The sequence below is a fragment of the Pseudomonas sp. B37(2017) genome (assembly GCF_002112885.1).
In the GTDB taxonomy this organism is placed as follows: domain Bacteria; phylum Pseudomonadota; class Gammaproteobacteria; order Pseudomonadales; family Pseudomonadaceae; genus Aquipseudomonas; species Aquipseudomonas paraglycinae.
On sequence record NZ_NEIX01000001.1, the window covers coordinates 1,250,419 to 1,308,089 of the forward strand.

51 protein-coding genes (2 of these 51 only partly in view) are annotated in these 57,671 nt (G+C 60.8%); 19 read left to right on the top strand and 32 right to left on the bottom strand.

Going from position 1 to position 57,671, the window contains the following annotated elements:
• From CAF90_RS05720 to CAF90_RS05725, 3 genes are all read left to right on the top strand, one after another.
• A protein-coding gene (locus CAF90_RS05720; RefSeq protein ID WP_085604719.1) for an NAD(P)-dependent alcohol dehydrogenase crosses the window boundary here: on the top strand, nucleotides 1–292 show its end. It extends 740 nt beyond the left edge of the window; 292 of the gene's 1,032 nt are visible here — the last part of the coding sequence; its start codon lies beyond the left edge, outside the window; the stop codon is at nucleotides 290–292.
• Between the two features lie 146 nt (nucleotides 293–438).
• Nucleotides 439–600 carry a hypothetical protein gene (locus tag CAF90_RS29530; RefSeq protein WP_166673434.1) on the top strand — a complete coding sequence of 54 codons (162 nt, stop codon included), beginning with the start codon at nucleotides 439–441 and terminating at the stop codon, nucleotides 598–600.
• A 53-nt stretch (nucleotides 601–653) separates the two neighbouring features.
• Nucleotides 654–1,244: a helix-turn-helix domain-containing protein gene (locus tag CAF90_RS05725; protein ID WP_162130482.1), complete on the top strand. Its 591-nt coding sequence runs from the start codon at nucleotides 654–656 to the stop codon at nucleotides 1,242–1,244.
• A 62-nt stretch (nucleotides 1,245–1,306) separates the two neighbouring features.
• Here CAF90_RS05725 and CAF90_RS29670 read toward each other — a convergent pair whose 3' ends face one another.
• Nucleotides 1,307–1,816: a hypothetical protein gene (locus CAF90_RS29670; protein ID WP_085604723.1), complete on the bottom strand. Its 510-nt coding sequence runs from the start codon at nucleotides 1,814–1,816 to the stop codon at nucleotides 1,307–1,309.
• 391 nt (nucleotides 1,817–2,207) lie between these two features.
• Here CAF90_RS29670 and CAF90_RS05735 point away from each other — a divergent pair, with 391 nt between their 5' ends.
• A complete protein-coding gene (locus CAF90_RS05735; RefSeq protein WP_085604726.1) occupies nucleotides 2,208–2,669 on the top strand; it encodes a DUF3574 domain-containing protein in 462 nt (153 codons plus the stop codon).
• Here CAF90_RS05735 and CAF90_RS05740 read toward each other — a convergent pair.
• The 28 genes from CAF90_RS05740 to CAF90_RS05875 all read right to left on the bottom strand — a co-directional run bounded on the left by CAF90_RS05740 (nucleotide 2,666) and on the right by CAF90_RS05875 (nucleotide 36,114).
• Nucleotides 2,666–4,030: an APC family permease gene (locus tag CAF90_RS05740; protein WP_085604729.1), complete on the bottom strand. Its 1,365-nt coding sequence runs from the start codon at nucleotides 4,028–4,030 to the stop codon at nucleotides 2,666–2,668. The genes CAF90_RS05735 and CAF90_RS05740 overlap by 4 nt on opposite strands.
• Before the next feature lie 42 nt (nucleotides 4,031–4,072).
• Nucleotides 4,073–6,460, bottom strand: coding sequence for a TonB-dependent siderophore receptor (locus CAF90_RS05745; protein ID WP_064381954.1), 2,388 nt, complete (start codon nucleotides 6,458–6,460; stop codon nucleotides 4,073–4,075).
• Between the two features lie 387 nt (nucleotides 6,461–6,847).
• Nucleotides 6,848–7,513, bottom strand: a complete 666-nt coding sequence (locus CAF90_RS05750) for a sulfite oxidase-like oxidoreductase (RefSeq protein WP_085604732.1) — start codon at nucleotides 7,511–7,513, stop codon at nucleotides 6,848–6,850.
• Nucleotides 7,514–7,522: 9 nt separating this feature from the next.
• Nucleotides 7,523–8,578 (bottom strand): substrate-binding domain-containing protein, encoded by a 1,056-nt coding sequence (locus CAF90_RS05755; protein WP_007955504.1) that lies wholly within the window; start codon nucleotides 8,576–8,578, stop codon nucleotides 7,523–7,525.
• A gap of 31 nt (nucleotides 8,579–8,609) precedes the next feature.
• Entirely contained in the window at nucleotides 8,610–9,635 is a 1,026-nt protein-coding gene (locus CAF90_RS05760) for an ABC transporter permease (RefSeq protein ID WP_085604735.1), read from the bottom strand.
• Nucleotides 9,628–11,184 carry a sugar ABC transporter ATP-binding protein gene (locus CAF90_RS05765; protein ID WP_085604738.1) on the bottom strand — a complete coding sequence of 519 codons (1,557 nt, stop codon included), beginning with the start codon at nucleotides 11,182–11,184 and terminating at the stop codon, nucleotides 9,628–9,630. Before CAF90_RS05765 ends, CAF90_RS05760 begins: the two co-directional genes overlap by 8 nt.
• Before the next feature lie 8 nt (nucleotides 11,185–11,192).
• A complete protein-coding gene (locus tag CAF90_RS05770; protein ID WP_007955507.1) occupies nucleotides 11,193–11,864 on the bottom strand; it encodes a methionine ABC transporter permease in 672 nt (223 codons plus the stop codon).
• Nucleotides 11,861–12,661 (bottom strand): methionine ABC transporter ATP-binding protein, encoded by an 801-nt coding sequence (locus CAF90_RS05775; RefSeq protein ID WP_085604741.1) that lies wholly within the window; start codon nucleotides 12,659–12,661, stop codon nucleotides 11,861–11,863. Before CAF90_RS05775 ends, CAF90_RS05770 begins: the two co-directional genes overlap by 4 nt.
• Nucleotides 12,658–13,467 (bottom strand): MetQ/NlpA family ABC transporter substrate-binding protein, encoded by an 810-nt coding sequence (locus CAF90_RS05780; RefSeq protein WP_085604744.1) that lies wholly within the window; start codon nucleotides 13,465–13,467, stop codon nucleotides 12,658–12,660. The genes CAF90_RS05775 and CAF90_RS05780 overlap by 4 nt, the downstream gene beginning before the upstream one ends.
• 27 nt (nucleotides 13,468–13,494) lie before the next feature.
• Nucleotides 13,495–14,547, bottom strand: coding sequence for an isopenicillin N synthase family oxygenase (locus CAF90_RS05785; RefSeq protein WP_085604747.1), 1,053 nt, complete (start codon nucleotides 14,545–14,547; stop codon nucleotides 13,495–13,497).
• A gap of 183 nt (nucleotides 14,548–14,730) precedes the next feature.
• Nucleotides 14,731–14,994, bottom strand: coding sequence for a PAAR domain-containing protein (locus tag CAF90_RS05790; RefSeq protein ID WP_039771176.1), 264 nt, complete (start codon nucleotides 14,992–14,994; stop codon nucleotides 14,731–14,733).
• 21 nt (nucleotides 14,995–15,015) lie between these two features.
• Nucleotides 15,016–15,294 carry a hypothetical protein gene (locus CAF90_RS05795; protein ID WP_085605178.1) on the bottom strand — a complete coding sequence of 93 codons (279 nt, stop codon included), beginning with the start codon at nucleotides 15,292–15,294 and terminating at the stop codon, nucleotides 15,016–15,018.
• A 242-nt stretch (nucleotides 15,295–15,536) separates the two neighbouring features.
• The gene (locus tag CAF90_RS05800) at nucleotides 15,537–15,977 is read right to left on the bottom strand and encodes a hypothetical protein (protein WP_085604750.1); all 441 of its coding nucleotides are present in this window, start codon (nucleotides 15,975–15,977) and stop codon (nucleotides 15,537–15,539) included.
• 8 nt (nucleotides 15,978–15,985) lie between these two features.
• Nucleotides 15,986–20,707 (bottom strand): RHS repeat-associated core domain-containing protein, encoded by a 4,722-nt coding sequence (locus CAF90_RS05805; RefSeq protein ID WP_085604753.1) that lies wholly within the window; start codon nucleotides 20,705–20,707, stop codon nucleotides 15,986–15,988.
• Nucleotides 20,704–23,610, bottom strand: a complete 2,907-nt coding sequence (locus CAF90_RS05810; RefSeq protein ID WP_085604756.1) for a type VI secretion system tip protein VgrG — start codon at nucleotides 23,608–23,610, stop codon at nucleotides 20,704–20,706. The genes CAF90_RS05805 and CAF90_RS05810 overlap by 4 nt, the downstream gene beginning before the upstream one ends.
• 127 nt (nucleotides 23,611–23,737) lie before the next feature.
• Nucleotides 23,738–24,253 carry an Hcp family type VI secretion system effector gene (locus CAF90_RS05815; RefSeq protein ID WP_007949952.1) on the bottom strand — a complete coding sequence of 172 codons (516 nt, stop codon included), beginning with the start codon at nucleotides 24,251–24,253 and terminating at the stop codon, nucleotides 23,738–23,740.
• 321 nt (nucleotides 24,254–24,574) lie between these two features.
• Nucleotides 24,575–25,489: a catechol 1,2-dioxygenase gene (catA, locus tag CAF90_RS05820; RefSeq protein ID WP_085604759.1), complete on the bottom strand. Its 915-nt coding sequence runs from the start codon at nucleotides 25,487–25,489 to the stop codon at nucleotides 24,575–24,577.
• A gap of 38 nt (nucleotides 25,490–25,527) precedes the next feature.
• Nucleotides 25,528–25,818 carry a muconolactone Delta-isomerase gene (gene catC / locus CAF90_RS05825; RefSeq protein ID WP_085604763.1) on the bottom strand — a complete coding sequence of 97 codons (291 nt, stop codon included), beginning with the start codon at nucleotides 25,816–25,818 and terminating at the stop codon, nucleotides 25,528–25,530.
• Between the two features lie 18 nt (nucleotides 25,819–25,836).
• A complete protein-coding gene (locus CAF90_RS05830) occupies nucleotides 25,837–26,958 on the bottom strand; it encodes a muconate cycloisomerase family protein (RefSeq protein WP_085604765.1) in 1,122 nt (373 codons plus the stop codon).
• 22 nt (nucleotides 26,959–26,980) lie between these two features.
• Entirely contained in the window at nucleotides 26,981–27,742 is a 762-nt protein-coding gene (locus tag CAF90_RS05835) for a 1,6-dihydroxycyclohexa-2,4-diene-1-carboxylate dehydrogenase (RefSeq protein ID WP_085604768.1), read from the bottom strand.
• Between the two features lie 27 nt (nucleotides 27,743–27,769).
• Nucleotides 27,770–28,777 carry a benzoate 1,2-dioxygenase electron transfer component BenC gene (gene benC, locus CAF90_RS05840; protein WP_085604771.1) on the bottom strand — a complete coding sequence of 336 codons (1,008 nt, stop codon included), beginning with the start codon at nucleotides 28,775–28,777 and terminating at the stop codon, nucleotides 27,770–27,772.
• Between the two features lie 46 nt (nucleotides 28,778–28,823).
• A complete protein-coding gene (gene benB / locus CAF90_RS05845) occupies nucleotides 28,824–29,312 on the bottom strand; it encodes a benzoate 1,2-dioxygenase small subunit (RefSeq protein WP_007958097.1) in 489 nt (162 codons plus the stop codon).
• A complete protein-coding gene (gene benA, locus CAF90_RS05850) occupies nucleotides 29,312–30,667 on the bottom strand; it encodes a benzoate 1,2-dioxygenase large subunit (protein WP_085604774.1) in 1,356 nt (451 codons plus the stop codon). The genes benB and benA overlap by 1 nt, the downstream gene beginning before the upstream one ends.
• Nucleotides 30,668–30,808: 141 nt before the next feature.
• Nucleotides 30,809–31,765, bottom strand: a complete 957-nt coding sequence (locus CAF90_RS05855; RefSeq protein WP_085604777.1) for an AraC family transcriptional regulator — start codon at nucleotides 31,763–31,765, stop codon at nucleotides 30,809–30,811.
• 206 nt (nucleotides 31,766–31,971) lie between these two features.
• Nucleotides 31,972–32,343 (bottom strand): fe2+ zn2+ uptake regulation protein, encoded by a 372-nt coding sequence (locus tag CAF90_RS05860; RefSeq protein ID WP_085604780.1) that lies wholly within the window; start codon nucleotides 32,341–32,343, stop codon nucleotides 31,972–31,974.
• 101 nt (nucleotides 32,344–32,444) lie between these two features.
• A complete protein-coding gene (locus CAF90_RS05865; RefSeq protein ID WP_085604784.1) occupies nucleotides 32,445–34,649 on the bottom strand; it encodes a TonB-dependent siderophore receptor in 2,205 nt (734 codons plus the stop codon).
• A gap of 160 nt (nucleotides 34,650–34,809) precedes the next feature.
• Nucleotides 34,810–35,211 (bottom strand): ParB N-terminal domain-containing protein, encoded by a 402-nt coding sequence (locus CAF90_RS05870; RefSeq protein WP_085604787.1) that lies wholly within the window; start codon nucleotides 35,209–35,211, stop codon nucleotides 34,810–34,812.
• A 15-nt stretch (nucleotides 35,212–35,226) separates the two neighbouring features.
• Nucleotides 35,227–36,114, bottom strand: coding sequence for a CoA ester lyase (locus CAF90_RS05875; RefSeq protein ID WP_085604790.1), 888 nt, complete (start codon nucleotides 36,112–36,114; stop codon nucleotides 35,227–35,229).
• Nucleotides 36,115–36,701: 587 nt separating this feature from the next.
• Between CAF90_RS05875 and CAF90_RS05880 the strand changes: the two genes are divergently transcribed.
• From CAF90_RS05880 to CAF90_RS05935, 12 genes are all read left to right on the top strand, one after another.
• On the top strand, nucleotides 36,702–38,096 hold the full coding sequence (locus CAF90_RS05880) for a Y4yA family PLP-dependent enzyme (RefSeq protein ID WP_085604793.1): 1,395 nt from the start codon (nucleotides 36,702–36,704) through the stop codon (nucleotides 38,094–38,096).
• Between the two features lie 14 nt (nucleotides 38,097–38,110).
• Nucleotides 38,111–39,154, top strand: a complete 1,044-nt coding sequence (locus CAF90_RS05885; protein WP_085604796.1) for a PLP-dependent cysteine synthase family protein — start codon at nucleotides 38,111–38,113, stop codon at nucleotides 39,152–39,154.
• A gap of 28 nt (nucleotides 39,155–39,182) precedes the next feature.
• Nucleotides 39,183–40,331 (top strand): NAD/NADP-dependent octopine/nopaline dehydrogenase family protein, encoded by a 1,149-nt coding sequence (locus tag CAF90_RS05890; protein ID WP_085604799.1) that lies wholly within the window; start codon nucleotides 39,183–39,185, stop codon nucleotides 40,329–40,331.
• A gap of 45 nt (nucleotides 40,332–40,376) precedes the next feature.
• Nucleotides 40,377–42,230, top strand: a complete 1,854-nt coding sequence (locus CAF90_RS05895; protein WP_085604801.1) for an IucA/IucC family siderophore biosynthesis protein — start codon at nucleotides 40,377–40,379, stop codon at nucleotides 42,228–42,230.
• Nucleotides 42,231–42,243: 13 nt separating this feature from the next.
• Nucleotides 42,244–43,488, top strand: coding sequence for an MFS transporter (locus CAF90_RS05900; protein WP_085604804.1), 1,245 nt, complete (start codon nucleotides 42,244–42,246; stop codon nucleotides 43,486–43,488).
• A gap of 14 nt (nucleotides 43,489–43,502) precedes the next feature.
• Nucleotides 43,503–44,687, top strand: a complete 1,185-nt coding sequence (locus CAF90_RS05905) for an aminotransferase class V-fold PLP-dependent enzyme (protein ID WP_085604808.1) — start codon at nucleotides 43,503–43,505, stop codon at nucleotides 44,685–44,687.
• Nucleotides 44,688–44,771: 84 nt separating this feature from the next.
• Complete coding sequence (locus tag CAF90_RS05910) at nucleotides 44,772–45,287, top strand: sigma-70 family RNA polymerase sigma factor (protein ID WP_039771138.1); 516 nt, start codon at nucleotides 44,772–44,774, stop codon at nucleotides 45,285–45,287.
• Nucleotides 45,288–46,265 (top strand): FecR domain-containing protein, encoded by a 978-nt coding sequence (locus CAF90_RS05915; RefSeq protein WP_085604811.1) that lies wholly within the window; start codon nucleotides 45,288–45,290, stop codon nucleotides 46,263–46,265.
• Between the two features lie 94 nt (nucleotides 46,266–46,359).
• On the top strand, nucleotides 46,360–48,774 hold the full coding sequence (locus tag CAF90_RS05920; RefSeq protein WP_085604815.1) for a TonB-dependent receptor: 2,415 nt from the start codon (nucleotides 46,360–46,362) through the stop codon (nucleotides 48,772–48,774).
• 64 nt (nucleotides 48,775–48,838) lie between these two features.
• Nucleotides 48,839–50,026, top strand: coding sequence for an ABC transporter substrate-binding protein (locus CAF90_RS05925; RefSeq protein WP_085604818.1), 1,188 nt, complete (start codon nucleotides 48,839–48,841; stop codon nucleotides 50,024–50,026).
• A complete protein-coding gene (locus tag CAF90_RS05930) occupies nucleotides 50,023–51,084 on the top strand; it encodes an iron ABC transporter permease (RefSeq protein ID WP_085604821.1) in 1,062 nt (353 codons plus the stop codon). Before CAF90_RS05925 ends, CAF90_RS05930 begins: the two co-directional genes overlap by 4 nt.
• On the top strand, nucleotides 51,078–51,833 hold the full coding sequence (locus tag CAF90_RS05935; RefSeq protein ID WP_085604824.1) for an ABC transporter ATP-binding protein: 756 nt from the start codon (nucleotides 51,078–51,080) through the stop codon (nucleotides 51,831–51,833). The genes CAF90_RS05930 and CAF90_RS05935 overlap by 7 nt, the downstream gene beginning before the upstream one ends.
• A 10-nt stretch (nucleotides 51,834–51,843) precedes the next feature.
• On the opposite strand, the gene CAF90_RS05940 is transcribed toward CAF90_RS05935, so the two are convergent.
• Nucleotides 51,844–53,970 carry a TonB-dependent receptor domain-containing protein gene (locus CAF90_RS05940; protein ID WP_085604827.1) on the bottom strand — a complete coding sequence of 709 codons (2,127 nt, stop codon included), beginning with the start codon at nucleotides 53,968–53,970 and terminating at the stop codon, nucleotides 51,844–51,846.
• A gap of 144 nt (nucleotides 53,971–54,114) precedes the next feature.
• Here CAF90_RS05940 and CAF90_RS05945 point away from each other — a divergent pair, with 144 nt between their 5' ends.
• Nucleotides 54,115–54,543 (top strand): hypothetical protein, encoded by a 429-nt coding sequence (locus CAF90_RS05945; protein ID WP_085604830.1) that lies wholly within the window; start codon nucleotides 54,115–54,117, stop codon nucleotides 54,541–54,543.
• A gap of 56 nt (nucleotides 54,544–54,599) precedes the next feature.
• Here CAF90_RS05945 and CAF90_RS05950 read toward each other — a convergent pair whose 3' ends face one another.
• Both CAF90_RS05950 and CAF90_RS05955 read right to left on the bottom strand, forming a co-directional pair.
• Nucleotides 54,600–54,881 (bottom strand): hypothetical protein, encoded by a 282-nt coding sequence (locus CAF90_RS05950; RefSeq protein WP_085604833.1) that lies wholly within the window; start codon nucleotides 54,879–54,881, stop codon nucleotides 54,600–54,602.
• Between the two features lie 61 nt (nucleotides 54,882–54,942).
• Nucleotides 54,943–55,713: an AraC family transcriptional regulator gene (locus CAF90_RS05955; RefSeq protein ID WP_085604835.1), complete on the bottom strand. Its 771-nt coding sequence runs from the start codon at nucleotides 55,711–55,713 to the stop codon at nucleotides 54,943–54,945.
• 239 nt (nucleotides 55,714–55,952) lie between these two features.
• On the opposite strand from CAF90_RS05955, the gene CAF90_RS05960 reads away from it, so the two are divergent.
• On the top strand, nucleotides 55,953–57,584 hold the full coding sequence (locus CAF90_RS05960; RefSeq protein WP_085604839.1) for an APC family permease: 1,632 nt from the start codon (nucleotides 55,953–55,955) through the stop codon (nucleotides 57,582–57,584).
• Nucleotides 57,585–57,606: 22 nt separating this feature from the next.
• Nucleotides 57,607–57,671 carry the start of a 4-hydroxyproline epimerase gene (locus CAF90_RS05965; RefSeq protein ID WP_085604842.1) on the top strand. The gene runs 862 nt beyond the window's last position, so only the first 65 of its 927 coding nucleotides appear in the window; its start codon is at nucleotides 57,607–57,609; its stop codon lies off the right edge, out of view.

Here is a 57,671-nt window from a genome sequence, read left to right on the forward strand (position 1 = left end):
CGACTGGACGGCCATGCTCGCCACCCTTCGCGGCAAGGGCCGGCTGCACTTCGTCGGCATCGTGCCCGACGCGATTCCGGTGCATGTGTTCAATCTCATCCCTCAACAAAAGTCCCTGTCAGCCTCCCCAGTCGGCTCGCCCGCCACGGCAGCGACCATGCTGGAGTTCTGCGCGCGGCATCAGATCCTGCCGCAGGTGGAGGAATTTCCGATGAGCAAGGTTAATGAAGCAGTCGACCATCTGCGCAGCGGCAAGGCGCGGTACAGGATTGTGCTGAACGCCAGCAAATGAAGGATCGGCGCGCCGGTTGCCATCGGCGCGCCAATCATTTCATATAGAACTCAATTGAATTAATAAATAAACAATCAGTGTTTATCGTTATAAAAATCTCGGCGTACTCTCACCTCATCCCGTCATTGAACACAGTGAAGTGCGCCATGAAACCGACTGACAACCTGATCGACTTCGCCGTCTACCGCAAACGCCGCCACGCCCAGCAACAGGCCCGGCTGATGTGGGAAATGTATGCGCGCAATGCCGGTTATCAGGCTTACCAGTGGGTGCAGGCCGCTCGTTCCGGCGAGACGCGTCAAGCGTGAACGCGCGTGAACCCTCGCGCTTTCTGGCGAGCGCCGATGAACCTGTGCTGGACCTGAACAACCTCGATTCCCTGGAAGAAGACCCGATCTGTGAACGCGTCGCGCAGAACCTGCAACGCCTGCGCGGCAAGCGGCACCTGTCGCTCGATGCCCTCGCCCGCCAGTGTGGCGTGAGCCGGGCGATGCTGGCGCAGATCGAGTCCGGGCGCAGCGTGCCGTCGATCAAGGTGCTGTGCAAAATCGCCAAGGGTTTGAAGGTGTCGGTGGCAGCGTTTCTGGAGCACCGCGCGTTTGAAGGCGTGGCCGTGTTGTCGGCGAGCCAGAGCAAGCGGCTGGTCAGCGCCAGTGGTGCCTTTGTCAGCCGAGCGCTGTTTCCCTTTGATGTGGCGCGCCAGTCGGAATTCTATGAACTGCGCCTGAGCCCGCTGGGCGAAGATCAATCCGAGGGCCACGGCCCGGGCGTGCAGGAAAATCTGGTGGTGGCCCAGGGCGTGCTGGAGATCAGTGTCAACGACGAGCGCTATCTGCTGTCGACGGGCGACTCGATCCTGTTTTACGCCGACCAGCCCCATCGATACCGCAACCCCGCCGACAGTGAAGCGGTGGCGTATCTGGTGGTGACCTACCCCGAACGCCTGGACTGACAGACAGACAACAAAAAGCCCGACCGGGAATTTCCCGGTCGGGCTTTTTCATGCCTGAAGACTTAGCAGGTGCAGCACATCATCGGCATGCCGTTGCAGCTCATCATCATCGGCATGCTGCAGTCGTTCATCATTTTCATCATCAGGGCGCAGCAGTTCTTCATCATGTCCATGTTCATGCCCGGCATCGGCATGATTTTGCACATCATGCAGTCGGCCATCATGGTGCATTCCATCACGCACTTCATCGATGGCATCGGCATGCCCATCATCGGCATCGGCATCATCATGTTCATCATCGGCATGGCCATGGCCGCCGGGGACATGCACATCATGCTCATGTTGCCGCAATGCATCATCATCGGCATGCCGCAGTCCATCATCATCTGCATCATTTCAGCGCTGTTCTTGAACATGGTCATGTCCATGCCAGCGGCCGGCATCATCTTGCACATCATGCCGTCGTCCATCATGTCGCAGCTCATGGTCGCCATCATCATCGGCATGCCCGTCATCGGCATCATCGGCATGTTGGCGTTCATCGGCATTTGCATCTGCATGGCGTTCATCATGGTGAAGCTCCCTGAGGATTTAAGAACTGGATGAGAATTTGATGGAGCGGATTCTAAGGATTGAAAAATCCGCAACAAGCTGTCCATCGAGCAGCAAAAAGTGCTGTTCAAACGCTTCAAGTGCAGCGTTCCGTGCGACTTGAACCGTTGCAGCAGCAGAGTAGACGCCATGACAGATCCGGCAAATGCAGGAGCAGTTTTTTGAACGTCATGGATATGCGATCCAACTCCAAGCAAATAACTTAAAGAAATAATCGTTCTAACCAGCGCGCATTATTTTCACTGTATTTGCTTATTCCATTAGTTCAGCGACGATCCACTTTTTAATCTTTTATTGCTATTAACCGTCACCTCTATAATTCGGGACAGTTCTTAACAATAAGGAAGTTCCATGCCGCAACGTTTTCTATTGGCAGCACTGTTCCTGGCGGTCGCCGGGTGTGCCAGCCCTCCTCCGGTTTCCGTGCATACCAAAGATCCCGCAAGTTCCACACTGCAAGGCGATGCCACGCGACCGGCGCAGGCGCAGTGGGTGCGCACCGAGTTGTACTTCTCGGTGGGGCCGCTGGAAGGCAAGGAAGGTGTGGTGAGCCCGGCGCGCTGGCGCGAGTTTCTCGATCAGGAAGTAACGACGCGGTTCCCGGACGGGTTCAGCGTGTTCGATGCGTATGGGCAGTGGAAGGACCACGACGCGAAAGTGCCCGAGCGACTGGCGACCAAGGTGATTGTGATCCTGCACGAAAGCGGGCCGAAACGTGAGAGTGACATTGAGGCGATTCGTTTGGCTTACAAGCGGATTACGGGGGATTTGTCGGTGCTGCGGTTGTCGCAGCCGGCGGTGGTGTCCTTCTAATCTACCCTCCGTTGCAGAGCCTGCCGAGGTGTCGACACCAGGCGGCTCAACCCGGCCAGCAACAACGCGCCAACCATCAAAACCCCGATCCCCAGAAACGCCCCCAACCCCACCACCGTCACGCTGGAATACAGCATGTAAACGCACAACACAAAAAACAGCAGCGGCAAAACCGGATAAAGCGGCACCCTCACCGGCCGAGTCACCTCGGGGAAATGCCTGCGCAGAATAATCAACGCCAGGCTGCTCAAACTCAGAAACAACCAATACACCGGCGTCAGATACTCAACCATGGTGTTGAAGCCACTCTGGGTAAAACTGCCAAACAACACCAGCAACAACGCCACCGCCCCCTCCGCCAGCAATGCCTTTCGCGGTACACCGTCACGCTCGTCCCATTCGCCGAAGCGGCGCAATTGCGCCACATCGAGGGCGGCGGCGTAGGTGGTGCGGGCGCCGACCAGCAAGGTCGAGTTGATAGTGGCGATGGCCGCGATGCCGACCATCAGCAGGATCAGCAGCACGCCCGGGGCACCGAAGGCGCGGTTCAACAATTCCACCGCCGGCGCATTGCTCGCCGCCAGACCTTCGAATCCCAGCCCTTGGACGAACGCCCAGTTCAGCGCCAGATAGATCGCCATCAACACCGTCAGCGCACCGAGCATGGCGATGAAGATCCCGCGTCGACCATCGCGCACTTCGGCGGACAATGTCGCTGCATCGCTCCAGCCGCCGAAGGCCAGAAACACAAAGATCATCGCCGCAGAAAACCCTGCCGCGCCGGTGTGTTCGGGCACCACCGGATCACTGGGCAGCGTCGGTTCGATCCCTTGCCACGCCAGCCAGACTCCGGCGCTGGCAATGCTCAGGAACCCGAGAGCAAGCAGCCCGACCAGCACCGTCTGAGTCATGAAACCAATGTGCTTGCCCGTCAGATTCAGCAGCACCAACGCTGCAATGATCGCACCGGCAAACACCCCCGATCCGTAATGCCCCAACGGCACGACCGCGTTGAAGTAATCGGCAAACATGAACGCCGACAACGCGATCCACCCGGTGTGCATCACCGAGAACCGCGACCAGGCAAACAGGAAACCCATACGCTCGCCGTAAGCGGTGCGCAGGAAATGATAGTCACCGCCCGGATGCGGGAACGCGGTGGCCATCTCGGCAAAGCACAAGGCCCCGGCCATCGACGCCAGTCCGCCGAGCACCCAGACCCAATAGAAATGTTCCGGCCCGACGTTCAAGGCTACGGTCGGCGCGGTTTTGAGAATATCGGTGGTGATGACCATGCCCAGCGTGATCAGCAATGCCTGGAACACCGGCAGGTGCCGCTTGGGGCCATTGGTTTGAGTCATGAAGGTTCCCGCTGATGATCCGCCATCCATGGCGGAAAAGACTCAGAAGCCGTAAGTGGCGGTGGCGTAGTAATAAGCGCCGTTGGTGCCGATCGGCGACAGCACGTCGTACGGCAGGTTACCGCCGTAGTTGATGGCCGAGCCGGAGCGTTCCGGGTAGTTGTCGGTCAGGTTGTTGCCGCCCAGGGCGATACTGAATTTCGGGGTGAATTTGTAGGTCACCTCGGCGTCCAGCTGCCACACCGCGCCATAGGTTTGCTCCGGCTGCGAGTCGCCGAAATCGAACACCCGAGTGGTCTCGCCCTGACGGGTCAGACGCCCGAGCAGGCCCCAGTGTTCGCTGGTCCAGTTGGCGGAAAACACGAAGCGATCCTTGGGCGCAGCATCGGTCAGGGTGTTGCGTTCCTCGACGCCGACCAGCGCGTCATTGCCGATGCCCAGCGCTGTCAGTTGCGACGGCGTGCCCTTGGTGCTGGTGACCTTGGTGTGGTTGTAGGTGTACGCGGTGGTCAGTCCCAGTTGCCCGTCGTAGAACGGCTGATGGTAGTTGAGCACCAGTTCGGCGCCGTCGGTGCTGGTGTCGGCGGCGTTGGTGAAGAAGTTGACGTCGTGGACGCCCGGCACGCCGAAGTTGTCGTTGATGTAGCTTTCCAGCGCGTCGCTGCCGATTCGCTGGGACAGGGTGATGCGGTCTTTGACGTCAATGCGGAACACGTCGAGCGACGCATCGAAGCGCTCGTTCAACTGGAACGTCAGGCCGAGGCTGAAGTTCTTCGAGGTTTCCGGATCGAGTTTTTCTGCGCCCAGGGCACGGGCAATCGGATCGTTGACTGACAGCACGCGGATATCGGTGAGCGTGCCGCCGTCGCCGAAGTTGCTGGTGGTGTTCTGGAAGCCACTCTGGGCCAGCGACGGCGCGCGGAAGTTGTTCGACACCGCACCGCGCAACGCCCATTGATCGGTCAGCTTGTAGCGACCGCTGAGCTTGCCGGTGAGTTTGCTGCCGGCGTCATCGTAATGTTCCCAGCGCGTGGCGGCATCGACGAAGAAGCGATCGGTGAGATCACCGGACAATTCGGCGTAGGTGCCGAACACGTTGCGATCCAGATCCGACTCTTCACTCGGGCGCAGGCCGTTGGCGCCATCGGCCCCGGAGCCGATGTAAGAGGCTTCGTCCCCGGCAAATGTCAGGTAGTTTTCGTAGCGATATTCACCGCCCACCGCCAGCACGAACGAGCGGCCGCCAAGGCGCAATTCGCGGCTGAAATCCAGGTTGGTGGTGGTCTGGCGCAACTCGTAGTCGCCAGTGTCGAAGCGGGTCGGCGAGTCTGCGCCGAGGCTGACGTTGAGGGTGCGACGGGTTGCCGATTCGAAGCGGTTGCGACCGTGGGTGACGCTGCTGTCGAAATCCCAGTCGTCGCCGATCAGACCTTTGTAACCGGCGGTGGCGGAGATGTCGGTGTTGTCGCCCAGCGATTGCGGCAGATAGCCGTTGGGGTAGAACTGCGGCTGCTCGGACGGGTAGCGGTAGAACTCGGCGCCGGTGGTGTGGCGTTCGTTGTAGGTGCCGAAGCTGTAGGCCTTGCCGCCGGCCAGCGGCAATTCGCCGTTGAACCAGGCGTTGACGTCCCGCGCCACACCGTCGCCCATCACATAGTTGCGCTGGCCCGGGGTGTCGGCGAAACCGTCGTAGCCGGCGCGGTTGGTCGGGTTGCGATCCTTGTACTCGGTGCCGCCGCGAATGAAGCCGCCCTCCTCGCCCAGCCGCGTGCCGATCTTGGCGGTGGTCACGCTGTTCTGGCCGTCGGTGGTGGTTTTGCCGATGGCGTCCTGGTGGGTGTGATAGGCGCCGTAGCTGGTGGAGACTTCGCCGCCCTCGGGTGCGTCGTCGAGGATGATGTTGATCACCCCGGCAATCGCGTCGGAGCCGTACTGCGCGCCAGCGCCGTCACGCAGCACTTCGATGCGTTTGATCGCGCTGATCGGGATCGAGTTGAAGTCCACCGGCGCCGTGCCGCGACCGATTTTCGACGAGTCGTTGACCACTGCCGAGGTGTGGCGGCGCTTGCCGTTGACCAGCACCAGCACCTGATCCGGGCTCATGCCGCGCAGCTGTGCGGCGCGCACATGGTCGGCGCCGCCGGAGTTGGACTGGCGCGGAAAACTGAACGACGGCAACAGTGTCTGCAACGCCTGGCCCAGCTCGCCGCCACTGGCGCCGGCGGTCTTCAGGTCCTCGGCGGTCAGCACATCCACCGGCACCGGCGAATCCAGCACCGTGCGTGCGGTGCCCCGGGTGCCGGTGACCAGCACGGTACCCAGCCGTGTGTCATCGTCGACGCGCGCGGAAGTCTCTTCGGCTTGCGCAGGAAGTTGCCAGATTGCACTGACAACAGCGATGGCGAGTAATGAACGCGAACGGTGAATCATGCGACAGCTCCTTGAATCGCAGTTAATAACCGGCCGCTGCCGAATCATGAAGTGTCGGCAATCGGTGCACGGCAATTTCTGCTGTAGTTTTGATATTCAGAAAGGCAGCCAAGTGTGTTGGACAACTATCGGCTGTTAGAGCGCAAGAACCCCAAAGTTAGTAGAACCCCCTGATTACCGATGCTAGACGAGCGCTCGCCTGCCGCAAAAGAACCAATAACGCTTAGGTTATGCCCGACGAATGGAGTGTTTCCTGAGCAACACTTGTGTTTGCGCAACAACATGAACACCCAACTAACCAACAACTAATCACGCACAAAAACGCACTCCACGTTGTTGTAGAGAGCGTTATTAATCTGTGTTTTTTCGGTGCGAAGTTAGATGCCGTCAGTCGAAGTCCTTTTCCCGCCAGGCATCTTCGGCAATGTCCAGCGCATCGCCGCTGAAGCGCTGTTCAATGAACGGATCGGCGTGCAAATGAAAGCCGTTGCGCTCCCAAAAGCCCGGTTGCTCCTGATCGGTGAATTCGAGCCCGCGCAGCCATTTCGCGCTCTTCCAGAAGTACCGCCCCGCCACCACCAGCCGCAGTGGCCAGCCATGTTGCGCGGTCAGCGGCTGACCGTCGTAATGGGTGGCCAGCAGGCTGTCCGGGTGCAGCAGGTCATCGAGACGCAGGTTGGTCTGGTAATCGTGATCGGCGTGGGCCATGACGAAGGACGATGTCGGCCGGATGTCCAGGGCCTGCAACAGGTCTTGCAGGTGCACGCCGCTCCAGCGGGTGTCGAACTTCGACCAGCGTGTCACGCAATGAATGTCGCATTGCAACGAGCGTTGCGGCAGCGCTTGCAGATCGGCGTAGGTCAACTCGACCGGGTTGGCCAAGGTGCCGAACAGGCGCAGCGACCACGTCGCCAGGTCATACGCCGGCACCTCGCCTTCGTGCAGGATCGGGAAACGCTCCGTCAGCACCTGCCCCGGCGGCAGCCGTTCGCCCAGCGCCACATCGGCTTTCGGCGAACGGCTCTTGCGCAGGCGCGCAGCCTTGTCGTGCATGTCGGCTCCTCAGTTCGCCACGGGAATCCACGGTGCCCGCGCGACATTCGCGGTGTCACCGAAGGCCGGCAGTTTTTGCCCCAGGTCCCGTACGTTTTTCACGTCCAGATCCAGCAGTTGCTGACGGGTGATCAGGGTCGGCGGCACCAGTACCTTGTGCCCCGGATTTTCCCCGGCAATCAGCATCGCCAGACTGCGCACGCTGATCGCGCCGGCCACTTGCGGATTGACCGCAGCGGTGGCGGCCCAGGCGCTGTCCGGCTCTTTCATGATCTGGATGTCGGCGGTGGAAATGTCGGCGCTGTAGATCTTCACCTTGCGGCTCAGACCGGCCTCGTCCACGGCGATTTTCGCGCCTTTGGCGAACTCGTCGAACGGCGCGAAGATCACGCTGATCCCCGGATTGGCCCGCAGCACGGCGCTGGCCTGATCGGCCACCGAGTTGGCAATCGGCGGATTGAGCGTGCCGAAGCGCGCCTTTTCGATGATCCCCGGATTGCTCGCCTTGACCTGGCTCCAGATCTCGTCGCGGCGCTCCATCGGCGTGAAGCCGCTGATGTAGACGTACCCGGCGTCGAAGCGGGTGCCGTTGTCCTTGACCGCTTGATCGAGTGCCAGCCGCGCCAGTGCGTGGTGATCCTGCTCGACCTGGGTCACTTGCGGCGTGTTCAGGTCGACGTCGAATGCTACGACCTTGATGCCTTTGGCGAGCGCCCGGTCGATCGGGCCTTTGAGGGTTTCCGCCAGCCCCAGTTGCACGATGATGCCGTCGACGCCGAGGTCGGCGGCCTGATCGATCATTTCACCCTGACTCGCCGCCTGCTGCCGCGCGTCGAACACCCGCAGGTTGGCGCCCAGCGCTTCGGTCTGTTTCTCCACGCCGCGCAGATAAGCTTCAGGGAAATCCCCGGAAAACAGATAGCCCACCAGCGCGATTTGAACCTGACCTTTATCGAACGGCGCCGGTGCGCCGGGCAAGGCCTTGGCCTGCGCATTGAGGGCTAGCGCCGAGAGCAACGCCCCGGCGAGGCAATGACGTGCGAACTGTTTGATTGAACCGTGCATGGATCTTTCCTTGAAGCATCAATGAACCGGCTCAGCGCGCCCGATGCGCGAGGCCGAAGGTGAACATCAGGGCCAGCACCAGCACCAGTCCCTTGACGAAATCCTGCGCGTAATACGGCGCGTTGAGCATGGTCAGGCCGTTGAGCAACGAAGCCACCAGCAACGCGCCGACCAGCGTGCCGAACGCGTTGGGCTTCTTCGCCCCGAGCACGGCAAAACCGATCAGCGCAGCGCCCAGCGCATCGAGCACCAGACCGTTGCCGGAGCTGACATCACCGCGCCCCAACCGCGCCGCCAACAACAATCCGCCCAGCGATGCCAACAACGCCGACAACACATAAGCCAGCAACTTGAAGCGCTGCACCGGCGCACCGGCCAGACGCGCCGCCTGCTCGTTGCCACCAATCGCATAGAACAACCGGCCAATGCGCGTGCGTTCAAGAAACAGCCACACCGCCACCGCAACCACCGCCGTGATCAACACCGGAACCGGCACGATGTCCCACAACCGTCCACGGCCCAGCGCCAGAAACAGTGCACTGAACGAACCCTCGGCTTCGTCGCCGTTGGGCAGGGTCATGCCCACCGCAATCGAGCGCCCGCCCGTGGGAATCAGTTGCACGCCGATCACCAGGAACATGCTGCCGAGCGTCGCGAGAATGTCCGGCACGCGCATCTTCACGATCAGCCAGCCGTTGAGCAGCCCGACCAGCGCGCCGCCCGCGAGGCTGATCAGCACCGCCGGCACCGCGCCCCAACCGAGTACCACCATCACGTAACTGGCGATCATCAGGCTCATGGCCGCCACCGCGCCGATCGACAAGTCCAGCCCGCCCACGGCCATGGTCAGCGTCACGCCCAATGCCAGCAGCGCGACAATCGACACCGACTGCAGAATGCTGAACAGGTTGCCGACGCGCAGGAACGCCGGTTCCGCGACACTGAAAAACACCACGATCAACGCCAGCACCCACAGCAGGCCGTAGCGGATCAGCGCTTGCACGAAGCGCTCGGACGACGCCGGGGTGGATGACAACAGGGAACTCGAATCAGGCACTCGCTCTACTCCTTGGCGCGGCTTGAACAAAAGAATTTTGCGGATCGCTGCCGGCCAGCGCCGCGACCAGGGTGGCGCGATCCAGCCCGGCACGCGGGTACTCGGCCACCACCGCGTGATCGCGCACCAGCAGAATCCGGTCGGCGATCTCCAGCGCTTCATCGACGTCCGAGCAGATCACCAGCGTGGCGCGGCCAGCGGCGCTGTCGCGCAGCAGTTGGCCGATCTCGCGCCGGGCACGCACATCGACGCCCTGAAATGGCTCGTCGAGGATCAGCACCCTGCCCTCGCCGAGCAGCCAGCGACCGAGCACGACTTTCTGCTGATTACCGCCGGACAACGCGCTCATCGGCACATCGATGCCGGCGGTCTTGATTCCCAGCGCCGAGACTTGCGCCTCGACCGCCGCTGCTTCGGCACGGTTGCGGATGAAACCACCACGGGTGAAGCGTTCGAGGAACGGCAAGGTCAGAGTTCGACGCAATGAAAAATCCGGCACCAACGATTGGCTCGCGCGATCTTCGGCGGCGAAAAACACACCACTCTGGATCGCCTGCCGGGGCGAGCCCGGTTGCCAGTTGGCTCCATCCAGTTGCAGTGAGCCGGACAACGGCTTGCGCAGCCCGAACAGCACTTCGGCGATTTCGCTTTTGCCGGCGCCGAGCAAGCCGGTCAGCACCACCACTTCGTTTTCGTGCAGGGTCAGATCGAAAGCCTGGGTGCGCGGCAGGATTTTCACGCCGCGCAGTTTCAGCACTTCGCGCCCCGCCGCTCGCGGTGTGTAGACGTGGGCTTCCAGCGCCTGACCAAGCATCGCTTCCAACGCCTCTGGCAATTGCCGGGCACTGAACTCACCGGCCAGTTGCCCGTCACGCAACACCACGGCGCGGTCGGCCACACGTTGCAGATCGGACAGCCGATGAGAGATGTACAAAATCGCCACGCCACGGCTGCGCAAGGTGTCGATCAACCCGAACAGACGCTGCGCTTCGGCATCCGACAGGGCCGCCGTCGGCTCGTCGAGAATCAGCAGTCGCGGTTGCAGGGCGAAGGCGCGAGCCAGCACCACCAGTTGTCGTTCGGCCTGGCCGAGGTGTTCGATCGGTTGCTCCAGCGGCAGCACCAGACCGAGGCCGGCGGCGATGCTCGCGGCGCGCTCCAGCAGGCGTTTGCGATTGAGCCAGAAGTCGGCGTCGGGGCGGCACAGTTCGTCGAGCAGCAGGTTTTCCGCCACGCTCAATCCGGGCGCGATGCCTTCATTGATCTGCTGATGGACCGCGACGATGCCGAAACGACGCGCCGACAGCGGCGAACTGAAATGCCGGGGCTGGCCATCGATCCAGATCTCGCCGCCCTCGTGGGTCTGGCTGCCGGCGAGGATCTTCACCAGCGTCGATTTGCCCGCACCGTTGGCGCCGAGCAGCGCCACCACTTCGGCAGGAAAAATATCCAGGCTGACCCGGTCCAGCGCCCGGTTCGAGCCAAAGGTCTTGCTCAGTTCACGTACACGAATCAGTGGTTCGGAGACCACGGCGACAGGCGCACCCATAAAATTCCTTAACGTCGATGAGCCAGCGAACGCACCAGTCGATCGCCCAGGCTTTGCACGCCCTGGACGAGGATGACCAACACCACGACGGTGGCGACCATCACTTCATTGTTGAACCGTTGATAACCGTAGCGGATCGCCAGATCGCCCAGTCCGCCACCGCCGATGACCCCGGCCATGGAGGAAAAACCGATCAGCATCACCAGCGTCAGGGTGATGCCCGCCAGCAGGGCCGGCAGCGCTTCGGGCAACAGCACTTTGAAAATCACGTGGCGGATGTCACCGCCCATGGCGAGGATCGCTTCGATCCGGCCCTTTTCGACTTCATCCAGGGCGTTCTCGACGATCCGCGCAAAAAACGGGAAGGCGCCGATGGTGATCGGCACCACGGCGGCGGTGCTGCCCAGCGTGGTGCCGACCACCAGCCGGGTCAGCGGGATCAGGGCAATCAGCATCACCACGAACGGCAGCGAACGCCCCAGATTGATGATCGCCCCCAAGGCTTGATTGAGCCTCGGCAACGGGTACAGGCCCTGACGCCGGCTGATGAACAGCAACACCCCCAGCGGCAGGCCGATCAGCAGGGTGAACAACCCGGCGAGCAGCACCATGTACAGGGTTTCGCCGGTGGCGTTGAGCACCAGTTGCAGGATTTCATTCCAGTCGATCACGCGGTTCATGAGTGGGCCGCCCGTACGCCGTATTGCCGCAGAAAACTCAAACCGGGCGCATCGTGCCCCAGCGGCAAGCCGCAACTGGGTCGCAGTGAAGCGCCGAGCGCGGACTGCGGATCGGCCAGCAATCGGGCCACCGGCCCCGCCTCCACCAGTTTTCCGTTGGCCATGGACGCGGCGTGATCGCAGATCGACTTGACCACGTCCAGTTCGTGGGTGATCAGCACGATGGTCAAACCGAGCTGGCGGTTGATATCGCGCAACAGCTCCAGAATCGATGCGGTGGTTTCCGGGTCGAGGGCGCTGGTGGCTTCGTCCGACAGCAGATACGCCGGCCGAGCCGCCAGGGCCCGAGCGATGCCCACCCGCTGCTTCTGACCGCCAGACAGTTGCGATGGAAACGCTTCGGCCTTGTCGCCCAGGCCCACCAGATCCAGCAACTCCCGAACCCGTTCATGGCGCTGTGATTTGGCGACTTTGGCGATTTCCAGCGGCACCGCGACGTTGTCGAACACGTTGCGCGAATGCAGCAGGTTGAAGCCCTGGAAGATCATGCCGATGCGCTGACGCTGGCGGCGCAGTTCGCTATCGGACAGCGCCGTGAGGTCTTCGCCGTCCAGCAGAATCCGCCCGGCATCCGGGCGTTCGAGCAGATTGAGGCAACGCAGCAGCGTCGATTTACCCGCGCCGCTGCGCCCGAGAATTCCGTAGATCGCGCCATCGGGAATGCTCAGCGACACTTGGTCCAGCGCCGGGGTCGACGCTGACGGATAGGTCTTGCTCAACTGCTCGACGACGATCATGGCTTGGCATCCGCCACCGGGATCACCGAACCCTTGAAGTTCTCGGCGATGTATTTGGCGACTTGCGGCGAGGTCAGGTCCTTGGCCAGTTGCTGAATGCGCGGATCGTTTTCCAGTTTCGGCGTGGTCACCAGAATGTTGGCGTACGGGTTGTGTTCGGCCTTCTCCAGACCGAGCGCATCCTTGGCCGGCACCAACCCGGCTTCCAGCGCGTAGTTGCCGTTGATCACCGCCAGGTCCACATCGTCCAGCGCACGTGGCAATTGCGGCGATTCGATTTCGAGGATCTTCAGGTGTTTAGGGTTTTCGGCGATGTCCTTGGGCGTCGCCTGATCGGCCGCCGGGTCATTGAAACCGGGCTTGAGCTTGATCAGGCCGTTGTCCTGCAACAGGTACAGCGCGCGGCTCAGGTTGGTGACGTTGTTCGGTACGGCGACCGTGCCTTTGTCCGGCACCTGGGCGAAGGTTTTGTGGCGATGGGAATAAATTCCCAGCGGTTCGATGTGCACCGTGGCGGCCACCGCGAGTTTTTCGCCGAGGGCCTTTTCCTGGGATTGCAGGTACGGCAGATGCTGGAAGTAGTTGGCGTCCACATCGCCGTGCACCAGCAGCTCGTTGGAGTTCACGCCCTGCGGGATTTCGATCACCTTGAGATTGAGCTGCGGATCGAGCTTCTGGATGTACGTCAGAATCTGCGCGTGGGGCACCGGGTCGGCGGCAACCCGCAATGGTTCCAGCGCTTGAGCACTGAACGAAGTCACCAGCGCGCCGAGGACGGCCAGGGTCAAGCCTGCTTTTTTCAACATGGGAAGAGTCCTTAAGCGAGTGATGGATCAGGCGTTGGCGGTCCTGCGAAGCGGTGTCTGGGTATTCGACGCATCGGCGTAAAAGCGCTGCGCGACATCGGGATGGGAGCGCAGTCGGCCCTTCAGATAATTCCAGCCGACATCGCGGAACAACGGATTGAGCGGATCACTGGCCGGGCCGCGCGCCTCACGCAACAGCGCCGTCGGCAACGGATAAAGCGGCACCACTGCATCCAGTTGCGCGCCGAGGAAAAACGCGATGGACAATCGCTCGCTGCCCACCGGTGGCGACACCACCCGATGCACCGTGGCGCGCAGGTAACCGTTGGTGGCCAGCTCCAGCAACTCGCCGATGTTCACCACCAAGGTGTTGTCCCGAGGCAGCGCATCGATCCAGCGCCCCTCTTCGATTTCCACTTGCAGGCCGGCCTGCTGGTCTTGCAGCAGGAAGCTGAGAAAACCCGAATCCTTGTGCGCGCCGACGCCCTGATTGCTCGTGGTCGAGGCTTGCCCCGGATAGCGCATCAGCTTGATGTGTTCGTTGGGTTTGTCGCCGTACAACCGGTCAAAAGCGTCTTCCGGCAAGGAAAGCGCCTGAGCGAATGCGCGCAGCAGACGCAGCGACATTTGAGTCATCGCCTGCTGCCAGTCGAGCAGCAGCGGCTTGAGCTGCGGCAACGCTTCCGGCCATTGATTCGGCCCTTGCAGCCGCGCCCACAACGGACTGTCGGCGTTCAACGGCAAGGCGTCGCGCTCGGCGCCCAGATCGAACTGTTCACGTTGATCAGGCTGCCCTCGAGTGATCTCGGAAGCGGCGCGGTTGTAGCCGCGAAAGTGCGGCGAATTGATCATGCCGACGGCGGTTTTCTCGCTGTCAGGCAAGGCGAAGAACTGGCGGGCATAATCCTGCACTTGTTTGAGCAGGCTGGCGTCGATGCCATGGCCGGTCAGGTAGAAAAAGCCCACATCGCGGGCGGCATGGCGCAAGTCATCGAGAAAGGCCTGGCGTTGCGACGGCGTACCGTCGAGCAGGGACAGGTCGAGGATGGGTAATGCGGTGATGTCTGAGGTGTGCGGCATGATTCACTCCCGTGTGAATCAAACCTGAAGAGTCCGTGATCGATTCAGCGTGTGCCGTCATGGCAATCGGGAGGTCTATCGGTTTGATGCTTTTGATTCGTCTATGAAACAAAACTAAACGATATTAAAAACACCGAACAAATATCTTTTTTGCATTAGCTTAGGTCTGTCTGACTACAGGACTCAGCTGACCACCGCGCCTTTCGGGCCGCTGGCAATAAGCGCCGCCCCACACGCAGTTTTCATGCCGTCCAGCGCGATGGGCACGCCATCGACGGTGTAGGTGCTGCTGCCCTCGGCAATCGGAAAAATCCCTTTGCACAACGGGCAACTGACCTTGTGACCGAGCCCGGCAATCGGCTTGCCGTTGAGGTCGGTCCGGGAGAAGGCTTCGAGGACTTTGCCACCGTGGGTGGTGGAGTCGCCCAAGCGAATTGCGTCTTTCATGCTCTCACTCCTTTGACCAGGTTACTCAGCCATCCACACGTCTTCGTACCCTTGGGTATCGATGATGAATTTTGCACCCGTGGGTAAGCACAGATATTTCATCACCAGCGGAAGCATTTCGGGCAAGTGTTCAATACAAACCGGCTGGTAAAAATCAATCGCCGCGGAATGCGTGCCGCCGTGGATGAACCAGCTGACATTCCCCCCATCCGGCAAACGAACGCGTGTGCCATAAATGGGTGTGTTCCCTAGCGACTCGATGGCGATAGCGACCATTTCCTCAGGAGGAAGCACAGACATCCCGTATTTTTCACAGACCGCGTTCTGCGCGGCGCTGGGATAAACCCGCTCATGTTCGCTCACAGCCACTCCTTATTTGTTGATCCGATTCCATTCGATTGTGGGTTCAGGGTCGTCAGACTTCGAGCCACCAGTTCAACAGCGTCTCGTCATCCAGGTTCTGATAGATGTTGGCAAAAATAAATCCGTCCCCTTTATCCCCCCTTTATCCTCTGCATGCCGGCCCTGAGCCTTGAGTCACATCAGGCGAAGTAACTTTCGATCTCCGGATACTCATCCAGGAACTCATCACTTCGAATAAAGGCGTCAAGACCCGGGGATTTCTTCGCGGCCCCGACAATCGCCTTGATCTTCTCTGCGTTATCCGAGTTAACGACACGACCGATCAGAATAAGAGGCCATTCCTTGCCACTTGCCTGGCTTTGCAACGTTGAGAAGTTCACCGCAAGCCTTTCAGCAAAAACGCCCGCTTCAGCATGATCAAGAACACCCAACACGCGCTCTTGCACACCGTAGTCGTCGTCATCGCAAAAGGTCGACAGCAGTACATCAATGGTTTTTGCATCGAGTTCGTCGCGGACACTGCTCACGAGCGCCGAGAACTCACGAGCATCTTCCGGGTTCTCGTAGCGATCCAATGAAACCAGTTTGTCTCGCCACACTTTGAACGCTTGATCATTCATGGTTTCTCTCACTTATCCAGAAATTTACGGCACTTGGCATACGCCAGCATTTCTTGCATTGCTTCATTGTACTTTCTGGGTTGTCCGACCTGAGTGGCAACACGGCGCACATCTCTGATCTCCATCGCCATTGCTCCCCTCATGTCCCCCACCTCAATTTTTGACTGGACCTGAGCCCGATAGGCTTTGCCGGGATTACCCTGGTGACCGTGACTCATTGTTTGGCCATGGTCATAGGGCTCCATTTGAATTGCAGGCCCCTGGCTTCTCTTTATCGGACTGGTGCTATCTGCCGGCATGTGATGCGACTCGATCCCCGAGGCTGTGGTGCCTCCGTAAGATCCACCTCTGAATGGCCCGGTTCCTTCAGGGTTGCCTTTCTTCAGATCGGCACACGGACATCTTGCCAAGCCTAGCGGGTCAATCCAGCCCAGTGGACTCGGCGCATACACAAAGAGGTTCAACCCACCGTCATAACCGATGGGATCTTTGCTGATAAAGCGTCCAATCAACGGATCGTAATAACGATAACGATTGTAATGCAGCCCCGTTTCTTGATCGTGATACTGCCCCTGGAAGCGAAGCGGGTTGCCAATACCCTGTTGCTGCGCCATTGGCGAGCGCTGTTCAGCCACGCTCCCCCATGCCTTGTACTGTGCGCTCCAGGCTATTTCGCCATTCTGGTCGGTCAACTCCAGAGGAGTCCCCATTCGGTCGCATTGATACCAACTCAGGACGTCGATTGGCAGCGCCACAGGTACGTGATTCCACAGCGGGTCGTCCTCCAACTGATACTCGCCGCTGAAGTCAGGCTGCCCCATCAGAATGATTGGCTGGTGTCGCAAAGCTTGCGCAACCGGAATGTAAGTACCCGGCTCATAGATGTAATGCACCGTGCGCCCGGGATCACCATCAACCAGAGCCGGACTGCTCTCCCAGGCCAGCGTATCGCCGTCCCAGCCATACAATGTGAAACCACAACCCGACTCTCGCTGCTTGCGGACAAACTCATTGTCGTTCCACTGTGATCCGGCTTCAGGCCGTCGCATGAAATGCGCAGTCGAGTTCTTGTAAAGGCGGCGTCCCAATACATCGTAGGCATACTCGACTTCCAGTCGAGCATCATCAAAGTGAACCAAACGGTCGAACAAGTCCCAGCGCATTCTGGCGATACTGCCGTTGTGCCAACGCTGTATCAGATTGCCTCGATCATCGTATTCATAGTGGGTGCCCGAGTACTCACGCAGCAGGTTGTCCACCCGCTTGCTACGCATCGGGTCCTGATCCAGAGGTCGGCGCATCTGTTGAACCGGCTCATCAAGCAAGTTACCGGCAGGATCAAAGGCGAAAGTTTCCACACCCTGTCGACTCGCCGCCTTGATCAGGCGCCCCACCGGATCGTACTGATACGTCAGCGGCCCGCGTCGCGTGTCGTTGAGAAGGATCAGTTGACCCGCAGGATCATATTGATATTCACGCTTGAGCAACGTGCGCTTGTCATCGCTGCGACCCAACAATTGCTCCTGCAACTGCCCAGCCGGGTCCCACTTCTGCGTCTGCAATAAATGATTACCCTGATGGCGGGCGATTTCGCGATGCAGATCGTCACGCTCCCAGGCCAGCAATTCGTGGTCATCCACTTTCAATCCCAGCAAGTGCCCACTGCCGTAGGTCATCCAACTGACTCTTTGGCCATCCGGTCGCACAGTCGCTACTCGCTGATTCAGGGCATCATATTCATGTTGCCAGACTGCGATCCGTGGCTGCTCCAAACTCAGATAATGCTGGTGTTCACGCAGCAGGTTACCCGCCGGATCGTGGAACCACTGCAAGCGACTGTGATCATTTTCGGCCAGTGTCATATTGCCGTTGCCATCGTAGGCAAATGTTTCACTTTGTACCTGTACGCCCAGACTCGCACGACGCTCTATCAGACGGCCCATCAGGTCGAACTGGAAAGCCACTCGCCGCTCGCCATCAAGCTTGCTGCTCAAACGACCTGATTCAGAGTCGTACTGGTAGCGCGTGATATGGCCGTCGAAACCTGTTTCCTCCAATAACCGCCCCATTGGATCGTAATGAAAATGGGCGCTACGCTCATTTTCGTTCTCCAAAGCGGTCAAACGACCGAGACGGTCCCAGCGATAGCGCAACGTTTGCTCAGCCGCATCCACTCGCTCGACGATAAGGCCGGCGGCGCTGTAGTTCCAGGTGGTGCAGCGGTTCAGGCTGTCGACATGGGCCAAAAGGCGCCCTTCGGCATCGCGACTGAAACGTTCCTCAGACTTGTCCGGATGCCTGATCAACACCAGTTGACCAGCCGCATACTCATACTCGGTGCCCTGCCCTGCCGCATCGGTAAAGCAAATCAACTGACCCAGGCCGTTATACTCCCAAGTACTGGTTTTGCCGGAGCAATCTGTGTATCCGGTCAACTGACCGGCATCGTTGTATTCGAATTTCTTCTCTGCCCCGTTTGCATCCTTGACGGTCTCCGGATAGCCGGCAGATGTGTAGGTGTACTCTGTCTTGTTACCCAGAGGATCGACAGCTTCCACAAGATTGCCGCTGTCGTCATAAGCTCTGGTCCACTGTCCGCCCTCTGCATCACTAACCTTGATCAGTTGGTCCAGATCATCGTATGCGTAATGCACTACGGTGTTATCGGCACGGATGTGTTCGAGAAGATTGCCACGCTCGTCGTAGCTGAACCGATCAACGCTTCCATCGGTGTGGACATGTCGCACGACATTTTTGGCCTCATCGCGGAACAACCATTCCGAACGCTCATCCGGATGCCGGATACGGTACGTGTAGCCAAGAATGTCGTAGTAGTGCCAGGTCTCATTGCCGTGGGCGTCAGTGACGTAGGTCAGACGAATGTTTTCGTCCCACTCAAGTCGGGTATCGAAGCTTCCATCATCCGCCCATTCACGAATCGCTTTGGCATCGGAGCCGTCCCCCTGCCATTGCAAATTCATGCCCCGCCCGGTCCGGTCGGTATATCGCGTGATCAGATGGCTCCGGAATTCATAATTCCAGGCATAACCGTTTTCATCCTGTGCCTGAACCAGATCGCCCAACGCATCATAGTGATAGGCACACAGTTGGCGCTGAGGGATGCCATCGGCGATCTCCCACAAACCTGTCAGACGCCCGTGGTCATCGATCAGTGTTCCGAGTTGTAGATGAACCTTTGTAACGTCCCCCTGATAGGTGAGAAGGTCAGAGAGCACCGGCTCATCACCATGCATGTGCTCATAGTGCAGCATGATTCCAGCACCACTGCGCAGTTCGATGCCGGCGAGCAGAAAGCGTGCCCCACGACGCACGTAGGTTTCTTTTCGCTCAACGCCACGGCACAGCAGCAATTGATTTTCACCTGAGCGAATCAGAGTCAGGTTTTCAATCGGGTCATGATGGGCTTCGCCGACTTTGGGCAAGGCATATTCATGACTTCGGCCATCGGCCGCATGGAAGACCAACCCGTCATCCACATAATCGAAACGAGTGGTGAACTCGTTGATCCAGCGAGCACCCAGGCTGCCTTTGTCGTAGGCCTCCAGATTCGAGTAATAAGTACGGTTCCAGACGATGGGAAACGGGCCCGGCAAACGGAAATCCGTGTGGGTGATGGTTTCCGTGCCGCGTGCAAAGCTGATGTTCCTTTTCGTACCTGTCGGGACGACATTCTTGCAATCACTGGCATCAGAACGGGCTCGCGCCTGGCTTTGTTGCAACTCCAGTTGGCCTTTGCCGGCGCGTTGTTCAGCCTTGCTCGTGGCCCCCGGTTTGACACTGGCGGCCTGACCATGAGAGCGCCGCTTGCGCCAGGTTGCTACCGAGCCCGCCAACATCTGCAACAGCCAGCCAATGGAATGCTGAACGCCCGGGTCACCAAGCTTTTTCATCTGGGATTGCAGCTCCACCCCCAGCGTGCGAAGCATCGAGGTGTTGCTCAGTACCAGAGCCTTGGCTTTCTCCGGCAGCAAGTTCTTAGCGGCACTGTTGGCAACGCCTTTGCCTGCAGCCTTGTAGGCACTGAAAGCGGCACCGAAAATGTTGCTGATAGCCGCCTTGGGGTCGTGCAACAACTGACCGCGCGCCGCCGTGATTTTCGAACCGGCCGCATTGAGGTCGCCCTTCGCATCGAGCTTGCCATTGACCACCTTCTCCAGGCCCTTGGCAATTTCGTTCACCGCGCTTTGACCCAGTTTTCCAGCGTCGTCGAGAATGCCCGCCAGTTTGGGTTGTGCCTGTTTTACGAAGTCATCGATGGTGCCGACGATGGTCGCGTTCAGATGCCCGATCAGCACTTCGATCAGGGAGTCTCCCAGCAGTGTCTTGGCACTGTTTCGCAGTTCCTGACGCACCAGCCCCAGGGTCGGGCGTAATGTCATGCGCGCAGAAGCCATGGTCGGCGGCGCAGGCAATACACCAATCAGGTTGATACCCAGGCTGACCCAATCCAGCACTTGACGCTGTTTGCTTTTGGCCAGAGTCACTATGTCTCCGAGGGCATCTACCAACGCCATGATGTTGCCCACGACGGGAAGAGCACCCGCGACGTTCTTGACCCGATCGAGTGTGACGACACCGCCGCTGATGGACTGCAACCAGGCATCGAATTTGGCAGCGCCGCGTCCGACATCCTGAATATCGATCGTATTGAGTGGCACCACCGCGACTTGCGGCTCACGCGTTTTCGCACCATCGGATCCAGTCGTCATGACAACACCTCTCCCGCCAGCAGGCCCGGGGTTTTCAAGGAAGTTTTTGGCAGGGCTGGAGCCGGAAGCGTTGGCAACTTGCCCGCCTTGCTCGCCGCCCCGAGAATCCCCGACGCACTCGGCAACGCCGCACTCGCCAGTTTCGGCAGTCCGGCCGCTCCGCCCTGCATCACGCCTTTCACCTGCTGCGCCGTTTGCATCGCACCTTGCGCGGTCTGCATTGCCCCCATCCCTGTCTGTGCCAATTCCTTGCCCTTCTCCAACATGTCCCAGTTCTTGGTCGGCAGCGCCTGCGCCACCATCGCCTGCACCTGGCTCGGAATGTCCTCAGCACCCGGCGGATTCAACGGCCATTCCGGCTTGCCGATGTAACTGCCGTCGCTCCAGGTGTCCGCCGGATCCTTGCCGAACAGCACGCGCGCCGGCCCCGGAGCGGCGCCCGCCACACTGGCGAAGCCCTTGGCATCGAGCTTGCCCTTGATGCTTTTGCCCAGCGCATCGATGACTTCGTAGTCGCCGTCCTTGATGCCCTGACGCCCGGCGTACTGGTTGAACAGTTCGAGATTGCCCTTGCCCGGTTTCGGCGGTTCCGGGAACACGCCGGCCAGGGATTTCGCCCCGGTGTAGGCGAAGTTCGCCGCATGCGCGGTGTACGGACCGCTGGTGGCGTGGGTGATGCCGCCGGCGTTGTAGGTCGTGGCGCTGCCGCCGCCCTGGATCACCAGTTCGGTCTTGGCGGTGATGGTGATGCGGTCGGCGTTGGCGGTGATGTTGAGTTTGGCCAGCAGGTTGATGCTGTCCTTGAGCGCCTTGACGTCGATGTCGCCGGAGGCCGCCACCAGCCGCCAGCCCATGCTCTGCACGAACAGGCGCATGCCGCGACTGGCACTGGCCAGCAGTCGTTTACCGATGGAAAAACTGGTGTGACCGGTGCTGCTCAGTGCCAGGTGTTCGCCGGTGGCGATGTGGCTGGAGCGCGGCGTGGTCAGGGCGATGCCGGCGGGACTGGCGAGTACCAGATGCGGCTCGGTGAACTCGGGGAATTCGTTGGCGGTGAGGTTCGCAGGTCCCGAGCCGAGCACGCCCTGGTGTTGCGCGTGCAGCGCTTTGGCCACGTCGTCCTGATCGCCGGCTTCTTGAGCCTGAAGCTCTTTGGCCTGCGTGGCGAAACCGTCCTGTTGATCGCTGGCCGTGGCCAGGCGCTCGGCGGTTTCCGGCAGGTCCTTGTGGTGTTTCGATTCGTTCGGACGCGGTTCGGTGGTGATCAACAGACCGGCGCCGGCACGCACGGCACCGTGGCGGTCGGTGCGCAACTCAAAACCTTCACCCCGAGGCTGACCGCCGCTTGGGCGCGGGTGGGTCAGGTAACCAAGGTTGATCGCGCTCGCGCCGTGATCGCTGCGCAGCGCGATGCTGATCTCGCTGGTGGTGTCGTCGATGCGCAGTTCGTTGGCGCGGCTGCCCTTGTATTCCTTGCTCTTGACCGTGGCCAGGGTCTTGAAGTCCGGCAGTTTGTACGGCGGCAGATTCGCGCCGTGGTACAGGCAGCCGGTGATCAAGGGCTGGTCGGGATCGCCTTCGAGGAAGGTGATCAGCACTTCCATGCCGACCCGCGGAATGTTGATCGAACCGAAGGTTTCGGCGGCCCAGCTGGAGGCCACGCGCATCCAGCAGGTGGTCTTGTCGTCGTGCTGGCCTTCGCGGTCCCAGAAGAACTGCACCTTCACCCGCCCGTATTGGTCGCAGAAGATTTCTTCGCCTTCGGGACCGGTGACCACGGCGCTTTGCGAACCGAGAACCTTGGGTTTCGGGTGGTCCAGTGGCGGACGGTACGGCACGTCCCACGGGATCGCGTTGAAGCGGTTGCGATAGCCCTGATGGAAATCGTCCTTCAGGTCGGTGGTGTCGCTGGTCACCGACTCTTCCAGCACTTGTGGCTGCTTGCCTTCGTGGAAGATTTCGGTGAGCAGCCACAGGTCGTTCCACGTCGGGTTGGCGTGGTCGGTCAGGGCCAGAAAATGCCCGGTGACCAGAATCGGCTGGTCGCTGTTGCCCTCGGCCAGGCGATAGTCGCTGCGGTGGCGTTCGAGGTTGCGGTTGGCCAGGTGCTTGCCACGCTCGCGGTCCACGAAGCGGCCCGGGTAGTCGTAATCTTCCAGGTCCGGCTGGGCGCTGCTCTTGGCGTCGCTTTCCAGCTCGATCTTCGGTTTGACGAAGTCGTAATCGCGCCTCGTGGTGCGGCTGGTGCGGGTGGCCAGGCGCAGGCCGAAACGCTTGACCACCGGTTGGTCCGCCACCAGCCCGGAGTCCTGCTGATAGGCCACGGGCGCGAGTTTCGGGAACACCGTCTGGTCATCGCCGAAGGTCAGTTTGTGGCCGCTGGACGTGTGCTGGAAGTGGTAGTGAATCCCCTCCTCTTCGCACAGGCGCTGGACGAAGTGCAGGTCACTTTCGTCGTACTGGGTGCAGTAGATGCGCTCGGGGTACACCGCGCCCAACTGGAAGTGGTAATCGCTGGCCAGAATGCCGTGCTCTTCCAGCACCTGACTGATGATCTGCTGCACGGTCATCTGCTGAAAGATGCGCTGGTTGAAGCGGTGCGCCAGGTACGAAAGCTGCGGGCGCAGCGAGATCTTGTAGCGGGTCAGGCGCTTGCCCGCCTCGCCCTGGGCGATGCTGTAGATCAGCCCGTGGATCCCGCTGCCGCTCGGCGACAGTTGAAGAAACGCCAGTTTGTGCAGCAGGCTTTCGAGGTTGATCGAGGCCTTTTCGCTGACCAGTTCCAGCTCGAATTCGAAGGGAGTGTTGAGGGCTTCCCGACCGGTGAACGACAGCACCTGAAAGTCGCTGTCCGCGCCATCGATGGTCAGATTGAAATGGGGCTGGTTGGCCGGTGAGAACATTCCCTTGTCCCTCGCACAGTGCTGCGACGCCGCCAAAACGCTAAGGATCTGGCGGCAAAAATTCTTTGAGTCGTAAAGATGCCTCGACCGGCTAAACCGGCCGAGGCGGTACAACCATCAGCCGCGATTAAACGACTGGAGCACGCCAGTCATCGGAACCCGAAGTACCGGAGACTTCGTGGGTCCAGGTGATTTTGCGGTAGGTGAACTGCACTTCTTCCAGGTGGGTGAAGTGCGCGTTGCCTGGATCCTGGCAGTTGTGCATTTTGTTGTTGATGGCGACGATGATCGCGTCTTCCAGTTTGGTGGTGTAGTAGTGCTCTTGAGTGCCTTGCGCCGAAGTGCGATACCACTGGATAACGATTTCGCTCATGCGCTCGCCGGAGGTCAGTGCTGCTTGCAGCAGCGGCGAAGCCTTGTCGTAGACCTTGGTGATCACAACTGGCTTGTGAACGCGCTGACCGGTTGGCTGACCGGATTGCGGGTCACGCGGGATGATCACGTCGTGGGTAAACGCCTGAACCATGACCTGGTCTTCGTGACCTTCCTGGTAGGTGTTGCCAACGGAGTCGGCGGTGAAGGCGCCGGCAGTGATCAGGCCTTGTTTTTCGCCGGTAACCGACATGTACGCTGGTGTTGCCATGGGGCGTGCTCCTTGCTCAAAAGACAGAACCGGACGGCGTGATTGCCTGCCCGGGTGGCCAAGGAGTTATCAAAAGTCGTGCCAGCCGTATCAGGGCTGTTACCCATCAAAGACTTACGACGTTTACGTGGGATCCGTTCGATTTTGGCTGTAGGAAACAGGGAAAAAGTGCGCAAGAAGTTGCGCAGTGCTGTGCAACTTCTTGCGCACTTGGCTGGAGGCCTTGATCTGCGAGGCCTCCAGCTATTTTCACCGTGATTTTATTACGGATTACTGCGCAACTTTTTGCGCAGTTCCGCCAATGCGAACAGAACTGCGGAATCAGTATTCCTGCAACGCCCGTGGTCGTTGACTGCGCTGCTGCGCCGCCGCATCCGGCGCCTGCTGCAACTGAAAGTCGAACTTCAATTCGGCGCGACGTCCCGCTGCATCCTCCAGAAACTCGACCTCCCCGACCAACCCTTCACGGGTCGCATACGCAAAGTCATCCCACAGGTATTTGTCCCCCGACAGATTGATCTGCGTCGTCAGGTGCCGATGCCCCGGTGCAGAAATGAAGAAGTGAATATGAGCCGGGCGCTGGCCGTGGCGGCCGAGCAGGTCGAGGCATTCCTGGGTCGGGCCTTGCGGGTCGCAACCATAACCGGAGGGCACGATGCTGCGGGCGCGGTAGCGGCCTTCGGCGTCGGTGATGATCCGCCGGCGCAGGTTGTATTCGGACTGGCTCTGGTCGAAGAACGAGTACGTGCCCTTGGTGTTGGCGTGCCACAGGTCGACCGTGGCGCCGGCCAGCGGCTGGCCTTGCGGATCGAACACCTGGCCTTCGAGGAACATCACGGTGGCGACGCCCTCCTCGCTGCCGTCGTCCATCCGGCATTCACCTTCGTACAACGGCGCGCCGGCCACGTACAACGGGCCCTCGATGGTGCGCGGCGTGCCGCCGGTCAAGCCGATCTGCGCATCCTTGGCATCCTGCAGCAGGTCGAGAAAATGTTCGAGGCCGAGGCCGGCCACCAGCAGCCCGGCTTCAGAGCGGCCGCCCAGGCGGTTGAGGTAATCGACGGCTTTCCAGAATTCGTCTTCGCTGATCTCAAGGTCTTCGATGATCCGGGCGGTGTCCTGCAACACTCGCAGGACGATGGTTTTCAGACGCGAGCTGCCGCCATCGTTGGCAAAACCGGCGGCTTCTTCGAAGAACTTTTGCAGTTCGGCAGTGTGGGCAATCTTCACGGTCATGGTGTTCACCTCATCTTGTTGTGGGGTCGAGTCCGGGCTCAGCGGTCGTCGGTGTGGATCGACGAGGGGTGGCGGCAGAGGCCGTCGATCTCGATTTCCATGTAGGGAAACAGCGGCAGCAACATCAGGGTGTCGTGCAGCGCTTCGACGCTGGGCACGTCGAACACGCTGTAATTGGCGTAGTGCCCGGCGATGCGCCAGAGGTGGCGCCACTGGCCTTCGCGTTGCAGGCGCTGGGCGAGTTCCTTCTCGTCGGCCTTGAGTTTTGTAGCAACGGCCGGGTCCATGTCGGCGGGCAATCTCACGATCATTTTTACGTGGAACAGCATGGCGTTCTCCTTGGGGATTCAGTGCCGGCGAAAACGCGCCAGACGCTCTTCATCCAGCGTCAGGCCCAGGCCCGAGGTGCGTGGAATGTGCAGGTGAAAGTCGCGGTACTGCGGACGCTCGGTGACGATGTCTTCGGTCAGCAACAGCGGACCGAACAGCTCGGTGTCCCAGGTCAATTGCCTGAGCGTGAGGAACGCATGGGCCGAGGCCAGGGTGCCGACGGAGCCTTCAAGCATGGTGCCGCCGTACAGCGCGATGCCGGCGGCTTCGGCGATTTGCGCGGTGCGCAACACGGCGCGCGGGCCGCCATTCTTGGCGATTTTCAGGGCGAAGACGCTGGCGGCGCCGTCGGCGGCGAGGCTGAACGCGTCCTCGACACTTTCAATGGATTCATCGGCCATGATCGGCGCCGGGCTGCGCTGGTTCAGGCGAATCTGCCCGGAGCGATTGACCCGCGAGATCGGCTGCTCGATCAGGTCGATACCGTTGTCGCCAAGTACCTGACAGCCGCGAATCGCCTGGGATTCGTCCCAGTACTGGTTGACGTCGACCCGCACACTGGCGCGCTCGCCCAAGGCTTTCTTGATCGCCACCACGTGTTTCAGATCCTGCTCCAGCGGGTTGGCGCCGATCTTCAATTTGAAGATCCGGTGCCGCCGCGCTTCCAACATTTGCTCGGCTTCGGCGATGTCGCGAGCGGTGTCGCCGCTGGCCAGGGTCCAGGCCACTTCGAGGCTGTCGCGGACTCGACCGCCGAGCAGTTCGCTCACCGGCAGGCCGAGGCGTTTGCCTTGGGCGTCGAGCAATGCGCTCTCGATGCCAGACTTGGCGAAGGTGTTGCCCTTGGCGATCTTGTCGAGCTTGTGCATCGCGGCGTTGATGTTGCCCGCGTCCAGGCCGATCAGCGCCGGCGCCAGGTGCGCGTCGATGTTGGCCTTGATGCTTTCCGGGCTTTCGTAGCCGTAGGCCAGACCGCCGATGGTGGTGGCTTCGCCGACGCCTTCGATACCGTCGCTGCAACGCAGGCGCAGGATCACCAGCGTCTGGTTCTGCATCGTGTGCATCGCCAGTTTGTGCGGGCGGATGGTCGGCAGGTCGACGATGATCGCCGACAGGTTTTCAATCAGGATCCGGTTCATTTCAGTGTCCATTCAAGCGTGATCAACCGAGGTCCCCGCCACCGACCGGCAGGGTTACACCAGTGATGTAGGAGGCGTCGTCCGAGGCGAGAAACAGGATCGTGCCGACCTGTTCGTCAATGGTTCCGTAGCGTTTCATCAGGCTGCTATCGAGGGTTTGCGCGACGATCTCCTGATACCAGGCCTGCTCCTGCGCGGACTGTTCGGCGGCGTTGCGCGGGATGCGCCGGGGTGGCGCCTCGGTGCCGCCGGGCGCGGTGGCGTTGACCCGGATCCCGCGCTCGGCGTTTTCAAAGGCCAGGCAGGCAGTCAGCGCGTTGATGCCGCCCTTGGCCGCGCCGTAGGGAACGCGGTTCAGGCTGCGGGTCGCAATCGACGACACATTGACGATCGCGCCGCGCCCCTGCTTGAGCATGTACGGCAAGGCGGCGTGACAGCACCACAGCGTCGGGAACAGCGAACGGCGCACTTCGGCCTCGATCTGCTCGACGTCGTAGTGCTCGAACGGCTTGGCCCAAATGGTGCCGCCAACGTTGTTGACCAGCACATCCAGGCGCCCGAACGTATCGATGGCGGCGCTCATCACCCGGGCGCAATCGGCGTATTGCTCAAGGTCGGCGGTCAGCGACAGCACACCCTCGCCTTGCAGCTCGTGAACCAGTTCGGAGCGGTCGACGGCGATCACCTGCGCGCCCTCCTCCAGCAATCGCTCGCACACCCGGCGACCGATGCCCTGCGCCGCGCCGGTGACCAGCGCGACCTTGTTGGCGAATCTGTTGTTCATGACAACCTCGCAATTCAGAAAGAAGACTCAGGCCGCCGCGAATTTCTCGTAGTAGAAGTTCGCCGGCGTGATGCCCTGCTCGCGGATGTACTGACTGACCGCCTCGACCATCGGCGGCGGGCCGCACAGGTACACGTCGACATCGCCTTCATTGAGGTGGCACGGCTCGATGTGCTGGGTGACGTAGCCCTTGAGCGGGTGCTGGCTCTGCGGATTGGCCACGCAGGCGCCGAAGCTGAAATTCGGGATGCGCGCGGCGAAGGCTTCGAGGCGGTCGAGTTCCACCAGATCGAAATCGTTGGTCACGCCGTAGATCAGGTGAACCGGATGTTCGCTGCCCTGCTCGGCGATCTTCTCCAGCATCGCGGTGAACGGCGCCAGCCCGGTGCCGCCTGCTAACAAAAGCAGCGGACGCTTGATCTCGCGCAGGTAAAAACTGCCCAGCGGCCCGGCCAGATTCAGGCTGTCGCCGGCCTTGGCCAGCCCGGTGAGGAAGCTGCTCATCAAGCCGCCGGGAACATTGCGGATCAGGAAACTGACCTCGCCGTTCTTCTGCAGCGAGCTGAAGGAGTAGGCGCGGGATTGCTCGCTGCCCGGTACTTGCAGGTTGACGTACTGCCCCGGCAGGAACGCCAGTTTGCTCAGGGATTCACCCTTGAGCGACAGCGCAATGGTGCTCTCGGAAAGCTGACGAACATCGCTGATCGCCGCCTGAAAACTTGCCTGCTCGGTCTTGCACACCTGCGAGCCGACCGGCACCCGCACCACGCAATCGCTTTCGGCGCGCATCTGGCAGGTCAGGACGTAACCCTGGGCCAGTTCGTCTTCACTCAGGGCGTCTTCGATGAAGTTGTCGCCCATGGCGTAACGCCCGGCCTCGGCGAAACATTTGCAGGTGCCGCAGGCACCGTCGCGGCAGTCCAGCGGAATGTTGATGCCCTGGCGGTACGCCGCGTCGGCAACGGTTTCATGGCCCGAGGCCTCGATGAAACGGGTGACCCCGTCTTCGAAATTCAGTGCGATCTGGAAACTCATGGTGCACCTCGCTCACAGCGTCGAGCCCGGCTCGCCGCCGTCTCGATCAGATGTGGTAGATGTCGATGACCTGACGGACGTAATCGTTCTTCAGCACGACTTTCTTGGCCTTGATCAACGGCTGTTCGCCGCGCAGGTCGAGGGTGTAGAAGCTGGTGCCGAAGTAACTGTCGGTGACCTGATAGCGAAAGCTCAGGGTGTGCCAGTTGAAGCGCACCCGGCATTGCCCTTCGCCCTGCTCGACGATCTCGATGTTGCTGAGGTTGTGCGAGGTGCGGGTATCGGGGATGGTCGCGCTGGAGCGCTCGGTCTTGATCCGGAACACCCGGTCTTCGAGGCCGCCACGGTTGCCGTACCAGATCAGCGAGATTTCGCTTTGCGGGTCTTCGGTCAGGGTGTCGTGGTCGTCCCAGGCCGGCATCCAGAAACTGGCGTCGGCGGCGTAGAGCTCCAGCCACTGATCCCACTGGCCGTCGTCGAGGTAGCGCGCTTCGCGGTAGAGGAAATCGCGCACGGTGTCGTAGAGGTTGCTCATCACACAGCCTCCACGGGGATCAGGTTTTTATCGGTGGAAGCAGCCTTGAGCATGGTTTCCTGCCAGTACTTGTGTTGCAGCACGAACAGGCCTTCGTCCTCGGTGCGCATGCCGGACAACAAAGGTTTGAGGTCGATTTCCTCGGCCGCCGCGTCCGCGCCTTCGACCCAATGGGTCGCGCCACGGGACATGTCATTCCAGCCTCGCCCGGCGCCGTAGCCGGTCTGGCACGAGCGGAATTCTTCGAGGTCATCCGGAGTGGCCATGCCGCTGACATTGAAGAAGTCTTCGTATTGGCGGATGCGTTTGGCCCGGGCCTCCGCGCTTTCACCTTTGGGGGCGATGCAATAGATGGTGATCTCGGTCTTGTCGACAGAAATCGGCCGGGCGATGCGGATCTGCGAGCTGAACTGATCCATCAGGTACACGTTGGGGTACAGGCACAGGTTGCGCGAGTTCTCGATCATCCAGTCGGCGCGGGCCTGACCGAAGTCCCGGGCGAGTTCATCGCGGCGCTCGTAGGCTGGACGGTCCTCGGGGTTGGCCCAGCGGGTCCAGAGCAGCAAGTGGCCGTGGTCGAACGAGTAGAAACCGCCGCCCTTCTTCGCCCAGCTGCCGGCGCTCATGGTCTTGATTTCTTCGCCGGCGTCGCGCTGCTGACGCTGGTTCTGGGTGGCGGCGTAGTTCCAGTGCACGGAGCTGACGTGATAGCCGTCGGCGCCATTTTCGGCGGTGAGTTTCCAGTTGCCTTCATAGATGTAGGAACTGGAACCGCGCAGCACTTCCAGGCCTTCGGGGGACTGATCGACGATCATGTCGATGATCTTGGCCGACTCGCCCAGGTGCTCGGCAAGCGACTTCACATCGGCATTCAGGCTGCCGAACAGGAAGCCGCGATAGGACTCGAAACGCGCGACTTTGGTCAGGTCGTGGGAGCCTTCGCAGTTGAAGCCTTCGGGGTAGCCGGCCTCGCTCGGGTCTTTGACCTTGAGCAGTTTGCCGCTGTTGTTGAACGTCCAGCCGTGGAACGGGCAGGTATAGCTGGAACGGTTGCCGGACTTGTGCCGGCACAACATGGCGCCGCGATGGCTACACGCATTGAGAAAGGCATTGAGTTCACCGGCCTTGTTGCGGGCGATGAACACGGGCTGGCGACCCATGGTGAGGGTCAGAAAATCGTTGGCGTTGGGGATCTGGCTTTCGTGGGCGAGGTAGATCCAGTTGCCTTCGAAGATGTGCGCCATCTCCAGTTCGAACAGCTGCGGATCGGTGAACATCTCCCGCTTGCAGCGGTAGGCCCCCTTCTCGGGGTCCTCTTCAAGCATGGCATTGAGGTAGTCGATTCCCAGGGACATGGCCGGGGCCTCCATTGTTATTGTTCAGGCCAGGTCAGATTAGGGAGGCAACGCGGACGGCAATATCCGAATCCTGCAGAGCGCTATCCGTTTTGTGCAGGACGGCGCGGCAGGTGCTTCAGATTGTTTCGGGGCGGGAATTCAGTGACGGCGTTTGAAGGTCACGGACGGCAATTCGCCGAACTGCTGGCGATAGCTTTCGGAGAAACGCCCGAGGTGCAGGAAGCCGTAGTCCAGCGCCAGTTCGGTGAGGTTGCGCACCGGGCAGCTCGGGTCGTTGAGGCAGGCATGAATGCGTTCCAGCTTGCGCTGGCGGATGTACTGCATCGGGGTCACGCCGAGCTGGCGTTCGAACAGTGCGTAAAGTGAGCGCGGGCTCATGTTCGCCTGGGCCGCCAGGTGTTCGGCGGGCAAGTCCAGCTTCAGGTTGCGCTCTATATAGTCGAGGATCCGCTCGAAACTGACGCTCGGCGAACTCAGGCTTTCACGGCTGACGTTGGTGTTCATCAACGAGATCAGTTTGCTGCCGACGATCTGCGCGTAATGTTCCTGCACCCGCAGCAACGGGTCGCTGGCTTCGGCTTCCTGGCAGATCATGCCCAGCAGGTTGGTAAACCCCTCCAGCTCGTCGAGCCGGTAATGATTGCGCAGAAACCGGATGCCGCCGGCAGGATGCAGCCAGCGCTGTTCGTCGCATACCGACTCCAGCACGCTGGCCGGCACCTTGAGGATGAATTTCTCGCAATCGTCGGAATAGGTCAGGTCGACCGGATCGTCCGGGTTGATCAACAGCAATTCGCCCGGCACCAGATAATGCTCGCGCTTGTGCCCGCGCCACAGGCAGTTGCCTTGCAGCAGGACTTGCAGGTGATACACGGTTTCCAGCGCCAGCGACGTCACGCGAACGCTGCCGCCATAGCTGATGCGGCACAGATCCAGATCAGCGAGTTTGCGATGGTTGAGACTGGCTTGCGGGTGGGTGGTTTTGGACAGGCCGATGAAATGCTGGCCGACGTGCTGGTTCACATAGTCGGAGACGGCATACGGGTCAGCGTGGCGAAACACGCTGCTGCGGTCGCTCAGCAGGCGGCTGTCCATGGGCAAGGCACTCGATCTTGTCGTTATGGTGATGGTCACGGTTTACGCCATCACCGGTCACAGTACGCCGGCGTGCCGGATCGGGCAATTGGACGAAGGTTTGGCTGTCCGCTGATCGAACGCTTTCAGCGAATCGGGATTGACGGCCCCAACGAAAAAACCACCTGCGAACAGGTGGTTTGGATCAGAACGGCAAACGCGATCACTCAGCGATCGGCATGCTGCTCCAGCATCGCGTAGGCCTCGCCGGTAAACTGGTAGCTTTTGTCGGGCTGAAACACGATGACGCCCTCCTCGCACAAACGCTTGAGCACTTCCCTGACGCTGATGAACTGGATGCCGCTGACAAACGCCTGCAGATACCCATGCACCCCGCGCCCGCCAACGGCGCGTCCTTCCCGTGCGGCAACCAGCAAGGCATCGATCACCTTGATCCGGATCAGGCTGGTGCGCAGCCCGTAATAATGCAGCAGCTCACGGATATGCTCATTGGTGCTGCGCTCGAAATCGAAGGCCCGCTGGCCTTTCGGGATCGGCAATGGCGTACCAGAGGAAGTCGATGCCGGGCTGGTTAACATTCGAATACTCCTTTTCCTTGAAGGCTCTGTGATCAACCGCTGTGCGTAGCTATATAGAAGAAGGTGCACTCGACTGTCCTGCCATCAAGTGCCCCCCCCGATCAGAAGTCGACGGTCGCCGACAACTGCAACGTGCGTGGATAGCCCGGGGAGAACGCGCCGTAGGACGCCACACCCGACCAGTACTCCCGATCAAACACGTTCTGCACCGTGGCGCGGAACGTCGTCGGCCGACCTTCGATCTTGGTGGCGTAGCGAGCGCCCGCGTCGACGCGGGTCCAGGAAGGCAGCTCCTGGGTGTTGGCCTGATTGACGTATTGGCTGTCGGTGTAGATCGCGCCGCCGGTCAGGGTGAAACCTTCGACCCACGGTGTATCCCACTCGGCCCAGAGGTTGGCCTGGACATCCGGCACGCCGACCGGTTTGTTGCCACGGTTGGCGGCGGTGGCCGAATCCGTCAGTTCGCCATCAAGCACGGTCACGCCGCCCATCAGGCGGGTGCCCGGCGCCACTTCACCGAACATGCTCAATTCGACGCCACGGTTGCGTTGTTCGGCTTGCACCGAGAACACGTTGCCGGCGCCGATTTCGCCGCTCGGTTTCTCGATCTGGAACAGCGCCAGAGTCGTCATGAACGTACCGTGTTCGTACTTCACGCCGATTTCGTGCTGCTTGGATTTGTAGGGTGCGAAGGTTTCGCCGGAGTTCGCCGCCGTGCCCGGAGCGATGTCACCTTTGCTCAGGCCTTCGACGTAGTTGTAGTACAGCGAAACGTCGTCCCACGGTTTGACCACCACGCCTGCCAGCGGCGTCGTCGCGTTGTCGTCGTAACGCGAGCTGACCGCACCCGAGGCGTTGTAGTTACGCGACTCGATGTCCTGACGGCGCACGCCGAGGGTCAACTGAATCCTGTCATCGAGAAAGCCCAGGGTGTCGGTCAACGCGATGCCGGACAGTTCCGATTCGGAAATGCGCAGCACTTTCGGCGAGTTGATGTACTGCTTTGGCACGTCCACCGGGTGGTAGATGTTCGAGCGAATTTCCGTGCCGTTGTTGATGCCTCGGGACAACTCGTCCTGGTAACGGGTCGCCATGACCGTGGTGGTGTGGGTGACCGGGCCTGTGGCGAACAGCGCTCGCATCCCCACGTCCGCCGTTGAACGGTCAACGTTGAATTTGTAGTAGCCGGGAATGTTGCTGGTATCACCGGCGTCGTTGAGGATTCGCGGCACCTGGTCGGACATGCGCTTGACGTCCGAGCGACCGCCGCCGGCGTGGGCGAACACCGTCAGGTTATCGTTGAGGTCATACTCGCCGCCGAGCAAGGCTGATTGCTCCTTGGTGTCCGACCAGCCCCAGTCCTGCGGCAGGTTGGTGCGGCCGTTCGGCGCCGATGGAACCTCGACGCCCGGCGCGATGGTGAACGGGCGCGAGGCCGCATCGAAACTCTCTTTCTGGCTGATGAAATCCAGGTTCAGACGCAAGCGCTCGCCCTGATAGTCGAGGGCGATGGCGCCGATGTTGAGATCCCTTTGCTGATCATCCACCGCAGTGTCGCCGCCCTGAAGGCTGCCGTTGAAACGCACGCCAAACTGGTTTTCGTCACCGAAACGCCGACTGATGTCCAGATGCCCGCCCACTTGCGAGTCCGAAGCGTAACTGCCGGTGAAGCGGGTCAGGTCTTCGGCCAGCGGGCGCTTGGGCACGATGTTGATCACACCGCCGACGCCGCTGTTGGGCGAAATCCCGTACATCAGCGCGCCCGGCCCTTTGAGCACTTCGACGCGCTCGGCGTATTCGGTGAACACCCGATAGTTGGGCGCGACGCCGTACACACCGTCATAGGCCAGCTCGCCGAGGTTGCCCTCGCCTATCGCAAATCCACGGATGAAAAACGAATCGACGATCCCGCCGGTCTGCCCGGTGGAGCGTACCGAAGGGTCGCGTTCCAGCGCATCGGCCACGGTGACGGTTTGCAGATCGGCGAGGGTCTTGGCGGTGTAGCTGGTCACGCTGAAAGGCGTGTCCATCACGTCCTTGTTGCCCATCATCCCGAGCCGCGCACCACGGGCGACCTGGCCCCCGGCGAGGACTTCCGGCAATGCGGTCGCGCCGTTGTAACGGGCGTTGACGTTGGTGGTGTCCAGCGTCAGCCCTTCGGTGGCGACGGCGTCCTGTTGCTCGGGTTGCTTGGGGTCTGCTGCCCAGGCAGTGGCGCTTCCTGCGGCCAGAATGGAACTCAGCATCGCGGTGCGAATGGCCAGTGTGAGTGCGCGTTCACTGCAGGGTCGGCTTGCAACAGACATGACGATTGGGTCCTTCTCGAGTGGCTGAAAATGGTAATGACTCCTATTTGCCAGTCGACAATCGAAAAAGTATCAGCAGGATCGGATATTTTTTTGAGCGGATCGCCCGGAGGGGAAAACGCCGGAGGATGAGTTTGCGAAACCCACCCTCCGACGCGGGTCAGTCATACAGGCATTGCAACGGGATGGAGACCACCGGCAGCGCGGGGTCAAACGCGTGCCGGGTGGTCTTGTACGGGAACAGCTCGCCGCGCTCGATGGTGGTGAAAATCTGCGCCACTTCGAACGCTTGCCCGGTTTGCCAGTGGCGCACACAGACGCGTGGGTCGGCGTAGTCGAGCTGGATGCACGGCACCCGTTTCAACCCCAACGCCCGCGCCGCGTTGAACCGGTGGTTGCCGTCCATCACGATGCCTTGGGAACGCTCGACGATGATCGGCTCGAGCCAGTGCCCGGCCTGGATGATCGCCTCGCGCAGGCGCTGCACGTTAAGCGGATCGACCTGCTCGGATTGCCGCACATCGCACAGCGCACGCAGGGCAATCTGGTAACCATGTCCCATGATTCACCCCCGGTTTCAGCAGGCATCCGCGTTGGCGACCAGCGCGTACTGGCTGGCCATGTCCCGCAGGCGTTGGGCCTGCTCGATGAGCGGCAGATCGACCATTTCGCCGTCGACTTGCACCGCGTGACTGCCCCCCGCCACCGCGTTCAGGACCCGGTCCGCCCACGCCAGTTGGCGGGCGTTGGGCAGGAAGGCTTTCTGCACCGTGGCGATTTGCGAAGGATGGATACACAGCTTGGCGCCGAACCCCAGCGACCGGGCGTAACGCGAGTCGCGCTCGACCACCGCCATGTCGCTGATGGCCGGGGTCACCCCATCGATCGGCGCCGGCAATCCGGCCACCCGTGAAGCCAGCACGATGCGATTGCGGGCGAACAGGAACGCCTCGGGAATCTGGCTGCAATCGATGTCCAGAGAGAAATCCAGCGAACCGAATGCCAGCCGCGCCAACCCGGGAATCGCGGCAATCGCCTCGACCTGATGCAGGCCCTTGGCGGTCTCGATGATGGCGACGATTTGCAGCTCGGGGTTCCATTCCAGCAGGCGCTCGACCACGCGCGACAGGCTCTCCGGGCATTCGGCCTTGGGCAGGAAAATCCCCGCGCAGCGCTCGGGGTAGCGCATGTCGCCCAGCCACGTCATGTCCTGGCGAAACAGCGAGCTGCCGACGCTGTTCAGCCGGATGTAACGCTGGCAGGCGGTTTCGGGCGTGCTCTGCTGCCAGGCCCAGATCGATGCCCGGGCCACGGCTTTGCTGTTCGGATGAACGGCATCTTCGAGGTCAAGAATGATCGCGTCCGGCCCGGCTTCGACCGCTTTGGAGAAACGCTCCGGACGGTTGCCGGGAACGAACAGGTAGCTGATGGGAAGCGTGGCGTTGGTGCTGTGACGAACAGTCATCGGGACTCTCCTGAGCGTGCTTCAGTCGTGGGTTTTCAAAAAAATTCGAACACCTGTTACAGGGGAAAAAACGGGTTGATTCCACGCGTATTGAATCAACCGTCAACACCTTGAATAACAAGGCGTTAAGGGATTTTTTAATCAATACGCGAGCGCTTACTTGAGCAGGCGAACAAATGGCTTCGCACTCCCCTGTTGTGTGTGTTCATTCAAAAATATTTGAAAACCTTACTTGATAATCGTTCCTGTTCGCAATATTGTTCGAGCCGCTGACAGGGTCGAGACTCAAATCAAGACCTGCGATTTTGTTCACGGAAAGTTCGGCGCAATGATGTCATTTACATGTCAGGTAATGGCACTTCAAAAGCGACAAGGCCACATTTTATTGGCCTTTTCCTTGCCTGCCTGAGCCTTAAGGAGTGGGGTTCTCATGAAACAGATTTGTAAAAATTTTATGAAAGAACATGCCCCTTGTTTAATTCCAGAGCGGATCTGTCATCCGCCTCCACCTCTTTAAAAATTCGTATCTGACGAGCAGCAAAAACACGCAACATACATATGGCGATTATTTACGCCAGAGGTTTTCTATGCCTGAATTAATTGCGCCGCCTATTAAAGAAACAACTGTAGCTCAGTACACAAAAGTGCTGAAACCGTTACTTGACCCTGTTATCGAAAACTTTCTTCAACATTCACCGGGGAAACTTGTTGAGCTTGTTAAACAACATGGATCGCCGCTGAATCTGGTGTGGCCACATGCCTTTGAGGCCAATGCCCAGGCGCTGCAATCGGTGTTGAAAAAGCACGACGTTGACTACGCGATTTTTTACGGTGCCAAAGCCAACAAGTCCCAGTGCCTGCTGGCTGCGGCTGCGTCGTCAGGCATCGGCACTGACGTATCGAGCCTGTTTGAGCTGCAAGCCGCGCTGCGCGCCGGGACCAAAGCGGAACATTTTTGCGCAACCGGGCCGGCCAAAACGACCGCGTTTCATCAAGCGCTGGTACAAGGCGGTTCACTGATTTGTGTGGATTCACGGGAAGAGTTCAGCCAGCTCAAAGCACTGCTCGACACTACGCCGGCAACGGCCAAAGCCCGAGTCCTGCTGCGTTACAGGCCAACAAGTTGCCCGGCGAGCCGCTTTGGCATGGGCGCCGATGACGTGTTCCAGTGTCTGCAATGGCTGACGGAATCTCGTGAGTCGTTGCACTTCGAAGGATTCCATTTCCACCTCGGCGGGTACGGCTACGAAACCCGGGTGCAGGCTTTCCGTGAAGTGACCGGATTCGTCGATGCAGCCAGGGAAATGGGTCTCGACCCGGTCATGATCGACATCGGTGGTGGCCTGCCGATGCGCTATGTCGACCCGCAGGAGTACGGCAGTTTTTTGCAGAACGACAACAACCCTGCTAATTATCAGAATCGTCGAGTACCCAACTCTTTTTATCCTTATGGCAGCAGTCTGACGGCTTGCCAGTGGCTGGACTTATTTCTGGAGTCGGAGCATTCCCCAGGAAAAACCATTGCCGGTTACTTGAAGAACCAGCATATAAAACTGGCACTGGAGCCAGGCCGAAGTCTGGTGGATCAAGCAGCCATTACCGTCTTTCGCGTGACCCGCACCAAACAACTGGCCGACAACAAAGTTGTGATCTTTGCCGAAGGCAGCAGTTTCAGCGCGTGCGAAACCTGGTTCTCGTCTGAATACCTCGTCGATCCAATCCTGATCACTTCGAAAGAATCAAAACAAGTTCCGATGCAAGCCTATATCGCCGGGCATAGTTGCCTGGACGATGATGTGATCACTCATCGACTGATCCACTTCGAAACAACACCACAAACCGGCGATTTATTGATCTACGCCAACACCGCCGGTTATCAGATGGACTTGCTGGAAAACGAATTTCATCGCCACCCGTTGCCACGGCGACTGACGGCGACTTGTTGTACGGAAGGTAACTACGCATTCACACCTGACTATTAAGGGAAGACGTCCAGATGATACTGAATAAAGTTTCGGATCTTATTGGCAATACACCAATGTTGGGCATTGATGTTCCGGATACCAACGCCCGACTCTTGCTCAAGATAGAGAAGAACAATCCCGGCGGCAGTATTAAAGACCGTATGGCGCGAAACATGGTATTGGCGGCGCTCAAGTCCGGAAAGTTGAAACCCGGTGGCGTGGTCGTGGAATCGTCCTCCGGCAATACCGGCATCGGCCTGGCGATGGCAGCCGTGGAGTTCGACCTGCATTTCATTGCGGTGGTTGATCACCATGCGGCGCAGGACAAGATCGCGGTGATGAAGGCCCTGGGCGCCGAAATCCGCTTCGTCGCCGGCACGTACCGGGAAGACGAAGTGGCCGTGGTCGAGCGTCAACGGCTGGCCGCCGAACTGGCCTCGCAGATCCCCGGCGCGGTGTTCATGAACCAGTCCGACAACGCCGCCAACGCTGGCGGCTACAGCGATTTCGTCCGTGAAGCCATCGCCCAGGCCGGAGGCCAGATCGGCGCGTACGTTGGCTGCGTCGGCACTGGCGGTTCGATGACCGGCATCGCCCGCGGCCTGAAACTGCATAACCCGGACATCGTCACCGTCGCCGTCGAACCGGCCGGTTCCATTGTCTTCGGCCATCCCGGCTATCCGTATTACCAGTCGGGAACTGGCACCCCGGCCGGCGACACCGTCGGCCTGGTCCTCGACTACAGCTGCATCGACCTGGGCTTGCAGGTCACCGACTCTCAGGCGTTCGAAACCGCCCGCTACATCGCACGCAACCTGGCGCTGCTGGTCGGCGGTTCGACCGGCGGTGCGATCTTCAAGGCGCTGGAGCTGATTCACAAAGGCACGCTGACCGGCAACGTCGTCGTGCCGATTGCCGACGGCGGCGAGAAGTACCTGCACACCGTGTTCGACGACAAATGGCTGGAAGAACGCGACCTGCTGGACCCGGGCGTCGCCCCGCAACTGGATCGCTGGCTGGGCAAGACCCGCTGGCTGGAATCCGACGCCACTCCCCTGCAATTGAGCGTCGCCTGACGCGCCTCCCACACAGGAATGTCTCTGTATGAAACCGCTGAAAGTCGCCATCTGCGGCGCAGGCCGGACCGGGCACCTGAATGCCATCCTGTTTAAACAGCTGCCCAATGTTCAGGTTTCGATGCTCACCAACAATCAAGAGGTGATCGACCGTCACCTCGCCAACTCGCCAATGCAGGCGCTGATGCCGGACGGCTCGACGCTGAGCGCACGACCGGATCAGGTCAGCACCGATGCCAGCGTCGTGGTTGCCGACGCCGACATCGTGATCATCACCGTACCAGCCCATGCACGACCGCAAACCCTGCAAGCCATCGCTCCGCATTTGAGTTCGAGCAAACCGGTGTACGTCGGCGCGATCCCGGGTTTCTGCGGCTTCGACTGGCTGGCCGAAGCTTCGCTGGGCGAACGTTCGAACGTGGTGATCTGGGGCATGAAGGATGTGCCGCACACCGCGTTCGATCTGAAGCCGGGTGTGTCGGTCAAGATGGGCGGCGGCAAGAGCCAGTTGTATGTCGCGTTGCACGACCGGGAATCAGCGCAATCACGGCAACACCTGGAACAAATCCTCACCACGCTGTACGGCCCCTGCGTGACGATGCTCGACCACTATCTGGAAATCACCCTGACACCGGGCAACCCGATCATGCACAGCTCGGTGATCTACGGCTTGATCGGCCCTTACGGCCAGTGGCACCGCAAGATCTTCCCGCAACGCATGTGCTGGTGGACCGAATGCCCCGAGCTGGGTGCCTACTTCCTCGAACGCATGGATCAGGAAAGCCAGGAACTGTGCAACGTGATCAGCCAGCGCATGGGCATCGACCTGTCGTCGGTCAAATCCCTCAAGCAGGAAATTGTCGAAGCCTACGGCGAGCAGATCCGCGATCAGAGCAGCATGTTGTCGATCCTGCGCACCAACCAGGCCTACAACGACATCCTCGCCCCGATGATTCCGGCCGACGACAACCGCGCCGGCTACGTGATCGAGCGCGAAAGCCGCGCCTTCAACGAAGACGTTGCCTACGGCCTTGTGCTGCTGGTGGAAATGGCGCGGCGCTTCGAATTGAAAGTCCCCTACATCGAAGAAGTCCTGCAATGGAGCGTTTCCTATATGCAGGGCCTGCGCGACTCGGCGCTCGACTACTTCCCCCGCCATTGGCCGCGCACGGCGTGAGCGGGTTCAACTTTTCATTAATTTCTCGACGAGCAGATAGCTGATATGGATGACTTCAAGACACTCATCGCCTACTCCCGCAAGAACGCCCTGCGACGGATGATCCGTTGCCTGTTTGCCGAAAACATTCTGGATCGCTCGGGGCTGCGCTTCTCCGAGGCCGGCAACGAGGCCACGTACGCGCTGAAGGACGGCCGTTCCCAGGTGTTCTTTTCCAACATCGCCAAGGGCCCGGCGGACACCGTGGTCAATGACGGCGACGTGATCCTGATGACCGATGAAGGCGTACGCCAGGTGATCTACACCCATCAGGATTTGCTGGATGTGCTGCGCGACAGCTTCGATTTCGAACCGACCGATGAAGGCATCGCCGGGCTCAAGTCGGACATGGAAAACAGCCTGATGAACGACGCCCACGCCCGTCAGCATCGCCAGCAATGGAACGCACGACTGGCCACCGCCGCCCGGGAACAAGGCCTCGACAGCCTGACCGACTATCTGCGCCAGCACGCCAGCACCAAGGACGCTGCGATCCTTCTCGACCAGTGGGGCTCGCTGGAAGGTCACCCCTACTATCCGACCTGGAAAGCCCGCCCGGGCCTCAGCGATGAGGAAGTCGAGCAACTGTCGCCGGAATTCAACGCCCAGGTGCCGCTGCGCATTGCCGCGCTACGGGCCGACATGGCGAAAAGCGAAAGCATGCCCCACGTCACCGATTACCGCAGCTGGTTTGCCGGCAACTTCCCGACGCAATGGGAGCAATGGAAGGCGTCGCTGAACGACAAGGGTCTCGACGAATCCCAGTGGTTGCCGCTGCCGATTCACGCGTGGCATTTGCAGGCCTACGTGCTGAAGAATTTCGCGGCGGAAATCGCAGAAGGCATCCTGATCACCGACGGCCCGGACATCCAGACCCTGCCGACCATGTCGTACCGCACGATGATGCCGGTGCTCAAGGAGAGCGCGCCGCTGATCAAGTTGCCGATTGCCGTGTGGATGACCAGCGAGCTGCGCAGTCTGCAGGCCAAGTCGATCCACATGGGGCCGCGCATCAGCACCGTCATCACCAAAATCCTCGAGGTCGAAAACGGTTTCGGGCAGCGCCTGGAAATCTTCCCGGAAGAGATCGGTGTGCGCTACAAGAACGCGATCACGCAGGACGACCATCCAGGCCGGCATCTGTCGGTGGTGTTCCGCGCCAGCCAGCAAGCGTTCGAGCGCACCGATGAGTGTCTGCCGATTACCGTGGCGTCTCTGTTCACCCGCTTGCCGGGCAGTGGCCGACCGCTGTTCACCGAGTTGATCGAGCGCGATGGCGTTCGGGCGAATGCCACGCAGGTGGAAGACTGGTTCCGTCAGTACGCCAAAGTGGTCACCCACCCGGTGGTGGCGATCTACCTGATGTACGGGATCGGGCTCGAGGCGCACCAGCAGAACACGATGGTGCTGTTTTCCCCGGATGGCAAAGCACGTAGTCTGCTGATCCGCGATTTCGGCGACGGCAGGACCTACGCTCCATTGCTGGAGGGACGTGGCTACACCCTGCAACCGCACGTGCAGCCAGGCATTCTGCCGACGGTGTTCGAGGGCGATATCGAGCCGGTGCGCATGTTTGTGCTCGACGCAGCGTTCCTCACGCACCTGCATGAAATGGCCCTGTGGCTGACCAAGGAGTACGCGCTGGACAACAACCGGATGTGGGACATTCTGCGTGAAGAAACCGAGCAGGCGTTCGCGGCGGTGCGCGAGCGTGTCGCGCCGGATCTGTGGGAAGTCGAACGCAAGGCCTTCCTCAATGATCCGTGGCCGACCCGTTCGTTGCTGCGCATGCACATGATGCAGTACTCCAACTACCGTATTCAGCACACGCTGACCAACCCGCTCAATGTCGTTCAATAACCGAGGCTGACTCATGACCCAAGCAGGTGCCATCGCGGGTTCGCGCGTAAGAGTCCTGATTTATCTTCTGTTCGCGATCCAGCTCATTTCGATGGGCGCGATGGAAATGAGCGGGCCGTTCTGGCCTGTCCACCTGCGCGGGCTGACTTCGTCTGACTCGCTATTCAGTTTCGCCAGCATCGCCGTGTACGTCGGGCCGATGCTGGGCATTATTCTGACCAGTGCATTCTGGGGCCGTATCGGCGACCGCTACGGCCACAAGTTGATGATGATCCGCGCCCTCGCCGGCCTGTCGTTGACCCAGCTTGGGCTGGCCCTGTGCAGTGACATCTGGGTGATCCTGATCCTGCGTTTCCTGCAAGGCGCCTTCGCCGGCTACATTGCTCCGGCCCAGGCGTATGGCGTGAGTATCGAGGCGCCTTCGCGGCGGGCGCGGCTGTTTGCGATCCTGCAGATTTCCACCAACGTCGGCTCGTTGCTCGGTGCGGTGGTCGGCGGCCTGATCCTCGATTACGCGACGTTCTTCTGGATCAACATGATCGCGGCGGTGCTGTGTGCCATCTGCACCGTGGTCGCGGCCGTCACGTTGCCGGACGTAGCGCCGGTGAAGAAAGCACCGGTCGCGGATAACACCGCTCCGGCCAGCCACAACACCAGCGTCTGGCAAGGCACGCCGCTGCTGTCGCTGCTCGGCGTCATGGGCATTTTGCTACTGGCGCGGATGCTGCCGCAGACATCGTTCTCGCTGTACGTCAGCTCGGTGTTCGAGGTCAGCAACTCGGTGGTCGGGCTGTGTTATGGCTTGCTGGCATTGGGTTTCATTCTGTCGGCAACCGCGTGGTCGCGTTACTTCGAGCACCGTTCCCAGCAGGACACCTTGCAACGCATCACTTATGTCGTGATCGGCTGCATCGCGCTGACGGCACTCGCGGGCGTCACGCGTAACCCGATCGTGTTCGTCGGCGCCTACTTCATCTGGGGCGTATTGCTGGGTGCCACGACGCCGGTGTTGATGGCGCTGATTTCCAAGACCGCCGACAGCTCGCGCCAGGGCTACGTGCTGGGCATTGCCCAAAGCACCGCGCAATTCGCGTCCATTGCCGGAATCTCGGCCGGTGGTCTGCTCAGCCAGGTCTATGGTTTGCAGTACACCTACCTGTTTGTCTGCCTCGCCTACATCCTCGCGCTGATTCCCATCGTTGCGTTGCGCTACCGGCCCATGGTCATGCAACCGAGCCAGATCCCGCCGGGTGACTGATCAAGGAGTCTGCTTTGAACATTGAACAACTGCGCGCCGACACACCGGGTGTCGAGCAACTGATCCACTTCAACAATGCCGGCGCGGCGCTGATGCCCGATCCGGTGATCGAAGTAATGACCCGTCACCTGCAACTTGAAGCCCGGATCGGCGGTTATGAAGCCGCCGGGCAACACGCCCGGGAAGTGGAGGATGTCTACGACGCCATCGGCCAACTGATCAACGCGCGACCCGAAGAGATCGCGGTGATCGAAAACGCGACCCGCGCCTGGGACATGGCCTTCTATTCATTGCCGCTGCGGCCCGGCGATGTGGTGCTGACATCGACCACCGAGTACGCCGGCAACTACATTCCTTACCTGCAACTCAAGCAGCAGCGCGGCATCGAGATCAGGGTCATTCCCAACGATGAACAGGGCCAGGTGTCATTGTCGGCGCTGCGGGACATGCTTGAGGATGATCGGGTCGCCCTAGTGTCGCTGCCGGTAATCGCCACCAACGGCGGCCCGGTCCAGCCCATCGAGCAGATCGGCGCCCTTGCCCGCGCGGCCGGGGTTCTGTTTCTGCTGGACGCCTGTCAGGGCGTCGGGCAGATGCCGATCGATGTGCAAAAAATCGGCTGTCATATGCTGGCGGCTACCAGCCGCAAATACCTTCGCGGCCCTCGGGGCATGGGGTTTCTCTATGTCGAAAAGACTTTTTGCGAAAACCTTGAGCCGGCGTTTCTCGACCTGCATGCGGCTTCATTGCTGACCCCGGACACCTTCAGGATTCGCGGAGATGCCCGGCGTTTCGAAAACTGGGAATGCAACGTCGCTGCGAAACTGGGCATGGGCGCGGCAGCCCGTTACGCCCTGGCGCAAGGCATCGAACCGATGTGGCAGCGCATTCAACGATTGTCGGCACACCTGCGCAATCGTCTGGCTGATGTGCCGGGTGTTACGTCGCAGGATCGGGGCGCGGTCAAGTCAGGCATCGTCACCTTCACCTGCAAGGACGCCAGTGCCGCGCAAGTCCAGGCATGGCTGGCGAAGCAGGAAAAACGCATCAATGTCACCACCTCGACTTTCCGCTCGACGATGCTCGACATGCAGCAACGGGACCTGCTGGAAGTCAGCCGCGCATCGCTGCACGCCTACAACACCGAGGCCGAAATCGATGCCATGGTAAACACGTTGTTGAGAATGCCCCGCGCCTGAAAACGGATGCTGATTCGCGCTTGCGTCGCAGGCTCTTTGTAAACTAGCATTGGGAATACTTCTCAATTGCAAAACACTGCAGCCATGAGCGAAACCCTTCCCGCGAACAACGACAATCATCTGCGCGTGATCGAAGCGCTGTACAGCGGCCATCACGGCTGGCTGTACGCCACGCTGAAGAAAAAACTGGGTAACGCCATGGATGCGGCGGATCTGGCGCAGGATACCTTCACCCGGATCCTCGCCTCCCAGGTCACGACCATCGAGCAGCCCCGGGCGTACCTGAGTTGCGTGGCGAAGGGCATCCTCATCAACTGGTATCAGCGCAAGGCACTGGAACGCGCCTACCTCGATGCCCTCGCGCATTTGCCGGCGCCGGAAGTGCCCTCCCCCGAGTTGCGCTTCGTGGTGCTGGAAACCCTGCACGAAATCGACGCGATGCTCGACACCCTGCCGCCGCTGGTCAAACGTGCGTTCCTGCTGTCGCAGATCGGCGGCTTGAAATACGCCGACATTGCCGAGCAGCTGGACGTGTCGCTGATCACCGTCAAGCGCTACATGAAACAGGCTTTCGTGCAGTGCCTGATGCTGGTGGAATGAATGCTCACGCGACGCAGTGAACCGCCGCTCGATCCGAAAATCCTCGAAGAAGCCGCCGAGTGGCTGATGCGCCTGAGTGAAAACGACCTCAGCGAAACCGAGCGTGCAGAGTGGGAATACTGGAAAGTCAGCAGCCCCGAGCGCAACCGGGCGTGGGCCCGAGCGCAGTTGCTGCAAAGCAAGTTCGGCGGCCTGCCGCCGTCGCTGGCGATGTCGGCGCTGGATCGCCCGAGCAACCCGGAACGTCGCGCAGCCCTCGGCAAACTGGCCTTGCTGCTGGCAGCGGTGCCCGCCGGCTGGGGCAGTTGGAAACTCGCGCAATCGCAGCAATGGTCCGCCGATTACCACACAGCCGTCGGCCAGCGCCGCGAACTGACCCTGGCCGACGGCTCGCAAATCACCCTGAACACCGACACGGCCATCGACGTCCTGTTCGACACCCGGCAGCGGCTGATCCATTTACGCGAAGGCGAAATCCTGGTGCAGACCGCGCCGGACAACGCCGCGCAACCTCGACCTTTTCTGGTCAGCACCCGTCAGGGCCGGATGCAAGCACTGGGTACGCGTTTCACCGTTCGTGAATGGCAACCGCGCACCCAACTCGCAGTGCTCGAAGGCGCTGTGCAGGTCGAGTTGGCCGACAGCCCTCAAAGTGCGCCCGTCATCGTCAACGCCGGGCAACGTACCGACTTTTCATCTCAAGCCTTTGGCGAAATGAACCCGACCGACCGCAACGTCGGTGCCTGGACCCAAGGCATGCTGATGGCCGACAAGATGCGGCTGGCGGATTTCGTCGTCGAACTGGCGCGCTATCGCCGAGGCTTTGTGCGCTGCGACCCGGCCATTGCCGATTTGCGCATTTCCGGAGCCTTTCCCATCAGCGATACCCAACGCTCGCTGAACATGCTGGCGCAAACCTATCCCGTGCTCGTCTCCGGGCACTTGAGCGGTTACTGGGTGACGCTCTCACCCGCCTGAGCAAAAAAAATAACCGCGCAGGTGATACTTTTTTTGATCTCGGCTGGCAATGAAAGGAACAACCATTCCACCTCGTCCATAGGGTCACCCCTTCATGCTCGTTGCACGACCCTTGTTTGCGGATCGTCTGCTAAAGCCCGTTATGCGCAGTGTGTTGCTCGGCGTTGTGCTGGGCCTGGGCAGCAGCGCGCTCGCCAAGGCAGCCGGGCCGGCGCAACTGGACGCGGTCACTGTTCGAGCCTACAACATCGCGCCCGGCCCGCTGGGCGTGACCCTGTCGAGCTTCGCCGTGGATGCCGGCATCGCCCTGTCGTTTCAGCCGTCGATCACCGAAGGCCTCGTCAGCCCGGGATTGTCCGGCAGCTACTCGGTGCAGGAAGCGGTGTCCCGACTGCTCGAAGGCAGTGGTCTGGAAATGGTCGCGCGCAGTGACGGAACGTGGACGCTGGTGGTGCGCCGGGTCACGTTGTCGGACACCACGGTCGAAGGCATCGACAAGCGTGCCGACAGCTTGCCGCCGGTGCTGGCGGGCGGTCAGGTCGCGCGTGGCGGACGCCTTGGCATTCTGGGCAACCGCGATGCGATGGACGCGCCGTTCAGCGTCAGCAGTTACACCTCGACGCTGATCAAGGACCAGCAGGCTGTCACGGTCGGCGACTTGCTGGAACGCGACTCTTCGGTACGTTCCACCGGGCAGACAGGCGGGATTGTCGACTCGTTCTTCATCCGGGGTTTTCCGGTCGGCGAAGGCAATCTCGGCGAACTGGCGTTCGACGGCGTGTACGGCGTGGCCTCCAACTATCGGGTGTTCACCGAATACGCCGAACGGATCGAACTGGTCAAAGGCCCCGGCGCCCTGCTCTACGGCATGTCACCCAACAGCGGCGTCGGCGGCGTGATCAACGTGGTGCCCAAGCGTTCGCTGGACGAAGATCTGACCCGCTTCACCACCAGTTACGCCTTGAATACCCAGCTTGGCGGGCACCTCGATGTCAGCCGACGCTTTGGTGAAGAACGCCGCTTCGGCGTGCGGGTCAATGGCAGCGTCCAGCAAGGCGACACGGCCATCGACAAGCAATCCCGAGAGGTCGGCATCGGCGCGATTGCCCTCGACTATCAGGGCGAACGCCTGCGCACCACGCTGGACCTGATCAATCAGAAAGAAAGTTTCGACGCCGCATCCCGCCCCTTCCTGATCGCCTCCGGCGTGGAGATTCCATCCGCAGCCAACGGTCGCACCAGCGTCAGCCAGGAATGGGGCTGGTCGGAAACCCGTGACAAATCGGCGTTGCTCGGCGGCGAGTACGACCTCAACGACAACCTGACCGTGTTCGCCCACGCGGGTGGAGGAAAGTCGGATGTCGCGCGCATGTCCGACCAGACCCCGACCATCATCAACGAAGCGGGCGACACCTCGTCGATCCCCGGCTATTACAAGTTCGAAGTCCAGCGTTACACCATCGATGCAGGGGCGCGTCTACGCTTCGACACCGGCCCGATCAGCCACAGCACCGCGCTGCAAGTCACCCGCTACCGCGATCATTTGTCCCGGGGGATTATTTCCGGCCCGGCGATCCTGTCGAACATCTACCACCCGGTCGACCGCCCGAAACCCGCGATCGCCAAACCGGATACACCGAAGGTTTCCGAAAGCGAGCTGTCGGGCGTGGCCCTTGCCGACACCCTGTCGGTGCTCGACGAACGCCTGCAAGTCACACTCGGCGTGCGTCAGCAGAACATCAAGTCGGATAACTACAACGCGGCCGGCTTCGTCACCACGTCCTACGACAAAAGCAAATCCACGCCGCTGTTCGGGGTCGTCGTCAAACCCTGGGATCATGTGTCGTTCTACTACAACTACGTCGAAGGCCTGAGCAAGGGTGACATCGCGCCGTCCGCCGCCTCCAACGCGGGCGAGATCTTTTCCCCTTATGTGTCCCGCCAGCAGGAAGTCGGGGTCAAGCTCGACTACGGAAGTTTCATGTCCACCATCGCCCTGTTCCAGCTTGAAAAGCCCAGCGGTGAACTGGCATCCGGGGTGTTCTCGGTCAATGGCGAACAGCGCAACCGTGGCGTCGAACTGAACATGGCGGGGGAGATTGCAACAGGCACACGCCTGATCGGGGGTGTGACGTTGCTCGACGGCGAACTGACCCGCACCGGCGTCGCTGCCAACCGTGGCAACAAACCGGTCGGCGTTCCCGAGGTGCAAGCCAACCTCTGGGCCGAATGGGACGTCCCGCAGATCGAAGGCCTGACGTTGACCAGCGGCGCGATCTACACCGGCAGCCAGTACGTCAATCAGGCCAACACCCAACAACTGGACGCCTGGACCCGCTTCGACGTCGGCGCCCGCTACGCCACGCGCATCGCCGAACGACCGACCACTTTCCGCGCCACCGTGCAGAACGTGTTTGACCATGAATATTGGTCCGGCGTCGCCTCCTACGGCGCGTTCTCCCAGGGCGCGCCTCGTACCTTGTTGCTCTCGGCCACTGTCGATTTCTGAAACGTCCGGCCCGGTGCGGCGCCTGGCGTCGTGGTCCGATCCGGCTTTTGCAAAGGCGTACACCATGGTTAATGTTTTTCGCCGCCGCCAGACCTTCGCCGCCCTGCTGTTCGCCGGGCTGCTGGGTCTGTCGATTTCTTCATTGATGCCGAGCAGCGCACGGGCTGCCGAAGCGGATCCGGCACTGGGCACGGTTACCGATTTGCAGGGCCGCACGGTCAAGGTTCACTTGCCGGTGCGCCGGGTCATTCTGGGTGAAGGCCGCCAGTTGTATCTGGTCGCCGCACTGGATACGCAGAATCCTATCGAACGCATCGTCGGCTGGCGCAAGGACCTGATCCAGTCCGACCCGGACACCTACAACGCCTACCTGCGCAAATTCCCCGACATCGCCAAGATCCCGACCTTCGGCGGTTTCGAGAGCGGCACCTTCGACATCGAGCAGGCGATCTCGCAGAAGCCTGACGTGATCATCCTCAACATCGAAGCGCAGCACGCGACCGAGGATGCCCGCTACATCGAGAAACTCGACGCCTTGGGGATCCCGGTGGTGTACGTCGACTTTCGCAACAACCCCATGCAGAACACCGAGCCGACCATGCGCCTGTTCGGCAAGTTGTTCGGCAAGGAAGAGCGTGCCGAGGCCTTCATCGACTTTCGTAACCAGCAGATCCATCGCGTCACCGACGTGATCGAGAAGCGCCACCCTGCCCGCCCCAGCGTGTTCATCGAGCGCATCGGCGGCTACACCGATGACTGCTGCCTGAGTTTCGGCAACGAGAACTTTGGCCTGTTCGTCGACATGGCCGGCGGCAACAACATCGCCCGACGAATCATTCCGAGCACCTTCGGGCAACTGAACCCTGAGCAAGTGATCGTCGCCAACCCCGACCATGTCGTGGTCACCAGCGCCGACTGGGAAGCCTTTGCCCCGGGCGGCCATTGGGTCGGTGTCGGCCCGGGCGCGGATCTCACCGAAGCCCGACGCAAACTGGCCTGGTACACCCAGCGCCCGGCCTACGCCGGTATCAAGGCGCAGAACACTCAGGCGTTTCATGCGATCTGGCACCAGTTCTACAACAGCCCTTACCAGTTCGTGGCCATTCAGCAACTGGCCAAATGGTTCCACCCGGAACTGTTCGCCGATCTTGATCCCGACGCCGCATTTCGCGAGATGCACGAGCGCTTCCTGCCGGTGCCCTACGAGCCGGGCTATTTCGTCAGCCTGCAAAAAACCGAGGCCAAACCATGAGTTCGCTGGGCGAAGCACCGATTGTGCAGAGCGTCACTTACCGGCGGCTGGTGCTGCGTAAACGGCTGATTCTGCTTGGGCTGGGCGTGCTGCTGATCTTCAGCGTGCTGCTCGATCTGGCGCTGGGCCCGGCCCGCTACAGCCTCAGCGAGGTGCTCGGTGCGTTGTTCTCGCCGGACACCGCTTCGGCCCAGGTTCGGGTGGTGATGTGGGACATCCGTCTGCCGGTGGCGTTGATGGCGGTCGCTGTCGGCGCAGCGCTTTCACTGGCCGGGGCGCAGATGCAGACCATCCTCAACAACCCGCTCGCCAGCCCTTTCACCCTCGGTATTTCTGCGGCGGCCGGTTTCGGCGCTGCGCTGGGGCTGGCCTTCGGTGTTGCGCTGTTTCCGCTGGCGGCGCAATACATGGTGCCGCTCAACGCGTTCATCATGGCGATGCTCTCGGCACTGCTGATTCACTTCATGAGCATGCGCCGTGGCGTGACCGCAGAAACCATCGTGCTGCTCGGCATTGCGCTGGTGTTTACCTTCAATGCGCTGCTGGCGCTGGTGCAGTTCTTCGCCACTGAACAAGCCGTGGCGGCCGTGGTGTTCTGGACCATGGGCAGCCTGACCAAAGCCACCTGGCCGAAACTCGGAGTGATCTGCGTGGTGATCCTCATCACCCTGCCGATCTTCGCCAAACGCGCGTGGGCAATGACGGCCCTGCGCCTGGGTGATGACAAGGCTGCCAGCTTCGGTATCAACGTGCGCAGCCTGCGTTTTCAGACGCTGATCATGGTCAGCCTGCTCGCGTCGTTTCCGGTGGCGTTCGTCGGCACGATCGGCTTTATCGGGCTGGTCGGGCCGCACATCGCGCGGATGCTGATCGGCGAGGATCAGCGGTTTTTCCTGCCGGCCTCGTTGCTGACCGGCGCGCTGATCCTGTCCGCCAGTTCGGTGGTCAGCAAGACCCTGATCCCGGGGGCGATATTCCCCATCGGCGTGGTCACGTCACTGATCGGCGTGCCGTTCTTCATTTCTCTGATTCTCAACGGTAAGAAAAACTCATGGTGAAGATCCGGCTCGACAACCTCGGCGCCCGCTACGGGCAGCGCGAGATCATTTCCGGTGTGAGTACCGCGACGTTTACCGGCGGCCAGGTGGTGGCAGTGGTCGGGCCGAATGCGGCGGGCAAATCGACGTTGTTCAAACGCATGGCCGGGCTGATCGACGGCCCGGGCGAAGTGATTCTGGAAGGCTCGAAAAAAGGCACTCAAGGCATCAGCTACATGCCGCAAGGCCTGAACGCCAGCGCCCGGTTGACGGTGTACGAATCGGTGCTGCTGGCGCGCAAGCAGCTGACGCCCAACTGGTCAGTTCACGACGATGAACTGAAACTGGTGGACGAGATTCTCGACGCGCTCGGGATCACCGAACTGTCATTCCGCAACCTGGGGGAATTGAGCGGCGGCCAGCAGCAATTGGTCTCAATCGCCCAGACGCTGGTGCGCGAACCGGAAATCCTGCTGATGGACGAACCCACCAGCGCACTCGACATGCACCGGCAGGTTCAGGTGTTGAACTTCATGAAAGCCTTGGCGCGCCGACGCGAGGTGATCGTGTTCATCGCCATCCACGACCTGAATCAGGCGCTGCGTTTTGCCGATCAGGTGCTGGTCATCGCGGGCGGCACGGCCCATGGCAGCGGGCCCAGCCATGAAGTCATCACCGAGCCGATGCTGCGCACGGTCTACAAGGTTGAGGCGCGGATCGAGCAATGCAGTCGGGGGCAGCACCACATTCTGATCGACGATATCGTTTGAGGTCTGGCCCTCAGAGCAAACTCCACGACACCCCGACATACATCGCCATGCCCTCACCCGGCGTGGAGCGTGCGGCGTCCAGTCCTTTATCGTCATAACCCGGCGTAACGGTAGCGGCGTAGTGTTTGTCGGTCAGGTTGCGCATGTCCAGCCAGGTCTGCCAGTCGCCTTTCGGTGCGTTGTAGCCCAGTGTGGCGCCGAAGGTGGCGTAAGGATCGGCGTAATAGCTGTTGGCGTAATCCACTGCGGTTTTCGAGACCAGTTGCGTGTTAACTGCCGCGAAGAAGCCCAGCGGGAAGTCGTAGCGCAGTTCGCCCTGGTAGTAATGCATCGGCAAGCCCGGCAGGCGGTTGTCGCCGAAGCGGTCGTCGTCGCGGTAGTGGAAGTCGCTGAAGGTGTAGGCCTGACGCAGGCTCAACTTGCCGCCATCGTTCGCTGACCATAGATTGCTGTTCAGGCTGGCTTCGACACCTTGGTGCACGGTCGGGCTGGCGTTGAGCTCGTAAGGCGTGGTCGCGTTGGCGTCCGGCAATACCGAGAGCAATTCGTGGCGCACCTGAGCGTAGTACCAAGCCAGGCTCCATTCGCCGAGCGCGCTGTCGCCACGGCCGCCGAGTTCCAGGGTTGTCGCGGTCTGGTTCTGCAGCTTGACCGGGTCGCGCTGGGTGCCGGTGGCGGCGCCGCTGCCCGCCGGGAAGCGTACGTTGGAGCTGTAGATCAGCGACCACGGATGCGGCGCTTCGACCGAGCGGCTGAGGTTGCCGAACAGTTGCAGATCCGGCGTCACCTGATAGCGCAGGCCCAGACGTGGCGCGTAATCCCAGTCGCCGAGGCTGGTCTTGCCGCCACCTTCCGGGTAGGTCACCGCGCTTTCGCGGCGGGTGTAGATCGCGGCGAGGCCGGTGGTCAGCCACAGGTCGTCGGCGATTTCCAGGTCGTTGCCCACGTGCAGGACAGAATCCGAACCCTGATAAGTGAAGTTGCGCATGTGCGTGCCCGGCGCATAGCGGGCGGTGTTGCCGGTCGGAATCCGCACCCGTTCGCTGGCACCGTCATTGGGCAGGTGTTTGGTCACTCGCAGGCCCACGGTGCTGTTGCTCTCCATTCCCCAGAGCGTGTCGCGGCGCTTGTAGTCGAACGTGCCGCTGACATCGGTATAAGCGACCTTCAGGCGGTTGGGGCCTTCGCGCAGATCCATCGGGTAATCGTGATAAACCAGACCGGTCTGGATGCTCGAATCGTCATCGATGTAGTACGTGGTCTTGTTGCCGATGAAGGTGCTGCCGGGCTGATCGCGGCTGTCGTTGCGCGTTACGTAGGCCGGATTGGCCGCGCGTGGATCGTGTTCGATGGAGTGCTTGGTCACCCGCCCGGCGAGGTCGTTGTCGGTCTCGCGGTGACGGATGTAGAAGCGGGTTTCCAGATTCGGATTGAAGCGATAACCGAAGTTGGCGATCACGCCCTGGCTCTTGCTGGCGGTGTGATCCTGATAACCGTCGGAATGCGCGTCGGTCATCGACAGGTAGTAATCGAAGTCGCCCAGCACCTGACCGGAGCTGACTTGCCGCTGGGCATAGCCGTGGCTGCCCATGACGTAACGCACATTCAACAGCGGCGCGTCGTAACCGGTGTGGCTGACGTAATCGACGGCGCCGCCCAGGGCCAGCGCACCACGATCAAAACCGTTGGCACCGCGCAGCACTTCCACATGGTCGAGCCACAGCGGCTCCAGTAATTCGTAAGGCGTGCCGCCGGGGCCGGTCAGCGGCAGACCGTCGAGCATCGTGTACAGCCCCGACGCGTGGGCGCCGGGAGCACGGTTGATGCCCGAGCCACGGATCGAGATTTTCGTCCCTTCGTTGCCCACTGACTGGGCATAGACACCCGGTTGATACGCCAGCACGTCCTGATTGCTGGCAACCCGGCCCTGCAATGGCTGGCGCATATCGACCACATTGCTGCCACCCGGCACCTGGGCCAGACGAGCCTTCGCCTCTTCCACCGACGCATCTTCACCGCTCTGATCCTCGGCCCCGATCAGCACTTGCCCCAGTTCCAGCCCCTGGGATTGCGCCTTGACCGGACAGACAAGGGCCAGCCCCAGCAAGGCAGCGGGCAGGGTTTTGAGCGAAGGCATCGGGTGAACTCCAGACAGGCGGGAACGGACAGTGACAACTGCGACGTATGAAAGAACGAAGGAAACACATGGCGATTTTGTTTTTTGTCAGGTAAACAGGCGGCTGAAATGCTGGACTGTGATTTGAACAAGGGAGATGCAGGGATGGCCGAAGAAGTTCTGAAGTCGAAGATGGTCAACTTTCTGGTGACCGATGCTGAACTGAACTACGAAGATGTGGGCGAGTTCTACGAGGTCGTGGGGAACGGCAATGTCGGCGTACTCGCCGGGGTGCTCGAGGGATTCAGAAATCACTATGGCGGATTGTGGGTGGGCGGCAGAGTCACCGTCACCGAAAACGCCGTTTTCTTGAATGCCAATGCCATGAACCGCATGGTTCAGGACGGGACACTGGATGTCGAGATACCAATGCCGGCGATCCGCAAGGTCACCGTCGAAGGCGGTTTCGTGACGAAGATCGTCCGTCTCGACACAGACGCCTACAGTGTCAAATTCCGCTGCTACGGCGCCAAGGACGTTGCCTCACTGATCGCCAAACAGGCCCTTTCGCAATCATTGAGACGTTCGCGGTAGTTTTGTCGCAAGACAACAGCGCCACCGGTCGTTGGGGTGGCGCCTGGATCACGCCGTCAATTCTTGCACTTGGCCAACACCACCTGGCAGGTGTCCGGCGTTCCTCCGGAGCGCCCGGCGTAACGCATGCAGTTGGCCATGGATTTTTGCCGGGCCATGTTCAGGCTGGAGCCCCAGGCCAGACCGCCCTCCCCAACCGTCGGCAAGGCCTTGGCGTAACAGCTGTCACCAACGCCTGATGGCGGGTAATGCGCTCTGTTTGAGCATCCCGAAGCCAGCATCACGCTGAAGGCGATCAAGAGCCACGACGAGCAGTGAAGCGCGACTGGTCTGCTCATCCCGTTTCACCCCTCGAAAGACAACCGTGATCCATGGAGTCTAGTCGCTACCGCCGGACATTTACTGGGTGGTCGCCTGCCGGTACTGACGCGGGGTGAACCCGGTCGATGCCTTGAATTGGCGAGTGAAAGCGCTGTGATCGGTGTACCCGCATTGCAACGCCACCTCGGTGATCGGCAGCTCGGTGTGCAACAACCGATGGGCATGTTCCAGCCGCACTTTCTGAATCATCTGCCTCGGCGTCAGGTGAAAGACCCGTTTGCAGTAGCGCTCCAGTTGCGCCACCGAAATACCGGCGATCCGGGTCAGTTCGCCCAAAGTGACACGCCGATTGAAATGCGCGCGGATGTGTTCGTCGACCGCCGCCAGGCGCTGAAACGCCGGGTGGGTTTCGCTGGCCGATTGCAGGTCCACCGAAATTCCCGCGAGGCCGATGATCTCGCCGTCACGGTTGTACAGCGGACGCTTGTGCGTCAGGCACCAGCCCGGTTCGCGACTGCCGTACAGGTGCAGTTCCAGCTGATCCTCCAGCACAAATCCCTCTTCCAGCACCCGCCGATCCTGCTCGGTATAACCGGGCCCCAGTTGCGCCGGAAACACCTGCGCACTGGTTTTGCCGAGCAGCGGTTTCAGGTCTTTCAGGCCGCAGCGCTGCACCAGCGTGCGATTGGCCAGGACGTACCGCGCCTGCACGTCCTTGATGAAGATCGCCGCGTTCGGAATCACGTCGAGCATCGGCAACAGCGGTGCCACGCCGCCCAGCAGTGCATCGAGAGTATGCGGCCGATGGCGCTCATCGCCCTGACAGAGGATCGCAAACGCGTTCTGCATGTGAAGGTCTTCCCCGGTGAGTGGATCGGCCTGAAAACGTGCCCGCCCTGAGGCGTTCGCGTGCAGATTGCAGCAACGTTTGCGGCGTGTCGAGCGCCGCTGTCTTTCTTCGCAACTGTGCCGATTTCGTCATCCGCAGCTGCGCAAAACATCAATCGCCCGACGCCTGATGAGTTCACTGTTTAGCCGTTCCAGTGACTCACACCTGCCTATCCAATAACTCACAAGAAGGCGATGCCATGTCAGGCCAAGGCAAGTTCAAAAAACAACTTTCATTGATCGACCTCACCTTTATCGGGCTGGGGGCGATCTTCGGTTCCGGCTGGTTGTTCGCGGCCAGTCACGTCTCGGCAATTGCCGGGCCGGCGGGGATTTTTTCCTGGTTGCTGGGCGGGTTCGCCGTGTTGCTGCTGGGCATCGTCTACTGCGAACTGGGCGCGGCATTGCCCCGCGCTGGCGGTGTGGTGCGCTACCCGGTTTACAGCCACGGGCCGCTGCTCGGTTACCTGATGGGTTTCATCACGTTGATCGCGTTTTCCAGTCTGGTGGCGATCGAGGTGGTTGCCTCGCGCCAATACGCGGCGGCCTGGTTTCCGAGCCTGACCAAGGCCGGCAGCGGTGACCCGACCCTGCTCGGCTGGCTGGTGCAGTTCGGCCTGCTGTGCGTGTTCTTCCTGCTCAACTACCGCAGCGTGAAGACCTTCGCCAAAGCCAACAATCTGGTCAGCGTGTTCAAGTTCATCGTGCCGCTGCTGGTGATCGGCGTGCTGTTCACCTTCTTCAAACCGGAAAACTTTCAGATTCAAGGTTTCGCGCCCTTCGGGCTTTCGGGCATCGAGATGGCCGTCTCCGCCGGCGGCGTGATCTTCGCCTACCTCGGCCTGACCCCGATCATCTCGGTGGCCAGCGAAGTGAAAAATCCCCAACGCACGATTCCGATCGCGCTGATCCTGTCGGTGCTGCTCTCCACCGCGATCTACGTGTTGCTGCAAACCGCGTTCCTCGGCGGAATCCCGACCGAATTGCTCGCCAATGGCTGGGCCGGGGTTTCCAAGGAATTCGCCCTGCCGTACCGCGACATCGCCCTGGCGCTGGGCGTGGGCTGGCTGGCGTATCTGGTGGTGGCGGATGCGGTGATCTCCCCCAGCGGCTGCGGCAACATCTACATGAACGCCACACCGCGGGTGATCTACGGCTGGGCGCAGACCGGCACGTTCTTCAAGGTCTTCACCCACATCGACGCGAAGTCCGGCATCCCGCGTCCGGCGCTGTGGCTGACCTTCGCCCTGTCGGTGTTCTGGACCCTGCCGTTCCCGTCCTGGGAAGCGCTGATCAACGTGGTGTCCGCCGCGCTGGTGCTGAGCTATGCCGTCGCCCCGGTGACCGTCGCCGCGCTGCGTCGCAATGCACCCGACATGCCGCGCCCGTTCCGGGTCAAGTGCATGGGCGTGCTGGGGCCGGTGTCGTTCATCATCGCTGCGCTGATCGTTTACTGGTCGGGCTGGAACACCGTGTCCTGGTTGCTCGGCCTGCAAATCCTGATGTTCGTCGTCTACCTGCTCTGCGGTCGCTTCGTGCCGACCGCCCACCTCAGCCTGTCCCGGCAAGTGCGCTCGTCCGCGTGGCTGATCGCCTTCTACGCGGTGACCATCGTCCTGTCGAAACTCGGCACCTTCGGCGGCCTGGGCATCCTCACCCATCCGTTCGACACCCTGGTCGTCGCCGCCTGTGCGATGGGCATTTATTACTGGGGCGCGGCCACCGGCGTACCGGCACACCTGCTGCGCCTGGAGTCGGAAGAGGATGAAAGCGAAGTCGCTTCGCCGTCCCCTGCCTCCGCCGCCAACCCGCGCACTGCCGGCGCTTACTGAAATCACTTAACGGGATCTGTCCATGAAACGAGTACACGTCATTGATTCCCACACCGGCGGCGAACCCACACGTCTGGTGATGAAAGG

Coding starts and splice junctions, on each gene's coding strand:
- CAF90_RS05875 (WP_085604790.1), bottom strand. CDS start 36,114: ATGACTGTTCGTCACAGCACCAACGCCACGCTTCCCATCAGCTACCTG.
- CAF90_RS05860 (WP_085604780.1), bottom strand. CDS start 32,343: ATGTTAACCAGCCCGGCATCGACTTCCTCTGGTACGCCATTGCCGATC.
- CAF90_RS05735 (WP_085604726.1), top strand. CDS start 2,208: ATGCCGCAACGTTTTCTATTGGCAGCACTGTTCCTGGCGGTCGCCGGG.
- CAF90_RS05930 (WP_085604821.1), top strand. CDS start 50,023: ATGAGTTCGCTGGGCGAAGCACCGATTGTGCAGAGCGTCACTTACCGG.
- CAF90_RS05945 (WP_085604830.1), top strand. CDS start 54,115: ATGGCCGAAGAAGTTCTGAAGTCGAAGATGGTCAACTTTCTGGTGACC.
- CAF90_RS05865 (WP_085604784.1), bottom strand. CDS start 34,649: ATGTCTGTTGCAAGCCGACCCTGCAGTGAACGCGCACTCACACTGGCC.
- CAF90_RS05915 (WP_085604811.1), top strand. CDS start 45,288: ATGCTCACGCGACGCAGTGAACCGCCGCTCGATCCGAAAATCCTCGAA.
- CAF90_RS05815 (WP_007949952.1), bottom strand. CDS start 24,253: ATGGCAACACCAGCGTACATGTCGGTTACCGGCGAAAAACAAGGCCTG.
- CAF90_RS05835 (WP_085604768.1), bottom strand. CDS start 27,742: ATGAACAACAGATTCGCCAACAAGGTCGCGCTGGTCACCGGCGCGGCG.
- catA (WP_085604759.1), bottom strand. CDS start 25,489: ATGACCGTGAAGATTGCCCACACTGCCGAACTGCAAAAGTTCTTCGAA.
- CAF90_RS05895 (WP_085604801.1), top strand. CDS start 40,377: ATGGATGACTTCAAGACACTCATCGCCTACTCCCGCAAGAACGCCCTG.
- CAF90_RS05925 (WP_085604818.1), top strand. CDS start 48,839: ATGGTTAATGTTTTTCGCCGCCGCCAGACCTTCGCCGCCCTGCTGTTC.
- CAF90_RS05740 (WP_085604729.1), bottom strand. CDS start 4,030: ATGACTCAAACCAATGGCCCCAAGCGGCACCTGCCGGTGTTCCAGGCA.
- CAF90_RS05890 (WP_085604799.1), top strand. CDS start 39,183: ATGAAACCGCTGAAAGTCGCCATCTGCGGCGCAGGCCGGACCGGGCAC.
- CAF90_RS05900 (WP_085604804.1), top strand. CDS start 42,244: ATGACCCAAGCAGGTGCCATCGCGGGTTCGCGCGTAAGAGTCCTGATT.
- CAF90_RS05885 (WP_085604796.1), top strand. CDS start 38,111: ATGATACTGAATAAAGTTTCGGATCTTATTGGCAATACACCAATGTTG.
- CAF90_RS05785 (WP_085604747.1), bottom strand. CDS start 14,547: ATGCCGCACACCTCAGACATCACCGCATTACCCATCCTCGACCTGTCC.
- catC (WP_085604763.1), bottom strand. CDS start 25,818: ATGCTGTTCCACGTAAAAATGATCGTGAGATTGCCCGCCGACATGGAC.
- CAF90_RS29670 (WP_085604723.1), bottom strand. CDS start 1,816: ATGATGAACGCCATGCAGATGCAAATGCCGATGAACGCCAACATGCCG.
- CAF90_RS05830 (WP_085604765.1), bottom strand. CDS start 26,958: ATGAACCGGATCCTGATTGAAAACCTGTCGGCGATCATCGTCGACCTG.
- benA (WP_085604774.1), bottom strand. CDS start 30,667: ATGTCCCTGGGAATCGACTACCTCAATGCCATGCTTGAAGAGGACCCC.
- CAF90_RS05955 (WP_085604835.1), bottom strand. CDS start 55,713: ATGCAGAACGCGTTTGCGATCCTCTGTCAGGGCGATGAGCGCCATCGG.
- CAF90_RS05755 (WP_007955504.1), bottom strand. CDS start 8,578: ATGCACGGTTCAATCAAACAGTTCGCACGTCATTGCCTCGCCGGGGCG.
- CAF90_RS05935 (WP_085604824.1), top strand. CDS start 51,078: ATGGTGAAGATCCGGCTCGACAACCTCGGCGCCCGCTACGGGCAGCGC.
- CAF90_RS05880 (WP_085604793.1), top strand. CDS start 36,702: ATGCCTGAATTAATTGCGCCGCCTATTAAAGAAACAACTGTAGCTCAG.
- CAF90_RS05870 (WP_085604787.1), bottom strand. CDS start 35,211: ATGGGACATGGTTACCAGATTGCCCTGCGTGCGCTGTGCGATGTGCGG.
- CAF90_RS05960 (WP_085604839.1), top strand. CDS start 55,953: ATGTCAGGCCAAGGCAAGTTCAAAAAACAACTTTCATTGATCGACCTC.
- benB (WP_007958097.1), bottom strand. CDS start 29,312: ATGAGCAACCTCTACGACACCGTGCGCGATTTCCTCTACCGCGAAGCG.
- CAF90_RS05770 (WP_007955507.1), bottom strand. CDS start 11,864: ATGAACCGCGTGATCGACTGGAATGAAATCCTGCAACTGGTGCTCAAC.
- CAF90_RS05795 (WP_085605178.1), bottom strand. CDS start 15,294: ATGTCTGTGCTTCCTCCTGAGGAAATGGTCGCTATCGCCATCGAGTCG.
- CAF90_RS05745 (WP_064381954.1), bottom strand. CDS start 6,460: ATGATTCACCGTTCGCGTTCATTACTCGCCATCGCTGTTGTCAGTGCA.
- CAF90_RS05790 (WP_039771176.1), bottom strand. CDS start 14,994: ATGAAAGACGCAATTCGCTTGGGCGACTCCACCACCCACGGTGGCAAA.
- CAF90_RS05800 (WP_085604750.1), bottom strand. CDS start 15,977: ATGAATGATCAAGCGTTCAAAGTGTGGCGAGACAAACTGGTTTCATTG.
- benC (WP_085604771.1), bottom strand. CDS start 28,777: ATGAGTTTCCAGATCGCACTGAATTTCGAAGACGGGGTCACCCGTTTC.
- CAF90_RS05940 (WP_085604827.1), bottom strand. CDS start 53,970: ATGCCTTCGCTCAAAACCCTGCCCGCTGCCTTGCTGGGGCTGGCCCTT.
- CAF90_RS29530 (WP_166673434.1), top strand. CDS start 439: ATGAAACCGACTGACAACCTGATCGACTTCGCCGTCTACCGCAAACGC.
- CAF90_RS05910 (WP_039771138.1), top strand. CDS start 44,772: ATGAGCGAAACCCTTCCCGCGAACAACGACAATCATCTGCGCGTGATC.
- CAF90_RS05775 (WP_085604741.1), bottom strand. CDS start 12,661: ATGATCGTCGTCGAGCAGTTGAGCAAGACCTATCCGTCAGCGTCGACC.
- CAF90_RS05920 (WP_085604815.1), top strand. CDS start 46,360: ATGCTCGTTGCACGACCCTTGTTTGCGGATCGTCTGCTAAAGCCCGTT.
- CAF90_RS05765 (WP_085604738.1), bottom strand. CDS start 11,184: ATGGGTGCGCCTGTCGCCGTGGTCTCCGAACCACTGATTCGTGTACGT.
- CAF90_RS05780 (WP_085604744.1), bottom strand. CDS start 13,467: ATGTTGAAAAAAGCAGGCTTGACCCTGGCCGTCCTCGGCGCGCTGGTG.
- CAF90_RS05810 (WP_085604756.1), bottom strand. CDS start 23,610: ATGTTCTCACCGGCCAACCAGCCCCATTTCAATCTGACCATCGATGGC.
- CAF90_RS05855 (WP_085604777.1), bottom strand. CDS start 31,765: ATGGACAGCCGCCTGCTGAGCGACCGCAGCAGCGTGTTTCGCCACGCT.
- CAF90_RS05950 (WP_085604833.1), bottom strand. CDS start 54,881: ATGAGCAGACCAGTCGCGCTTCACTGCTCGTCGTGGCTCTTGATCGCC.
- CAF90_RS05750 (WP_085604732.1), bottom strand. CDS start 7,513: ATGCACGACAAGGCTGCGCGCCTGCGCAAGAGCCGTTCGCCGAAAGCC.
- CAF90_RS05805 (WP_085604753.1), bottom strand. CDS start 20,707: ATGACGACTGGATCCGATGGTGCGAAAACGCGTGAGCCGCAAGTCGCG.